General features: G+C 53.4%; 56 protein-coding genes, 1 other RNA gene and 1 pseudogene (1 of these 58 only partly in view). 37 read left to right on the forward strand and 21 right to left on the reverse strand.

Annotation, left to right across the window (positions count from 1 at the left end):
- Positions 1-163: 163 nt before the first annotated feature.
- The 4 genes from dksA to NQ012_RS10670 form a co-directional block, all read right to left on the reverse strand.
- Positions 164-580 carry an RNA polymerase-binding protein DksA gene (gene dksA / locus NQ012_RS10655; protein WP_257067571.1) on the reverse strand — a complete coding sequence of 139 codons (417 nt, stop codon included), beginning with the start codon at positions 578-580 and terminating at the stop codon, positions 164-166.
- A 206-nt stretch (positions 581-786) separates the two neighbouring features.
- The gene (locus NQ012_RS10660) at positions 787-1344 is read right to left on the reverse strand and encodes a YggT family protein (protein WP_257067572.1); all 558 of its coding nucleotides are present in this window, start codon (positions 1342-1344) and stop codon (positions 787-789) included.
- Between the two features lie 2 nt (positions 1345-1346).
- Positions 1347-2324 (reverse strand): pyrroline-5-carboxylate reductase, encoded by a 978-nt coding sequence (gene proC, locus NQ012_RS10665; RefSeq protein WP_306440855.1) that lies wholly within the window; start codon positions 2322-2324, stop codon positions 1347-1349.
- Complete coding sequence (locus tag NQ012_RS10670; RefSeq protein ID WP_257067574.1) at positions 2218-2910, reverse strand: YggS family pyridoxal phosphate-dependent enzyme; 693 nt, start codon at positions 2908-2910, stop codon at positions 2218-2220. The genes proC and NQ012_RS10670 overlap by 107 nt, the downstream gene beginning before the upstream one ends.
- A gap of 166 nt (positions 2911-3076) precedes the next feature.
- On the opposite strand from NQ012_RS10670, the gene NQ012_RS10675 reads away from it, so the two are divergent.
- Positions 3077-4117 carry a type IV pilus twitching motility protein PilT gene (locus NQ012_RS10675; RefSeq protein ID WP_085365323.1) on the forward strand — a complete coding sequence of 347 codons (1041 nt, stop codon included), beginning with the start codon at positions 3077-3079 and terminating at the stop codon, positions 4115-4117.
- Between the two features lie 82 nt (positions 4118-4199).
- Positions 4200-5429: a PilT/PilU family type 4a pilus ATPase gene (locus tag NQ012_RS10680; protein WP_257067575.1), complete on the forward strand. Its 1230-nt coding sequence runs from the start codon at positions 4200-4202 to the stop codon at positions 5427-5429.
- A 438-nt stretch (positions 5430-5867) separates the two neighbouring features.
- Here NQ012_RS10680 and mnmE read toward each other — a convergent pair whose 3' ends face one another.
- Entirely contained in the window at positions 5868-7235 is a 1368-nt protein-coding gene (gene mnmE, locus NQ012_RS10685) for a tRNA uridine-5-carboxymethylaminomethyl(34) synthesis GTPase MnmE (RefSeq protein ID WP_257067576.1), read from the reverse strand.
- 129 nt (positions 7236-7364) lie between these two features.
- Between mnmE and NQ012_RS10690 the strand changes: the two genes are divergently transcribed.
- The 17 genes from NQ012_RS10690 (at position 7365) to murA (ending at position 23829) form a co-directional block, all read left to right on the forward strand.
- A complete protein-coding gene (locus NQ012_RS10690; RefSeq protein ID WP_257067577.1) occupies positions 7365-7694 on the forward strand; it encodes a zinc ribbon domain-containing protein YjdM in 330 nt (109 codons plus the stop codon).
- Between the two features lie 50 nt (positions 7695-7744).
- Positions 7745-8104, forward strand: an RNA gene (gene rnpB / locus NQ012_RS10695) — RNase P RNA component class A.
- Positions 8105-8210: 106 nt separating this feature from the next.
- Positions 8211-10817, forward strand: a complete 2607-nt coding sequence (gene mutS / locus NQ012_RS10700; RefSeq protein WP_257067578.1) for a DNA mismatch repair protein MutS — start codon at positions 8211-8213, stop codon at positions 10815-10817.
- A 324-nt stretch (positions 10818-11141) separates the two neighbouring features.
- Entirely contained in the window at positions 11142-12389 is a 1248-nt protein-coding gene (locus NQ012_RS10705; protein WP_257067579.1) for a M48 family metallopeptidase, read from the forward strand.
- A gap of 98 nt (positions 12390-12487) precedes the next feature.
- A complete protein-coding gene (locus NQ012_RS10710) occupies positions 12488-13219 on the forward strand; it encodes an LOG family protein (protein ID WP_257067580.1) in 732 nt (243 codons plus the stop codon).
- Positions 13220-13467: 248 nt separating this feature from the next.
- Positions 13468-14631: a JmjC domain-containing protein gene (locus NQ012_RS10715; RefSeq protein ID WP_257067581.1), complete on the forward strand. Its 1164-nt coding sequence runs from the start codon at positions 13468-13470 to the stop codon at positions 14629-14631.
- A gap of 215 nt (positions 14632-14846) precedes the next feature.
- A complete protein-coding gene (locus NQ012_RS10720; RefSeq protein ID WP_257067582.1) occupies positions 14847-15191 on the forward strand; it encodes a hypothetical protein in 345 nt (114 codons plus the stop codon).
- A gap of 322 nt (positions 15192-15513) precedes the next feature.
- A complete protein-coding gene (locus tag NQ012_RS10725; RefSeq protein WP_257067583.1) occupies positions 15514-15930 on the forward strand; it encodes a hypothetical protein in 417 nt (138 codons plus the stop codon).
- Positions 15923-16258, forward strand: coding sequence for a complement resistance protein TraT (locus tag NQ012_RS10730; RefSeq protein ID WP_257067584.1), 336 nt, complete (start codon positions 15923-15925; stop codon positions 16256-16258). The genes NQ012_RS10725 and NQ012_RS10730 overlap by 8 nt, the downstream gene beginning before the upstream one ends.
- 727 nt (positions 16259-16985) lie before the next feature.
- Positions 16986-17177, forward strand: a complete 192-nt coding sequence (locus NQ012_RS10735) for a hypothetical protein (RefSeq protein ID WP_257067585.1) — start codon at positions 16986-16988, stop codon at positions 17175-17177.
- A gap of 378 nt (positions 17178-17555) precedes the next feature.
- Positions 17556-18827: an HlyD family secretion protein gene (locus tag NQ012_RS10740; RefSeq protein ID WP_257067586.1), complete on the forward strand. Its 1272-nt coding sequence runs from the start codon at positions 17556-17558 to the stop codon at positions 18825-18827.
- 36 nt (positions 18828-18863) lie between these two features.
- Positions 18864-19268: a hypothetical protein gene (locus tag NQ012_RS10745; RefSeq protein WP_257067587.1), complete on the forward strand. Its 405-nt coding sequence runs from the start codon at positions 18864-18866 to the stop codon at positions 19266-19268.
- The gene (locus NQ012_RS10750) at positions 19265-19438 is read left to right on the forward strand and encodes a hypothetical protein (protein WP_257067588.1); all 174 of its coding nucleotides are present in this window, start codon (positions 19265-19267) and stop codon (positions 19436-19438) included. Before NQ012_RS10745 ends, NQ012_RS10750 begins: the two co-directional genes overlap by 4 nt.
- Before the next feature lie 11 nt (positions 19439-19449).
- Complete coding sequence (locus NQ012_RS10755; RefSeq protein ID WP_257067589.1) at positions 19450-19635, forward strand: hypothetical protein; 186 nt, start codon at positions 19450-19452, stop codon at positions 19633-19635.
- A gap of 118 nt (positions 19636-19753) precedes the next feature.
- Positions 19754-19936 carry a hypothetical protein gene (locus NQ012_RS10760; RefSeq protein WP_257067590.1) on the forward strand — a complete coding sequence of 61 codons (183 nt, stop codon included), beginning with the start codon at positions 19754-19756 and terminating at the stop codon, positions 19934-19936.
- A 110-nt stretch (positions 19937-20046) separates the two neighbouring features.
- Complete coding sequence (locus NQ012_RS10765) at positions 20047-22140, forward strand: peptidase domain-containing ABC transporter (protein ID WP_257067591.1); 2094 nt, start codon at positions 20047-20049, stop codon at positions 22138-22140.
- Between the two features lie 438 nt (positions 22141-22578).
- The gene (murA, locus tag NQ012_RS10770) at positions 22579-23829 is read left to right on the forward strand and encodes a UDP-N-acetylglucosamine 1-carboxyvinyltransferase (protein ID WP_257067592.1); all 1251 of its coding nucleotides are present in this window, start codon (positions 22579-22581) and stop codon (positions 23827-23829) included.
- A 75-nt stretch (positions 23830-23904) separates the two neighbouring features.
- On the opposite strand, the gene NQ012_RS10775 is transcribed toward murA, so the two are convergent.
- Complete coding sequence (locus tag NQ012_RS10775; RefSeq protein WP_257067593.1) at positions 23905-24984, reverse strand: calcium:proton antiporter; 1080 nt, start codon at positions 24982-24984, stop codon at positions 23905-23907.
- 310 nt (positions 24985-25294) lie between these two features.
- On the opposite strand from NQ012_RS10775, the gene NQ012_RS10780 reads away from it, so the two are divergent.
- Positions 25295-26458 carry a benzoate/H(+) symporter BenE family transporter gene (locus NQ012_RS10780; RefSeq protein ID WP_257067594.1) on the forward strand — a complete coding sequence of 388 codons (1164 nt, stop codon included), beginning with the start codon at positions 25295-25297 and terminating at the stop codon, positions 26456-26458.
- A 141-nt stretch (positions 26459-26599) separates the two neighbouring features.
- Here NQ012_RS10780 and NQ012_RS10785 read toward each other — a convergent pair whose 3' ends face one another.
- Entirely contained in the window at positions 26600-27163 is a 564-nt protein-coding gene (locus NQ012_RS10785; protein ID WP_257067595.1) for a PepSY domain-containing protein, read from the reverse strand.
- Between the two features lie 198 nt (positions 27164-27361).
- Between NQ012_RS10785 and NQ012_RS10790 the strand changes: the two genes are divergently transcribed.
- Entirely contained in the window at positions 27362-28378 is a 1017-nt protein-coding gene (locus NQ012_RS10790) for an AI-2E family transporter (protein WP_257067596.1), read from the forward strand.
- A gap of 224 nt (positions 28379-28602) precedes the next feature.
- Here NQ012_RS10790 and rsgA read toward each other — a convergent pair whose 3' ends face one another.
- Entirely contained in the window at positions 28603-29466 is an 864-nt protein-coding gene (gene rsgA / locus NQ012_RS10795) for a ribosome small subunit-dependent GTPase A (protein ID WP_257067597.1), read from the reverse strand.
- A gap of 137 nt (positions 29467-29603) precedes the next feature.
- Between rsgA and dinG the strand changes: the two genes are divergently transcribed.
- Positions 29604-31733 (forward strand): ATP-dependent DNA helicase DinG, encoded by a 2130-nt coding sequence (gene dinG / locus NQ012_RS10800; RefSeq protein WP_257067598.1) that lies wholly within the window; start codon positions 29604-29606, stop codon positions 31731-31733.
- A gap of 251 nt (positions 31734-31984) precedes the next feature.
- Here dinG and gap read toward each other — a convergent pair whose 3' ends face one another.
- On the reverse strand, positions 31985-32992 hold the full coding sequence (gene gap, locus NQ012_RS10805) for a type I glyceraldehyde-3-phosphate dehydrogenase (protein WP_257067599.1): 1008 nt from the start codon (positions 32990-32992) through the stop codon (positions 31985-31987).
- 464 nt (positions 32993-33456) lie between these two features.
- Here gap and lpxC point away from each other — a divergent pair, with 464 nt between their 5' ends.
- Entirely contained in the window at positions 33457-34374 is a 918-nt protein-coding gene (gene lpxC, locus NQ012_RS10810) for a UDP-3-O-acyl-N-acetylglucosamine deacetylase (protein WP_257067600.1), read from the forward strand.
- A 140-nt stretch (positions 34375-34514) separates the two neighbouring features.
- Here lpxC and NQ012_RS10815 read toward each other — a convergent pair whose 3' ends face one another.
- Complete coding sequence (locus tag NQ012_RS10815) at positions 34515-34847, reverse strand: ArsR/SmtB family transcription factor (protein WP_085365298.1); 333 nt, start codon at positions 34845-34847, stop codon at positions 34515-34517.
- Positions 34848-34988: 141 nt separating this feature from the next.
- On the opposite strand from NQ012_RS10815, the gene NQ012_RS10820 reads away from it, so the two are divergent.
- A complete protein-coding gene (locus NQ012_RS10820; RefSeq protein ID WP_257067601.1) occupies positions 34989-35795 on the forward strand; it encodes an integrase core domain-containing protein in 807 nt (268 codons plus the stop codon).
- A 23-nt stretch (positions 35796-35818) separates the two neighbouring features.
- Here the strand turns inward: NQ012_RS10820 and NQ012_RS10825 are convergent, their stop codons facing one another.
- The 4 genes from NQ012_RS10825 to gnd form a co-directional block, all read right to left on the reverse strand.
- Positions 35819-36715 (reverse strand): polyprenyl synthetase family protein, encoded by an 897-nt coding sequence (locus NQ012_RS10825; RefSeq protein ID WP_257067602.1) that lies wholly within the window; start codon positions 36713-36715, stop codon positions 35819-35821.
- Complete coding sequence (locus tag NQ012_RS10830; RefSeq protein WP_257067603.1) at positions 36699-36929, reverse strand: exodeoxyribonuclease VII small subunit; 231 nt, start codon at positions 36927-36929, stop codon at positions 36699-36701. Before NQ012_RS10830 ends, NQ012_RS10825 begins: the two co-directional genes overlap by 17 nt.
- Before the next feature lie 301 nt (positions 36930-37230).
- The gene (locus tag NQ012_RS10835) at positions 37231-37485 is read right to left on the reverse strand and encodes a hypothetical protein (RefSeq protein ID WP_257067604.1); all 255 of its coding nucleotides are present in this window, start codon (positions 37483-37485) and stop codon (positions 37231-37233) included.
- 241 nt (positions 37486-37726) lie between these two features.
- Positions 37727-39175: a decarboxylating NADP(+)-dependent phosphogluconate dehydrogenase gene (gnd, locus tag NQ012_RS10840; RefSeq protein ID WP_257067605.1), complete on the reverse strand. Its 1449-nt coding sequence runs from the start codon at positions 39173-39175 to the stop codon at positions 37727-37729.
- 427 nt (positions 39176-39602) lie between these two features.
- On the opposite strand from gnd, the gene ggt reads away from it, so the two are divergent.
- On the forward strand, positions 39603-41348 hold the full coding sequence (gene ggt, locus NQ012_RS10845; RefSeq protein ID WP_257067606.1) for a gamma-glutamyltransferase: 1746 nt from the start codon (positions 39603-39605) through the stop codon (positions 41346-41348).
- Between the two features lie 365 nt (positions 41349-41713).
- Positions 41714-42151 carry a phage virion morphogenesis protein gene (locus NQ012_RS10850; protein WP_445013498.1) on the forward strand — a complete coding sequence of 146 codons (438 nt, stop codon included), beginning with the start codon at positions 41714-41716 and terminating at the stop codon, positions 42149-42151.
- Between the two features lie 379 nt (positions 42152-42530).
- Here the strand turns inward: NQ012_RS10850 and NQ012_RS10860 are convergent.
- Positions 42531-42632: pseudogene (locus NQ012_RS10860) on the reverse strand (IS5/IS1182 family transposase); the annotation flags it as partial.
- 268 nt (positions 42633-42900) lie between these two features.
- Between NQ012_RS10860 and NQ012_RS10865 the strand changes: the two are divergent.
- Positions 42901-43422: a superoxide dismutase family protein gene (locus NQ012_RS10865; protein ID WP_257067607.1), complete on the forward strand. Its 522-nt coding sequence runs from the start codon at positions 42901-42903 to the stop codon at positions 43420-43422.
- 231 nt (positions 43423-43653) lie between these two features.
- Here the strand turns inward: NQ012_RS10865 and NQ012_RS10870 are convergent, their stop codons facing one another.
- Both NQ012_RS10870 and NQ012_RS10875 read right to left on the reverse strand, forming a co-directional pair.
- Positions 43654-44541: a DegV family protein gene (locus tag NQ012_RS10870; protein ID WP_257067608.1), complete on the reverse strand. Its 888-nt coding sequence runs from the start codon at positions 44539-44541 to the stop codon at positions 43654-43656.
- Between the two features lie 361 nt (positions 44542-44902).
- Positions 44903-45853 carry a D-2-hydroxyacid dehydrogenase gene (locus tag NQ012_RS10875; protein WP_257067609.1) on the reverse strand — a complete coding sequence of 317 codons (951 nt, stop codon included), beginning with the start codon at positions 45851-45853 and terminating at the stop codon, positions 44903-44905.
- 314 nt (positions 45854-46167) lie between these two features.
- Here NQ012_RS10875 and NQ012_RS10880 point away from each other — a divergent pair, with 314 nt between their 5' ends.
- Positions 46168-46395 carry a DUF2061 domain-containing protein gene (locus NQ012_RS10880; RefSeq protein ID WP_085365272.1) on the forward strand — a complete coding sequence of 76 codons (228 nt, stop codon included), beginning with the start codon at positions 46168-46170 and terminating at the stop codon, positions 46393-46395.
- A gap of 156 nt (positions 46396-46551) precedes the next feature.
- Positions 46552-46878: an FKBP-type peptidyl-prolyl cis-trans isomerase gene (locus NQ012_RS10885; protein ID WP_257067610.1), complete on the forward strand. Its 327-nt coding sequence runs from the start codon at positions 46552-46554 to the stop codon at positions 46876-46878.
- A 234-nt stretch (positions 46879-47112) separates the two neighbouring features.
- Here NQ012_RS10885 and NQ012_RS10890 read toward each other — a convergent pair whose 3' ends face one another.
- A complete protein-coding gene (locus tag NQ012_RS10890; protein WP_257067611.1) occupies positions 47113-48453 on the reverse strand; it encodes an MFS transporter in 1341 nt (446 codons plus the stop codon).
- Between the two features lie 284 nt (positions 48454-48737).
- Here NQ012_RS10890 and NQ012_RS10895 point away from each other — a divergent pair, with 284 nt between their 5' ends.
- Positions 48738-49082: a hypothetical protein gene (locus tag NQ012_RS10895; RefSeq protein WP_176579719.1), complete on the forward strand. Its 345-nt coding sequence runs from the start codon at positions 48738-48740 to the stop codon at positions 49080-49082.
- Positions 49083-49173: 91 nt separating this feature from the next.
- On the opposite strand, the gene NQ012_RS10900 is transcribed toward NQ012_RS10895, so the two are convergent.
- Both NQ012_RS10900 and NQ012_RS10905 read right to left on the reverse strand, forming a co-directional pair.
- Complete coding sequence (locus NQ012_RS10900; RefSeq protein ID WP_257067612.1) at positions 49174-49647, reverse strand: CYTH domain-containing protein; 474 nt, start codon at positions 49645-49647, stop codon at positions 49174-49176.
- 26 nt (positions 49648-49673) lie between these two features.
- Positions 49674-50096 carry a CopD family protein gene (locus NQ012_RS10905; protein ID WP_085365277.1) on the reverse strand — a complete coding sequence of 141 codons (423 nt, stop codon included), beginning with the start codon at positions 50094-50096 and terminating at the stop codon, positions 49674-49676.
- Positions 50097-50224: 128 nt separating this feature from the next.
- Between NQ012_RS10905 and NQ012_RS10910 the strand changes: the two genes are divergently transcribed.
- The 4 genes from NQ012_RS10910 to efeB all read left to right on the forward strand — a co-directional run bounded on the left by NQ012_RS10910 (position 50225) and on the right by efeB (position 54152).
- Entirely contained in the window at positions 50225-50518 is a 294-nt protein-coding gene (locus tag NQ012_RS10910) for a hypothetical protein (protein ID WP_257067613.1), read from the forward strand.
- 244 nt (positions 50519-50762) lie between these two features.
- The gene (gene efeU, locus NQ012_RS10915; RefSeq protein ID WP_257067614.1) at positions 50763-51578 is read left to right on the forward strand and encodes an iron uptake transporter permease EfeU; all 816 of its coding nucleotides are present in this window, start codon (positions 50763-50765) and stop codon (positions 51576-51578) included.
- Between the two features lie 41 nt (positions 51579-51619).
- Positions 51620-52789, forward strand: coding sequence for an iron uptake system protein EfeO (gene efeO, locus NQ012_RS10920; protein WP_257067615.1), 1170 nt, complete (start codon positions 51620-51622; stop codon positions 52787-52789).
- Positions 52790-52877: 88 nt separating this feature from the next.
- The gene (gene efeB, locus NQ012_RS10925; RefSeq protein ID WP_257067616.1) at positions 52878-54152 is read left to right on the forward strand and encodes an iron uptake transporter deferrochelatase/peroxidase subunit; all 1275 of its coding nucleotides are present in this window, start codon (positions 52878-52880) and stop codon (positions 54150-54152) included.
- 162 nt (positions 54153-54314) lie between these two features.
- On the opposite strand, the gene NQ012_RS10930 is transcribed toward efeB, so the two are convergent.
- A complete protein-coding gene (locus tag NQ012_RS10930; protein ID WP_373566651.1) occupies positions 54315-54794 on the reverse strand; it encodes a TlpA disulfide reductase family protein in 480 nt (159 codons plus the stop codon).
- A 159-nt stretch (positions 54795-54953) separates the two neighbouring features.
- On the opposite strand from NQ012_RS10930, the gene arsC reads away from it, so the two are divergent.
- From arsC to NQ012_RS10945, 3 genes are all read left to right on the forward strand, one after another.
- Positions 54954-55310 carry an arsenate reductase (glutaredoxin) gene (arsC, locus tag NQ012_RS10935; protein ID WP_257067618.1) on the forward strand — a complete coding sequence of 119 codons (357 nt, stop codon included), beginning with the start codon at positions 54954-54956 and terminating at the stop codon, positions 55308-55310.
- Positions 55311-55407: 97 nt separating this feature from the next.
- Positions 55408-56067, forward strand: a complete 660-nt coding sequence (locus NQ012_RS10940; RefSeq protein ID WP_257067619.1) for a YdcF family protein — start codon at positions 55408-55410, stop codon at positions 56065-56067.
- Between the two features lie 159 nt (positions 56068-56226).
- On the forward strand, positions 56227-56361 hold the 5' portion of the coding sequence (locus tag NQ012_RS10945; protein WP_257067620.1) for a phosphoglycerate kinase. 1041 nt of this gene lie beyond the right edge of the window; only the first 135 of its 1176 coding nucleotides appear in the window; the start codon lies at positions 56227-56229; its stop codon lies beyond the right edge, outside the window.

Consider the following 56361-nt stretch of genomic DNA (forward strand, 5'->3'; position numbering starts at 1 on the left):
GAAAGCGAACTATACACAACCTCCAACAAAACAGTCAACACAAAAACCAAAAAATCCCACACCAAAAACAACAACCGACTGTTTCACAACAATATTTAATTCAACACAAACATTAAGCCGCCTGAAATAGTTTCAGACGGCCTGGTATGCTTGGTGCTGTGTATTAATCGGCGAACTGTTTTTTCAGTTGTTCGCGGCGCTCTTGGGCTTCTACCGACAGGGTGGCGGTGGGACGGGCCAGCAGGCGTTTGAGGCCGATGGGTTCGCCGGTGTCTTGGCAGAATCCGTAGTCGCCTTCGTCGATACTGCGGATGGAGGCTTGGATTTTGCTCAGCAGTTTGCGCTCGCGGTCGCGGGTGCGCAACTCGAGGGCGTATTCTTCTTCTTGCGTGGCGCGGTCAGCGGGATCGGGAGCGGATTCGTGCTCTTGCAGGTGGCCGGTGGTGGCGTTGGCGTTTTCGATGAGTTCGTCTTGCAGCTTAACCAGCAAGTCGCGGAAAAATGCCAGCTGGTTGGCATTCATGTAGTCGTCTTCGGGGCCGTTCCAGTTGAGGATGTCTTGTTCGGTCAGTTTTGTCATGATGGTTCTTTCTTTCCCGGTTGCTTGAATGACTTTAACGGTTAAAGTCGCCCATTGCGGCTTGTTATTGATTTTTCGGAAAATCGGCCTGTTCGGCTTAGGCAGGCATCATAACATGGTTTTTTGGTTATGCTGCGCTTTTGCCTGCCGTCGTGTTATTTCTTGGTGTTCAGACGGCCTGTTTCGGGAGCTAACTTTTTGATAAATCAATTCAACAGCCATAAATTCAGCTTGGCGGTCAACTGTGGCAGGATTGCACTCAGCCAAAACCACAGCATCAGGGCCAATACGCTACCTGAAAAGTCGTAACGCCTGAATCTTAAAAAGACAAACGGTCGCGATAATGGTTCAAACACTTTATGCAAAGATGCTTGTAAAGAAGAGTATGGATTTTTAAAACTCAACACCATTCTTAACACCAGCCCCAACAGCAGCACATAGGCGGTGGCTTTCAGAATGCCCAACACGGCGAAGAACAGGTTGGCGGCGATGATTTTGGCGCCGAATCCGCCGGGCAGCACAATCAGTGCGGCCAATGTGTAGGCAACATAATAAAGCAGCACGGCGGCCAATACGCAGGCGGTGTCCCAACGGCCCAGCGGCGGGGCGGCTTTGCGCAGGGGTTTGACCAGCCAGTCGGTGGTTTGGGTGCAGAACTGTGCCAGCGGGTGGCTGTAATCGAGCTTCGCCCATTGCAGCAGGCAGCGCGACAAACACACTATTGCGAGGCCGTCGGCCAGCAGAATCAGCATTTGGGCAATCATTTTCAGACGGCCTCGAACTGTTGCGCCATTTCCTGCGAACGCGCCACACAGGCTTTAACGCCGGCTTCGATGGCTTCGGGCAGCCGGTGGGCGTTGAAGGCTTCGACGGCGGCAAAGGTGGTGCCGCCCTTCGAGGTAACGTTTTGCTGCAAGGTGCGGAAATCTTCGCCGCTTAATTCGGCAAGTGCCGCTGCGCCTTTGAAGGTGGCCAAGCTAAGGCTGCGGGCGGTTTTTTCGTCGAAACCCTGCTGCACGGCGGCGGCCTGCAAGGCGTTCATCAGATAGAACACATAAGCGGGGCCGCTGCCGGTAATGCCGGTGATGGCGTGCATCTGCGCTTCGTTTTCCAGCCACACCGTTTCACCCACCGCCGCCATCACGTTTTGGGCGAGGCGTTTGTCGGCTTCGTCGGCGCCGTCGGCGGCAAACAGGCCGGAAACGCCCAAACCGACCTTACTGGGCGTATTCGGCATCACCCGCACGATGCGGCGGGTGCCGCCCAGATAGCGGCTTAAGGTATCGATGCTCAAACCGGCCGCCACCGACAACACCAGCGTGCCGTTGGTCTGCACGCCTGCGCAGGCGGCCTGCATATCCTGCGGTTTGACCGCCAGCACCAGCACGTCGTCTGCATTGAGAAGCGGCAGTTTTTCCGACACCGGCACACCCAATTCGCGCGCCAAACGTTCGCGTTTTTCGGCACCGCGGTTGGCGATGTGGACGTGATAACCGCCCTGCTTCACCAAACCGCCCGCTATGGCTTCGGCCATATTGCCGCCGCCTAAAAAATAGATAGTCATGGTTTTGCTTTCTGCGAATTGATAGATAGCCCGGCAGGCCGTCTGAACATGTTTCAGACGGCCCCGGCATCCGTTAACCGTAGCTCCGCCTGCCGAAAACCGCGCTGCCCACGCGCACATGGGTGGCGCCGCATTCGACGGCAATATCCATATCGGCCGACATCCCCATTGAGAGCACATCGGCCGCCACGCCCGCTGCGTTTAAGTCGGCCAGCAGCTGCTGCATCTTGCCGAACTGCCGCCGCAATTGCTCTTCGCTGCTGCCCTCTTTGGCCACGCACATCAGGCCGCGCACGGTTAGGTTGGGCAGCTTCGCCGCTTCGCAGGCCAGCGCTACGGCTTCTTCGGGCGCCACGCCGTGCTTGTTCGGCTCGGCGGCGATGTTCACTTCGATACACACCTGTAAAGGCGGCATTTCAGACGGCCTTTGCGCGCTCAACCGTTGGGCGGTCTTCAGACGGCCTATGGTATGCACCCAATGGGCGCGTTCGGCCACATATTTGGTTTTGTTCGACTGCACGTCGCCGATGATGTGCCACACGATGCCGGGCAAATCGGCCAGCCGTTCGGTTTTTTCATACCATTCCTGAATATAGTTTTCGCCGAAATCGCGGCAGCCCGCGGCATAGACTTCGCGGATGTCGGCGGCGGGAAAGGTTTTGCCCACCGCCACCAGCTTCACGCTGCCCACGCTGCGGTGCGCGGCGGCTTCGGCGCGGCCGATTCGGGCCAGCACGTTGCGGTAATTTTGTTGCAGGCTTGTCATGATTCTTTCCGTTTTTGGCACGTTAGCAAAAATAATTAAAAATTTACTTGGTTTAACACGGTTTATCTATTTAAAATAATGCGCCGACATGGATTTCCGGCCGCTGCCAAACCGAACGGCGGCGGCCGTCTGAAAAATTTTAACTTAAAAAGCAAGGCTACACATTATGCAGATTACCGACCTACTCGCCTTCGGCGTGAAAAACAAAGCGTCCGACCTTCACTTAAGCTCCGAGCTGCCGCCGATGATCCGCGTGCACGGCGACGTGCGCCGCATCAACCTGCCCGAAATGACCAACGAAGAAGTGGGCAATATGATCACTTCGGTGATGAACGACTACCAGCGCAAAGTGTACCAGCAAAACCTCGAAGTGGATTTTTCGTTCGAGCTGCCCAATGTGGCGCGTTTCCGTGTCAACGCATTCATGACCAACCGCGGCCCGGCGGCGGTGTTCCGTACCATTCCCAGCACCGTGCTCACGCTGGAAGACCTCAAAGCCCCGCGCATTTTCCAGAAAATCGCCGACAACCCGCGCGGCCTCGTGCTGGTAACCGGCCCCACCGGTTCGGGCAAATCGACCACGCTGGCGGCGATGATCAACTACATCAACGAAACCCAGCCCGCCCACATCCTCACCATCGAAGACCCGATCGAGTTTGTGCACCAAAGCAAAAAAGCGCTGATCAACCAGCGCGAACTGCACCAGCACACCCACAGCTTCGCCAACGCGCTCAAATCGGCGCTGCGCGAAGACCCCGACGTGATTCTGGTGGGCGAGATGCGTGACCCCGAAACCATCGGCCTCGCGCTCACCGCCGCCGAAACCGGCCACTTGGTGTTCGGCACCCTGCACACCACCGGCGCGGCCAAAACGGTTGACCGTATCGTCGATGTGTTCCCCGCCGGCGAAAAAGAAATGGTGCGCTCAATGCTGTCGGAATCGCTGCGCGCCGTGATTTCGCAAACCCTGCTGAAAACCCGCGACGGCAACGGCCGCGTGGCTGCGCACGAAATTCTGGTGTCCACCGCCGCCGTGCGCAACCTGATCCGCGAAAACAAAATCGCCCAAATCAATTCGGCGCTGCAAACCGGCCAGGCGCACGGCATGCAAACGCTCGACCAAGCCCTGCAAAACCTTGTGCGCCAGGGTGTTATCAGCCCCGAAGTAGCGCGCAGCAAAGCACAAAGCGCCGATATGATTGTTTAATTCTTTCAGACGGCCGCAACCTTTACAAAACAAACAGGCCGTCTGAAACAACCGATACCGAAAAACCGTCAGGGAAAACACCATGAGCGAATCCAACCAACTGCACAACCTGCTTTCCGAAATGGTGCAGGCTTACTCACAGAAAAACCAACCGCCGCACATCCCCACCCCCGCCGAAATCGGCACCCACCTGCACCCGCTGCTCGACCGCATGTGCGCCGAAGCCGAACAGCGCGGCGCTTCCGACATCTTTATCAGCGCCGGCTTCCCGCCCGCCATGAAAGTGAACGGCACGCTCACGCCCATGCCGCATAAGGCGCTCACCGGCGCCGACACCGCCGCCATCACCCAATCGACCATGAACGACGAGCAGCTCGAAGCCTTCAACCGCGAGCTGGAGCTGAACTATTCGGTGCAGTCGCGCAGCAACACCCGCTACCGCGTCAACGCCTATCACGAGCAAGGCCGCCCCGGCATGGTGTTGCGCCGCATCAACCAGCACATTCCCAGCGTGGAAGAGCTGGCGCTGCCGCCCAAGCTCAAAGAGCTGGCCCTCACCCCCCGCGGCCTGCTGATTCTCGCCGGCCCCACCGGTTCGGGCAAATCCACCTCGATGGCCGCCATGATCGATCACCGCAACCAAAAAATGCCCGGTCACATCGTAACCATCGAAGACCCCATCGAATACCTCTACCAGCCGCGCCGCTGCATCATCACCCAGCGCGAAGTGGGCATCGACACCGCCGACTGGAAACTGGCCGTGCAAAGCGCCATGCGCCAAGCGCCCGACGTTATCTGTATCGGCGAGGTACGCAGCGAAGCCAGCATGGAATACGCCCTCCAGCTCGCCCAAACCGGCCACTTGTGCGTGTTTACCCTGCACGCCAACAACGCCGCGCAGGCCATCGAGCGCATCATCAACTTCTACCCCGAAGAGCGCCAGCCGCAAGTTTTGATGGATTTGGCGCTGAACCTCACCGCCATCATCGGCCAGCGTTTGGTGATTAAAAAAGGCCGCGGCCAGCGCACCGCCGTTATCGACCTGCTGCTCAACAACCCCGCCATGCAGGATTTGATTTTCAAAGGCGACCTGATGGACATTAAAGACCTGATGGTACGCTCGAGCGGCGAAGGCATGCAAACCTTCGATCAACACCTGTTCGACCTTTATATCAAAGGCCAAATCGAATACGACGAAGCCCTGCGCCAAGCCGACTCCGCCAACGACCTGCGCCTGCGCATCCAGCTGCACGAAGAAGGCAACGACCCGAGCCGCCTGTATGACCGCATCAGCGATTTGAATTTGATGTAATTTGAATTTGATGTAACAACGGGGCGGCAACTTTGCCAAACCCGGATAGCGCTTAAGAATTTTGTTCCCCAACCGTCATGCCCGGGCTTGCCCCGGGCATGACGCAGGTAAATCGGCATTTGGAAAGAATGCGGCAACACGGGTAGGTTGGGTCGAAGACCCAACAAAAACTTCAAGAAAATAAGCATGTTGGGTTTTCAACCCAACCTACGCATACTTAGGCCGTCTGAAAACACCTGAAAATCCCTGCACTTCTGCAATCTGTTCTCTCTCTCGTGGGAGAGAGTTAGAGAGAGGGCTTGTTTGGGCTTAGCCCATTATTTCCGTTTCATAGGCAGCTTCCGTGTTTCTGCGGCAGATTTTCTATATATTGAAATCAATAAACAGTAACAGCGGCCGGGCATTTCAGACGGCCTGAAGCCCTTCCGAAAACACCGCTTATTTGCCGATACAGAACCTCGAAAAAATCACCCCCAGCAAATCGTCGGCGGTAAATTCGCCGGTGATTTCGCTGCACGCCGCCTGCGCCAGCCGCAGGTGTTCGGCCAAAAGCTCGATTTGATGGTTGCCGCACAGCGCGGCGTTTGCCAATTCGGCTTCGGCTTCGTGCAGCGCGGCCAGATGGCGGCGGCGGGCGAGAAACAGCCCTTCGCTTTCGCCCTGCCAGCCGATTTCGTTGAGCAGCGCCTGTTTGAGCAGGTTCAGGCCGTCGCCGGTTTTGGCCGAAAGTTTGATTAAAGTATCGGCGCCGCCGGCAAACTTGAGGCCGTCTGAAACCATTTCGGCGGTTTCGCCGGCCAAATCGATTTTGTTGCGGATTTCGATTTTTTTCAGCGTCGGCGGCAGGCTGTCGAGAATCGCTTGGGTTTTGGCGTTGATGCCTTCGGCCGGGTCAATCAGAATCAGCGCCACATCGGCTTCGCGCACGGCCCTCTGGCTGCGCTCGATGCCGATTTGTTCCACCACATCGTCGGTATCGCGCAAACCGGCGGTGTCGATGATGTGCACGGGCACGCCGTCGAGCGTAATCTGTTCGCGCACGGTGTCGCGGGTGGTGCCGGCGATGTCGGTAACAATCGCCACTTCGTCGCCCGCCAGCGCATTGAGCAGGCTGGATTTGCCCACATTGGGCGCGCCCACCAGCACCACATTCATGCCTTCGCGCAGAATCGCGCCCTGCTCGGCGCTCTGCAACACGGTTTTCAAGCGGCTTTGCAGTTCGGCTAGCCTGCCGCGCGCATCGGCAGCTTCGAGAAAATCGATGTCTTCTTCGGGAAAATCCAGCGTGGCCTCCACCAGCATTCTGAGCGTAATCAAATCGTCAACCAGCGCGTGAATGTGCTGCGAAAACGCGCCTTTGAGCGAGCGCACGGCCATTCGCGCGGCCGATTGGCTGGAAGCATCAATCAAATCGGCCACGCTCTCGGCCTGTGCCAGATCGAGTTTGTTGTTGAGAAACGCGCGTTTGGTAAACTCGCCAGGTTCGGCCAGGCGCGCACCCAACTGCAAACAGCGCGACAGCAGCATCTGCATCACCACCGGCCCGCCGTGGCCTTGCAGCTCGAGCACGTCTTCGCCGGTGAAGCTCGCGGGTTCGGCGAAATACAGCATCAGGCCGCTATCAAGCGCTTGGCCGTCTGAATCCAGAAAATCGGTATATAAAGCCACCCTCGGCTTGGGCGTTTTGCCGCCGCTGAGGCGTTGCGCCAACGGCAGCAGGTTTTTGCCGGACAATCGGATCACGCCCACGCCGCCGCGTCCGGGCGCGGTGGCGATGGCGGCAATGGTGGGGGGGGGGGCAGACATAAATTATCCCGTTAAACGAATGGGGCGATTATATAGTAAAAGGCCGTCTGAAACTTTTCAGACGGCCTTGTTATATAATCAGGGCAAACTTTCACACTTTAAGATTTTACAAACAAAAGGAACCCGACCATGACCCTACCCGCCTGCCCGCAATGCGCTTCCGAGCTGACCTATCACGACGGCATGCAATTCGTCTGCCCCGAGTGCGCCCACGAATGGCAGGAAAACGAATCCGCCGCCGAAGAAACTTTAACGGTGAAAGACGCCAACGGCACGCCGCTGGCCGACGGCGACACCGTGGTGCTGATTAAAGATTTGAAAGTGAAAGGCAGCTCGATGGTGATCAAACAGGGCACCAAAGTGAAAGGCATCCGCCTTCAGGAAGGCGATCACGACATCGCCTGCAAAATCGACGGCAGCGCCATGAACCTGAAGTCGGAATTCGTGAAAAAAGCCTGAAACCTCTGCAAAGTTTTGCCCCGCCGCCGTGCTATAATCCGCCCCGCATGCAGGCCGGGCAGACAGCCGCCGCGCAGCGCGTAAGGCCTGCGGGGAGGAAAGTCCGGGCTACACAGGGCAGGATGCCGGCTAACGGCCGGGCGTGGCAACACGACGGAAAGTGGAACAGAGAGCAGAACCGCCGATGGCTGTTTTTCAGTACAGGCAAGGGTGAAAAGGTGCGGTAAGAGCGCACCGTGCACTTGGCAACAAGGCGCAGCAGGCCAAACCCCATCCGTAGCAAGACCAAACAGAACGCACAGACGCGGCCCGCCGAGCGTTCGGGTAGGTTGCTGGAGCACATCAGCAATGATGCGCCTAGAGGAATGGCTGTCCGACGACAGAACCCGGCTTACCGCCCGACCTGTATGCACGATATTTTAAAGAGGCCGTCTGAAATGTTTCAGACGGCCTCAAGCTTTTCTTTCTTTTGTTACAATAGCCCTCCCTTTTCCACCCGCACAAAGGCCGTCTGAAATGACCAAACCCGCCGTTTCCCCGATGATGCAGCAATATCTCGACATCAAAGCCGGCCATGCCGACAAACTGGTGTTTTACCGCATGGGCGACTTTTACGAGCTGTTTTTCGACGACGCGGTGGAAGCGGCGAAACTGCTCGACATCACGCTGACCACCCGCGGCCAGCTCAACGGCGAGCCGATTAAAATGGCGGGCGTGCCGTTTCACGCCGCCGAGCAATATCTGGCGCGGCTGGTGAAAATGGGCAAAAGCGTGGCGGTTTGCGAGCAGGTGGGCGAAGTGGGCGCAAGCAAAGGGCCGGTGGAGCGCAAAGTGGTGCGCATCGTTACCCCCGGCACGCTCACCGATTCGGCCTTTCTCGAAGACAAAGAAACCAACCGCATCGTGGCCGTATGCGCCGGCAAAAAACACATCGGGCTGGCGTGGGCCTCGCTGCAAAGCGGCGAATTCAAAGCCAAGCTCACCACCGCCGATAAACTGCCCGACGAGCTGGCGCGTTTGCAGGCCGCCGAAATCCTGCTGCCCGACGGCAAAAACGCGCCCGTCGTTCAGGCGGCCAACATCACGCGGCTCAACCACTGGCAGTTTGCCGCCGATGCCGCCGCCAAATTGCTGACCGATCATTTCGGCAGCCAGGATTTGCGCGGCTTCGGCCTCGATATTGAGGAACACGCCGAAGCCGTCGGCGCGGCCGGCGCGCTGCTCAACTACATCCGCCTCACCCAAAACCGCCTGCCGCAGCATCTCGACGGCCTCTCGCTCGAAACCGAAAGCCAATACATCGGCATGGACGCGGCCACCCGCCGCAACCTCGAAATCACCCAAACACTCACCGGCAAAAAAGCGCCGACGCTGTTTTCGGTGCTCGACGAATGCGCCACCCACATGGGCAGCCGCCTGCTCGCGCTGTGGCTGCACCACCCGCTGCGCAACCGCAGTCACATTCAGGCACGCCAGCAGGCGGTGATGGAGCTGCAAAACCACTATGCCGGTTTGCAGGCCTGTCTGAAAAACGTGGCCGACATCGAACGCATCGCCGCCCGCATCGCCGTGGGCAACGCCCGCCCGCGTGATTTGGCCGCCCTGCGCGACAGCCTGTTGGTGCTGGCCGAAACGCCGGTGCCCGCCGGCGGCAGCGCCTTGCTGCAAACCCTGCAAAACGTGTTCCCCGAAACCCTGCCGACGGCCGAAAAGCTGCAAGCGGCCATCCTGCCCGAGCCTGCCGTGTGGCTGAAAGACGGCGGCGTCATCAACCACGGCTTCCATCCCGAATTGGACGAGTTGCGCCACATTCAAAACCACGGCGACGAATTCCTGCTCGCCCTCGAAGCGCGCGAACGCGAACGCACCGGCCTATCCACCTTAAAAGTGGAATTCAACCGCGTGCACGGCTTTTACATCGAGTTATCCAAAGTGCAGGCCGAGCAGGCGCCCGCCGACTACCAGCGCCGCCAAACCCTGAAAAACGCCGAGCGTTTCATCACCCCCGAATTAAAAACCTTTGAAGACAAAGTGCTCAGCGCGCAAGAACGGGCGCTCGCGCTCGAAAAGCAACTTTACGACGCCCTGCTCAAAGAGCTTCAGACGGCCTTGCCGCAATTGCAGAAAGCCGCCAAAGCCGCCGCCTCGCTCGACGTACTCTCCACCTTCGCCCGCCATGCCGAAGAGCGCGGCTATGTGTGCCCCGAGTTTGCCGACTACCCACTGATTGAAATCAGCAACGGCCGCCATCCCGTGGTCGAGCGGCAGGTGCGCCACTTCACCGCCAACAGCACCGGCCTCGACCACAAACACCGCCTGATGCTGCTCACCGGCCCCAATATGGGCGGCAAATCCACCTATATGCGCCAAGTGGCCTTAATCGTGCTGCTGGCGCACACCGGCGCCTTCGTGCCCGCCGATGCCGCCAAAATCGGCCCCATCGACCAGATTTTCACCCGCATCGGCGCCAGCGACGATCTGGCCGGCAACCGCTCCACCTTTATGGTGGAAATGAGCGAAACCGCCTACATCCTGCACCACGCCACCGAACAGTCGCTGGTGCTGATGGACGAAGTCGGCCGCGGCACCTCCACCTTCGACGGCCTCGCGCTGGCGCAGGCCATTGCCGAACACCTTTTGCAGAAAAACAAATCGTTCAGCCTGTTTGCCACCCACTATTTCGAGCTGACCCGCCTGCCCGAAGCGCACGCCACCGCCGTCAATATGCACCTCTCGGCGCTGGAACAGGGGCAGGACATCGTGTTTTTGCACCACATCGAACCCGGCCCAGCCAGCAAAAGCTACGGCATCGCCGTGGCCAAACTCGCCGGCCTGCCCGTGCGCGCGCTGAAATCCGCCAACAAACATTTAAACGAACTCGAAGCGCAGGCCGCCGCCAACCGGCCGCAGATGGATATTTTCAATATGATGCCGTCTGAAAACGACGGCAGCGGTTTCGACGGCGGGGAAAGTTTTTCAGACGGCCCCAAGCTTGAAAACAGCCCGCCCGCCGAACCCAACCCCGCGCTGGCCATGCTGGCCGACATCCGACCCGACGAACTCTCGCCGCGCGAAGCTCTGGATATGCTCTACCGTTTGAAAGGGCTGGCGGAACATAGCTAAACTACTTATTAAATAACCGTTCCGTCATATTCTGGCCAGGCCCGAATATGACGTGTGTACTTTTTGTTAAGTTGATTGGCTATAGAGTAATGGAATCTAGCAATTTGAAACCTTTGCCGGGCAAAGGCCGTCTGAAACCGACAGGCAAAAAAAACGCCCTTGTAAACAAGGGCCGAAGTGTTTTTCCGAAAGGATAAACAGTTATGAAAAGTTGCTGACAGTCATTATACTCACGCACTTTACAGAATGCCAGATTTAGTTAGCACCCTGCCCGATGTTGTCTTTTTTGCGCCACAGGTTTGTTTTTATTGAAAAATATTCAAAATGAATACACACACCGTTTACACCGCCTTTCTGTTTTTTCTCGGGTTTTCCACCGCTTTGCAGCTTTATCTGTCGGTGCGCCAGAGCCGCGCCGTGCTCAAGCACCGCCATGCCGTGCCGCAGGATTTCATTGCAACCGTGCCGCTCGAAGACCACCGGAAAGCGGCCGACTACACGCTGGCCAAACAGCGGCTGGCGCGTTACCGCATTGTGTTTGAAACCCTGCTGCTGCTGGTGTTCACGTTCGGCGGCGGCCTCAACCTGCTTGCGGCTTTGAGCATAAAGTTTTCAGACGGCCCCATCACGCAGGGCGTGATTTTGATTGCGCTGTTTGCCGTTGTGAATACCGTGCTTTCGCTGCCGCTCGACTGGTACGGCACGTTCAGGCTCGAAGCGCGTTTCGGCTTCAACCGCAGCACGCCGGCGGTGTTTTTCGGCGACCGCATCAAAGGGCTGCTGCTGGGCGCGGTTATCGGCGTGCCGCTGCTGTATGCCGCGATTTACCTGATGGGCGTAACCGGCGCGCTGTGGTGGCTGTGGGTGTGGCTGCTGTGGCTGGGCTTTTCGCTCGCGCTGCTGTGGGCGTTTCCGAAATGGATTGCGCCCTTGTTCAACAAATTCGAGCCGCTGCCCGAAGGCCGTCTGAAAACGCAGATTGAAAACCTGCTCGAACGCACGGGCTTCAAAAGCAACGGTATTTTCGTGATGGACGGCAGCAAACGCTCCGGCCACGGCAACGCCTATTTCACGGGCTTGGGCGACAACAAGCGCATCGTGTTTTACGACACGCTGCTTGAAGATATGCAGCCCGACGAAGTGGAGGCGGTGCTGGCGCACGAGCTGGGGCATTTCAAACACAAACACATCGTCAAACAGATGCTGGTAACGTTTGCGCTGGCTTTGGCGGTGCTGTTCGTTCTCGGCCTGCTGATGCCGCAGGCGGCGTTTTACACGGGGCTGGGCGTGGCTTATCCCAGCCACGCCATGGCTTTGCTGCTGTTTTTGCTGGTGCTGCCGGTGTTTGCCTTTCCGTTTTCGCCGCTGGGCAGCCTGATGTCGCGCAAAAACGAATTCGAGGCCGACCGTTTCGCCGCCGCCACCGCTTCGGCGGGCGATCTGATTGCAGCCCTCACCAAACTCTACCGAAGTAACGCTTCGAGTTTGGTGAGCGACAAATGGTATTCGCGCTTTTACGATTCCCACCCCGGCGCGCGCGAACGGGTGGCGGCGCTGAAAAAGGCCGTCTGAACGGCCAAGCCCGATACCGTATTCCCACTATATTTTTTCAGACGGCCTCAACCGGCACCGTCGGTTACAATACCCCGTCCGCAACCGAAAGAACGCTTATGAACCTTTACCGCAAACTGCCCGCACCGATGCTGCCCGAAGAAACCCGCCGCGAAATCCAGGCGCGCGAGTCGTATCATGTGTTGAAAATCATTTCAGAATTCGTCGAATCGGGCGAAGAGCTGCGCGCCATCCAGCCCGCCGTGAGCATTTACGGCAGCGCGCGCACGCCGGTGGACCACCCCGATTATCTGTTTACCGAACGCTTGTCGCGAAAATTATCCGACGCCGGTTTTTCGGTGATTTCCGGCGGCGGCCCCGGCATCATGGAAGCGGCCAACAAAGGCGCGTTTGCCGGCAAAAGCCCCGCCGTGGGGCTGAACATCGTGCTGCCGCACGAGCAGCACGCCAACCCGTATCAGAATTTATCCATCAAATTCCAACATTTCTTTCCGCGCAAAGTGATGTTTGTGAAACACGCCGTGGCTTATGTGGTGATGCCCGGCGGCTTCGGCACGCTCGACGAACTGTTTGAAAGCCTCACCCTCGTGCAAACGGGCAAAACGCCCAGCCGCCCGATTATCCTGGTGGGCAAAACCTTCTGGCAGGGCATGATGGATTGGATTCGCGACCAACTGCTCGGCAACGGCATGATTTCCGAAAAAGATTTGGATTTGGTGCAATTAATCGACGGTGAAGACGAAATCATCGAGCACATTTTCGCCCACTACGAAAACCGCCCCGACGGCCTGCTCGAGCCGCAAGACAACACTTGGGAGCTGGGCTTGTAGGCAGTACCGGATATTTCCTAGAAGCCAATCAAGGCCGTCTGAACGTTTCAGACGGCCTTTTTTATTTATATATCATTTAAATCAATACCTTATATTGATAATTTCCAATATTGTGTGTTACGGAATTTACATTTTTTGCAATAAAATGGCTTTTTAATATTCCCTTCCGCCAAGGGCTTGATTATGTAAAAAAAAAATAATACCATGCATTAAAAAATGAAGAGAATGATTATCAAAAGGAATTTATTTTGAATATTGATTTTCAACTGCTGCAAGATACGTTTTTGAACGAATACCGCTACCGGAAGCCCTATCTTTTCAAACAAGCCGTCAGCCTGCCTGATAAAGAGACGGTTTGGCGCGGGATCAACGAAATGTATCAACGTGCCAATCCGGCAGACGATTTATTCAAGTTCCGCAAAGGTGCACTGATTCCCAAAGAGCATTATGTGGAATCTTTCAATGATGTAGGCCGTATCCGTTACCGCTTCAAAAAAGCGGCGGTATACGAATACCTGAAAGACGGCGCAACTTTAATCTACAACCGTATCAACAACGAACCGTTTTCCGACAACATTGCGCGGCAAATCGCCCGTTTTACCCAAGCGCATACTATCGTTAGCGGCTATCTTGCCTTTGGAGAGGGTGCATCCTACAAAAACCATTGGGACACCCGCGATGTATTCGCCGTACAGCTGATAGGCAAAAAGCATTGGAGCCTTTCCGCCCCCAATTTCGATATGCCGCTTTATATGCAGCAGAGCAAAGATTTGCCGCATATTCCCGAGCCGGAAACTGTTGATATGGAAGTGGTGTTGGAAGCCGGTGATATTCTTTATATTCCGCGCGGCTGGTGGCATAACCCCATACCCATGGGCTGCGAAACCTTCCACCTTGCCGTCGGCACTTTTCCGCCCAATGGCCATGACTATATGCAGTGGCTAATGAAAAAAGTCCCCGATATTGCCGGATTCCGCCACAACCTACAAAACTGGACGCATGATGAAGGCCGTCTGAAAGCCGCTGCCGAAGAATTTGCCGCACAAATCACCGATAACACCAATTACGAAACCTTTATGCAGGAATTTCTCGGCGAACAACGAACCGATAGCGGCTTCAGCTTTGAAATCTTAGGTAACCCGTATTCAGAAGGCCTGCCCGAAGATGCTTTGTTGAGTTTGAATGCGGTAGATGATTCGACTTTGGAAAAAGGTTATCTGATTGCGAACGGGATTAAGCTGAATATAGATGATGTCAGCGCATCCGTGCTGAACACACTCAAACAAGAAAGCACGGTAAGCATAAAGCAGCTAACCGACGCACAAAACAATCAAAACAGACTGAAAACCGGTGAAATGATTCGCCATTTGGCTCAATTGGATCTTTTAGAAATTCAAGAGAGGGTGAAATGATTCAAATTTTAAGTAAATATATTTTTAATTAAGATGTTTTTAGCATCTCAGCAGCATTCTTTATCATGGCTTTTTTACAAAACCGAATCAAACCTGATTTTTGACAGAATATTTTATTTAGAAAATCAGTTGATTATGCATACTTTCCTGTATGTGCTATTTTTCATTGTGGCTTTTTGATTAGCCTGTTTTTTAGACAGAGAAAGGAAATGAAAATGCGTGAATTGAGCATCCAAAATTTAAATTTAGTATATGGAGGCACAGAACAAGTCATTTTGCCTGAAGTTGTCGTAACGCCTAAAAGTGAATTCGTCCAAAACGGTGAAAGTTTGGGAAAATTTATTGGTTCATCTGCTGGCGAATTTGCTGGTTTCTTTACAGGGGGAGCATTGGGTGCTTTGCTATCAGCAGGAAATCCGTTAGGTATTATCGGAGGAGCCTCAGGAGGTGCACTTGCCGGCTCTAATCTTGGCGGAGAGTTAGGACAATTTGTTGGAAGAAGATCTGCAGAAATTTTAGAGAGTAGGGATGGAAATAATTATGACGGAACAGATTATTAATTTTTTATTATTGATTTTTACTTAAAGGATTAATATGAAAATTACGATGAAAAATATCTCGCAAAATTGGAAGGTTTTAATTTTTCTAATTATTTCAATTAAATTTCTTACCTTTTTATTATTCAAAACTCTGGAAATTGAAAAAATATTTGGGATGGAATTCTATCTGGCAAGCACTTTTATTAGTGTTCCTGTTTTTTTCTTGTATCTGCATTTTAAAAATGAAAGGGGCTGACGTAGATTAGCCCTTAATGAAAAAGGCAGTAAAGAAATCAGTTTTGCGGCTCGGTGAATCCGATGTAATTGAAATCATGAGAAAACCATGAAAGATTTATCCAAAAATACCGTTTTTCTTATCAATATTTCTTCAATTTCATTTATTTTATTGAATCTTTATATTATTTATAGCGAATTTAGATTTGACTTATCGGATAGCCATATTGCCCGATTATTTTCCATTCTGGTGTCGCCGGCTTTTGCAGCCTCTACGCTGGTATTAATCTATAAAATGATTAGTTTCAAGCCAAATGCTGCCGATTATGCCCAAATCCAATATTTAAAAATTTTGCTGTTTTATTTAACTGTTATTTTTTATTGTGTTTTTATCTTTTTTTTAAAAAAAGACAATCTTTATTTTAATTTAAGCATTTATACCCTTGTTTCGATAATGGCAATATTTTGTTTAAGCCATTTGTTTTTATTAGTCAAATTTCACTTGCGAGGTAATAAAAATGTATGAAATTTCTATTCGGGAACTTGAGTTAGTAAATGGTGCAGGCCCTATCGCAGATTTTGCTACCGGGGTAGGAGGCGCTATTGGGGGAGGTGTCGGTTATGTAGCAGGGAAAGCAGGAGGTGCTACAGTCGGAGGGGCATTAGGATCACCACTTGGAATTGGTGGAACATTGGTTGGTGCCGGAATAGGGCAAAAATATGGGGGTCAGGTAGGTTCAACCATTGGAGCCGGAGTAGGTTCTGCCATTGGCGGTGCAATAGGTCGTGGCATAGAAAATATTATCGGAGAGGATCAGTCAGGCAATGATTATGGAGATGGGTGCAATTATTAATTTCAAATATTTATTGATTTTAAGCAGTAAGATAGTTTAATAAATAGGATGAGACCTTTGCAAAACCACCTTAGGCCGTCTGAAATACTTAAATCTCGTCATTCCCGTGTAGACGGGAATGACGGTCAATAAAATTTTTCTAGGTTTTACAAAGGTCTTAAGATTTATATGAAAATAAGCCTAAAAAATATGCTCAAAAATTGGAAGTTGCTATTAATATTAATAGTAATTTTTCAAACAATATTTAGTATTATATTTTATGCTTTTGATATATCTGATATACAAGTTACAGAGAAATTTCTTTTGCGATCTAGAAGCTTATCCATGGGGATAGGAGGAGGAGTAGCGGGTATCGTATTTTTTATTATGTTACATCGAAAGAAATAATAAGGGACTTCAGCAAGCTTCAATGGCAATAAAGAATTCATCGTTCGAGATGCAACTTATGCAACTAGTCTTGGTGCTATGGCTGGTGCGTTGACGGGCCCGGTAGGAGTCAAGACTGCGGTTAATACGATTGGGCTATCCACCGCAGGGGGAGTTGCTCAAGGTGGTTTAGAGCGTATAGATAAACAGCAGGATGGAAACAATTACGACGGTACTGATTATTGAATCCCAGCAACTGTGTTACCGGCGTAAATTCATTTCAGTTTCTGATGTGGTGCTGCAACTATACGATTAAAACAAAGAAATTGATGAGCAAACCGGTTAACGATAGAAAATAAAAATGGATATACAAAAAATGGAGATTCTTTTAGGAGCCGTTTTTTTAGGAAGTTTTTTGATACAGGTTTTTATCGGAAAACTATTGGGATGGGAGCATAAATTTGATCAAGAAAAATACGGCTTCGGCATCAGATGGGTATTTTTTTTCATCTCGGGATTGATAACCGGGCTGGTCAAATTATTTGCCGGATAACCGCGTTTGAGATAAATAAAATCAAAAGGATTTCTTTATGTTATCACACTATATTACGGTTTGTATCAGCCTGTTTTTTGTGTTTTTCTTTTTGATACGGATATTTCAATTAGGCGCGTTATTTAAAAATAAATATGGCTTCAGCATTCATATTTTGTCGGCGGCAGTTTCCGTTTCCATTACCCTTGCTCTGTATTGGTATTATTAATCCCGAATTAATATTTAAATTTAACAGAATATCTGATTTTTCCATAAAAACTTTACGCATAAACTCAGTATTTATGAAATAGCTGCCATCAACGGATGAAATAGCACCCACAGCAGCAGAAGGTTCTTTAGGCCGTCTGAAAGTTTTTTTATTTTTTCAACACTCAAACCATGTCCCAAACCCCTTTCTTCCGCCCCGAAGTATTGGCTGCCCGTGAAAACCGTTGGACGGGCAGGATTATTCTCACGCGGCCGTTTTCGTTTGCTTTTTTGACAGGCTGTGCCTGTTTGATTGCGGCAGTGGTGATACTGTTTTTGATTTTCGGCAGCTATACCGAAAAAACAACGGTGGAAGGCCAGCTTTTACCGGATTCGGGGGTGGTGCGCGTGTATGCTCCGGATTCCGGTGTGATTACGGAAAAATTCGTGAACGACGGCGACAAGGTGATGGCCGGCGACAAATTGTTTGCGCTCTCAACATCGCGCTTCGGTGCACAGGGCAATATCCAACAGCGGCTGGCTTCGGAAGCGGCCTTGAAAAAAACGTTGGCGGAACAAGAATTAGCGCGGCTGAAGCTGATTCACCAAAATGAAAAACGCTCGCTGGAAAGCACGATTACCCGCCTGAAGAGCCAACACCGCCATACCGTGCAACGTATTGCCAGCCAAAAAAGCCGGGTGAGGCTGGCGGAAGAAATGTTGGGAAAATACCGTTATCTGAATGCGAATGATGCGGTGTCGAAGCAGGAAGTAATGAATATGGAAGCTGAAATGTTGGAGCAAAAATCACAACTGGATGCCTACCGCAGTGAAGAGGCGGGCTTACTGCAAGAAATTCAGGCGCAGAATCTGACGCTTGAGAGCCTGCCTCAACGCCATCAAACGGAACAAAGCCAGCTTGAACGCTCGATTGCAGACATTTCGCAAGAGATACTGGATTTTGAGATGCGCTCGGAACAGATTATCCGCGCAGGCAAATCAGGTTATGCGGCTACACCAAATGTGGAAGTCGGCCAACAGGTGGATTCGACCCGGCTGTTGATGAGCATTGTACCGGAACAGACCGAGCTTTATGCCAGCCTTTATGTGCCGAGCAAGGCCGCAGGGTTTGTGAAGCCCAAGGAAAAAGTGGTGCTGCGTTATCAGGCATACCCGTATCAGAAATTCGGCCATGCGGAGGGGGAAATTGTTTCGGTGGCAAAAACAGCTTTGGGCAAGCAGGAGCTTTCGGGCTTGGGGTTGATTTTCGCAAATCCCGCCTTGGTTAACGAACCGGCCTATTTGGTGAAAGTGAAGTTGAAAAAGCAGTCGGTAACCGCTTATGGAGAGGAAAAGCCGTTACAAATCGGCATGATTTTAGAAGCAGATATTCTTCACGGCAGCAAAAAGCTGTATGAGTGGGTGCTGGATCCGCTTTATAGTGTTTCAGGAAAATTAAATTGATATTTCATTGAAACAGATTGGAAACCAGGAGTAAAAATGAAATTTTTATCAAAAGTGAAAAATTTCGATACAGCAAAAAAACTCATTCCTATATTTGTTTTTACTGTGTCTGCGCTTCTTGTACGGTTTTTAATCAAGCCTTTCATTTCCGAGGATTATTATCAGATGGTAAGCATGGCGGTTATTGTGCTGGCAACGCTTCTCTTATCTCCACTTGCTTTAAAGGTTTGTTATGGAAAATCAAACAGAAAAGAAATTTCCCCACTGGTATTGCCTGTATTGATGAGCTTATTAACTCCCTTATTATCTAATATTTATCTATCGGAATATTTTACCGGTAAAGAATCTTATAAGATTTTTGTTTATTTAATAACATTCTTTGTTTTTATTTTTTCATTTTTTTTATGTAACTTTTTCAAAAACCAAAGGAGCAGGAAATGACCGAGCTATCTATTGGCGGTGCTCTTGGTAGCGAACTTGGTGCAGCCGGTATCCTTGGCGGATCTGCTATAGGACACTATATTGAAACCAGAGACTATAACCAAATGGGCGAGGATTACAAAAATCAAATCGATGCGGAAATCAGAAACGGAAATATTCCGGCAGATTAGATAAAGGAGGAATGATGAAGAAACTGCCAACCTTCAGGATGTTGGGTTGTTTATCGGGTATGCTGATTTATTTTTTATTCATCAAGGATGCCGATATTAATTTCAATAAGTTCCTTGCTTTTTTAATCCTTTCCAGCTTAGGAACTTACATTGGAGAAAAGTTATATAAAGTTTGTGCGGATAAAAATGCCTCTTGATTTTTAACCGACACAAGTTTGGATAACAAAAAAGCAACCTGATAAAGGCCGTCTGAAGCCTTTCAGACGGCCTTCTGTTCATTTTAACCCTGCAAGACAATAAAAAAGGAGTACGAAGATGAAGAAATTAACAATATTCAGGCTCTTGGGGTATTTTTCAGGGGCACTGATTTATTTTTTATTCATCAAGGATGCCGATATTAATTTCAATAAGTTCGTTGCTTTTTTAATCCTTGTCTGCTTAGGAGCTTACATTGGAGGAAAGTTATATAAGGTTTGTGCGGATAAAAACACCTCTTGATTTTTAACCGACACAAGTTTGGATAACAAAAAAGCAATCTGATAAAGGCCGTCTGAAAGCCTTTCAGACGGCCTTTCTGTAATCTCTGTCTGACTAATCGAGCCTGAACAATGGATTATTTAAACCACCTCTCCTTCGGTTTCACCCGAAAACTTCCCGTCGTATTGCAAACCGAAATCGCCGAATGCGGCTTGGCCTGTTTGGTTTCTATATTGCGTTATCACGGTTTTTATACCAATTTACGCACGCTGCGGCAGAAATATGCGCTTTCACTTAAAGGAGCGAATATGGCGGATATTGTGCGCTTCGGTGACGATATGAATTTAACTTCGCGTGCGCTGCGTTTGGAATTGGACGAACTGGGCAATCTGCGCCTGCCCTGTATCCTGCATTGGGATCTGAATCATTTTGTGGTGTTGAAATCGGTAGCGGCCGAGCATATCGTGGTGATGGATCCGGCAACTGGCTTGCGCAAAGTGAAGATGACAGAGGTATCGCGCAAATTTACCGGCGTGGCCTTGGAGATATGGCCGAATACGCAGTTTGAGGAAAAGAGCAACGAACAACAGATTAAAATTCTATCCATGCTGAAGGGGATTACGGGACTGCGCCGCTCGCTGGTGCAACTGTTACTCTTGGCGGTAGCAATGGAAGTGTTTGCGCTGGTTTCGCCGTTTTTTATGCAGTGGGTTATCGACCATGTGGTTGTAACTGCCGACCGTAATCTGCTGGTAACGCTGGCTTTGGGCTTCGGCTTGTTAATACTGGTGCAGCAGGCGGTGTCTTTGCTTCAGTCTTGGGTAGGAATGTATTTTGCCACAACCTTGAGTATGCAGTGGAAATCGAATATTTTCAAACGCCTGCTGGATTTGCCGACCGATTATTTCACCAAGCGGCATCTGGGTGATGTGGTGTCCCGTTTCGGTGCGGCAGACAGTATTCAAAATACGCTCACATCAACTTTTTTCGTGTTGGTTCTCAACAGTTTGATGGCAGTGTTTACGCTTACACTAATGTTGGTGTACAGCCCAAAACTGACTGCGGTCGTGTTGGTTACGCTGTTGATTTATATTTTAATTCGTTGGGCTGCTTATTATCCTCTGCGCCGCGCCACGGAAGAAAATATTGTACACGCCGCCAAACAGAGCACTTATTTTATGGAAACCATACGCGGCGTACAAACAGTAAAGCAATTCGGCAAAAGCACGCAACGACACGGTACATGGATGGGCTTGTTTGCCGACACGGTCAATACGGGGCTGACAGTACAAAAGTTGGGCATTTGGTTTGGCTTCGCCAATACACTGTTGTTTGGTGCCGCCAATATCTTGATTGTGTATTTGGGGGCGCTAGATATTTTGGACGGTTTGTTTACCGTAGGCGTATTTATGGCTTTTTTGGCCTATAAAAACCAGTTTGAAAGCCGTATCGGTTCGTTGATTAACCAGTTTGTGCAAGTAAAAATGCTGTCGCTGCACGGTGAACGTTTGGCCGATATCGTGTTAACCGAAACGGAAAGCGAACACACACCCGACACCGGTATTCCCAATCTTGAGGGCGACATCGAAGTCCGCTTGGAAAACGTGTCGTTTCGCTATGCCGAAAATGAACCTTATGTGCTGCAAAACGTGAATTTAACCGTCAAGCCGGGAGAGTCGCTGGCTTTGGTTGGCCGGTCAGGTTGCGGCAAGTCAACGCTTTTGGATATTTTATGCGGCAACCTCAAACCTGAATCGGGTAAAGTTTTGATCAACGGCCACGACATCTACCGCCTGCCGCCACGCTTTATCCGAAGCTTGAGTGCGGTGGTGCGGCAAAACGATGTTTTGTTTGCCGGATCGATTGCAGACAACATCAGCTTTTTTGATGAAATGTCCAACCGTGAAGAAATCGAACGGTGTGCCCGTATGGCGATGATACACGATGAAATTTCCGCCATGCCCATGGGTTATGAAACCTTAATCGGTGATATGGGCAGCGCACTTTCGGGCGGCCAAAAACAACGCATCGTGTTGGCTCGCGCCTTGTATCAAAATCCGAAAATCCTGTTTCTCGACGAAGCCACCAGCCATTTGGATATCGCCAATGAAAAAGCAGTCAATGCCTATCTGAAGAATTTACCGCTTACCAAAATCATGGCGGCACACCGGAAAGAAACCGTTGAATCGGCCGATAGGGTTTTTGATTTGGCTGCGGCCGCTTGAAATATTTGCTGAAATAAAACTCGGCTTAATGGACATTGGGGTTGGTTGCGGTGTCGGTGATTTCGACAGGTTTCGCATAAACGGAAGCCACTCCCAAAGCAAGGGCAGCAGTAAGGACGAACAGGGTGGAACGAGGTTTGGCAAACATGGTCGGCCTTTCTGGAAAACAGGATGGGAAAAATGAAAATACGGGGCGGCGGATGCCGGCCAAAGAAAGAATTGTTTCAATTTATCACATTTTAATTACGTAATTACAACTATTATTATTTAAAGTTCGATATGGGTCTCAAATAAATCTCCGCTAAACCCCCGCCGAGGCCGTCTGAAATTTTGTTCAAAGCCCCAAGCCCAAGTTTGGTAAAATCTTTTATAATCGCCCGTTTACCGCAACACAACCCGCAGGCCGCCCGAAAGCCTGCGTTTACCGAAAGAACCACTGTGGACAAACTCAAAATTTCCGCCAACGGCCCGTTAAACGGCGAAATCACCGTTTCCGGCGCCAAAAACGCCGCGCTGCCGCTGATGTGCGCCGGCCTGTTAACCGCCGGCACCCTGCGCCTGAAAAACGTGCCCATGCTGCGCGACGTGAAAACCACCCAGAAACTGCTGCAAGGCATGGGCGCACGCGTGCTCACCGACAATGTGCACGAATTCGAAATCAACGGCGGCACCGTCAACAACACCGTCGCCCCTTACGAACTGGTGAAAACCATGCGCGCCTCGATTCTGGTGCTCGGCCCCACGCTCGCCCGCTTCGGCGAAGCGCAGGTGAGCCTGCCCGGCGGCTGCGCCATCGGCTCGCGCCCCGTCGACCAACACCTGAAAGGGCTGGAGGCGATGGGCGCCGAAATCACCATCGAACACGGCTACGTGAAAGCCAAAGGCCGTCTGAAAGGCGCGCGCGTGGTAATGGACGTGGTAACCGTGGGCGGCACCGAAAACCTGCTGATGGCCGCCACTTTGGCTGAAGGCACCACCGTTTTGGAAAACTGCGCCATCGAGCCGGAAGTGGTGGATTTGGCCGAATGCCTGGTCAAAATGGGTGCGAAAATCAGCGGCATCGGCACTTCGGTGATGACGGTGGAAGGCGTGAAAGAGCTGCACGGCTGCGAGCACAGCGTGGTGCCCGACCGCATCGAAGCGGGCACGTTTTTGTGCGCGGTGGCGATGACCGGCGGCAAAGTGGTGTTGAGAAACGCCGCGCCGAAAACCATGGAAGCGGTGCTCGACAAACTCGTGGAAGCCGGCGCCATTATCGAAGCGGGCGACGACTGGATTTCCATCGATATGCGCCAACGCCCCAAAGCGGTGGACATCCGCACCGTCGTCCACCCCGGTTTCCCCACCGATATGCAGGCGCAGTTTATGGCCGTCAACGCCGTGGCCGAAGGCACGGGCAAAGTGGTGGAAACCATTTTTGAAAACCGCTTTATGCACGTTCCCGAACTCAACCGCATGGGCGCCAACATCACGGCGGAAGGCAACACCGCCGTTGTGAAAGGCGTGGAAAAACTTTCCGGTGCCACCGTGATGGCCACCGACCTGCGCGCCTCGGCCAGCCTGGTGATGGCCGGTTTGGTGGCCGACGGCGAAACCATCGTCGAACGCATCTACCACCTCGACCGCGGCTACGAGCACATCGAAACCAAGCTCGGCCAAGTGGGCGCGAAAATCGAGCGGATTTCCTGACCAGCCCGTTAATGGCAAAGGCCGTCTGAAAAGTTTTCAGACGGCCTTTGCTTATTACCCGAAGAAGCGGAGCGTTTACGGCACAATCACGGTGAACACATACGCCGCCAAACTCGTGAGCAGCACCACGCCGTAGAGCATATTGGTGCGGCCGTGGTTGAGCGAGAGCATCACGGTAAAAACCGAAAGCGCCAAAAGCACCATAGATTTCAAGTCCAAACCCAAAACCATATTGATGTCGAACAGCAGGCACACAATCACCACGGCGGGAATGGTCAGGCCGATGCTGGCGAGCGCCGAACCCAAAGCCAAGTTGATGCTGGTTTGCAGGCGGTTGCGGCGGGCGGCCTTGAGCGCGGCCAAACCTTCGGGCAAGAGCACCACGGCGGCGATAATCACGCCCACCAAGGCTTTGGGCGCGCCCAAGTCGGCCACAATGGCTTCAACGGCAGGCGAGAGCGCTTTGGCCAACAGCACCACGATGCCCAGGCAGACAATCAAAAACGCCAAACTGGTGAGTGCCACTTTGGCCGAAGGCGGCTCGGCATGGTGGCTTTGGTCGTCGTCGTCGGCAAGAAAATAATCGCGGTGGCGTATGGTTTGCACCATGATAAACGAGCTGTAAAGCACTAGTGAGGCAACGGCCACAAATACGAGCTGCGCAGCGTTGTAGGTGGGGCCTTCGGTGCTGGTGGTGAAATTGGGCAACACCAGCGTGAGCGTGAGAATGGCCACCAGCGTAACCAGCGCGGTGGTGGCCGATTTCTGGCCGAAAAACTGTTCTCGGTGCTTCAGGCCGCCGATTAGCAGGCAGCCGCCCAAAATACCGTTTAAAATCAGCATAATCGCAGCAAAAACCGTGTCGCGCGCGAGATAGGCGGCATTGTCGCCGCCGGCCACCATCAGCGACACAATCAGCGCCACTTCGATAACGGTAATCGCCAGCGCCAGAATAATCGTGCCGAAAGGTTCGCCGACTTTGTGCGCCACCACTTCGGCGTGGTGCACCGCCGAGAGCACGCTGCCGATCAGCAAAACGCCGCCGCCGATTTGCAGCCAGCCGCTGTCTTTAATGCCGATGAAATAAAGTGCCCAGGCCAAAACGGGGAGCGCGAGCGACCACCAGGGAAGTTGTGTGTGCGGGTGTGAAGCCATAAATAACGGATATCCTGTAAGGGCGTGTAGCCAGAATGAAAATATGTGGAAAAGCCGCGTATTATAACGGGCAACGGTCTATTTTTCATAAACTTATCAAACAAGCGCCAGGCCGCCGTTTGCATTTTCCAACGATTTTTCAAACGCCGTGCGGTGCGGCCGTCTGAAACGGCTGACTGCCGCCATACCCGGGTATGGCGATAATCGGATGTTTCAGACGGCCTAAAAGAATTTTGCAAAGGTTTCAATCTGCCAATCACGGCTGCGCTTATGTTATAAACGTATCTCGTCCGACAACCGCCGCTTTGTTATGCTCAGGCTTACCGATTTTTCCGCTTCCCATTTTGCCGCCGCCGTTGCCGCATTTTTGGTGTCTTACGGCAGCAGCGCGGTGATTATTTACCAAGCCGCGCTGGCTTTCGGCGCGTCGCCCGCGCAAGTTGTGTCGTGGTTTACCGCGCTGGCGCTGGTGTGCGGCGTGCTTACCTTGGGCCTGAGCCTGCGCTACAAAACACCCGTGATGATTGCCTGGTGCACGCCCGGCGCGGCGGTGCTGGCGGGCCTGGAAGGCATCATGCTGAACGATGCGGTGGCGGGCTTTATGGCGGCGGCGGCGGCGATGTGGCTGGTGTCGGCGTTCGGCTGGTTCGACCGACTGGTGCGTATGATTCCCGCCCCGCTGGCGGCCGCGATGCTGGCGGGCATATTGATTAACTTCGGCAGCCGCGTGTTCGGCGCCATGGGCAGCCAAACGGCTCTGGTGCTGATTATGCTGGCGGTGTTTTTCTTAACCAAAATCCGCCTGCCGCGTTACAGCATTTTGCTGATGCTGGCAGCGGGCTTCGGCTATGCGGCATGGGCGGGGCTGATCGACTGGTCGCGGCTGGTTTGGCGCAACCCCGTGTTGGAATGGGTTAGCCCCGGGCTGCATTTGGGGCATATCGTCAGCGTGGCCGTGCCGCTGTTTATCGCTTCACTGGCCACGCAAAACGTGCCGGGCATGGCTATTTTGCGCAGCTACGGCTACCAAACCCCCGCCCGCCCGCTGGTGGAAAGCAGCGCCGCCGCTTCGTTTCTGGCCGCCCCATTCGGCGCATTTATGGTGAATTTAGCCGCCATCAGCGCCTCCATCTGCATGGGCAGCGATGTGGATAAAAAACCCGAGCGGCGCTATCTGGCCACCGTGCTGCTGGGCGTGATTTACTTGCTGGTGGCCGCTGCCGGCGGCGTAACCGTGGCCATGTTCACCGCCCTGCCCGCCGAACTGATGGCGGCGCTGGCCGGCATCGCCGTATTCGGCACCCTGCAAGCCAACCTCGCCGCCGCCTGGCAGCACGAAAGCTCGCGCGAAGCGGCATTGGTAACGCTGCTGGCTTCCGCATCGGGCATGACGCTCTTGGGTATAGGCAGCGCATTCTGGGGGCTGGTGCTGGGTTTGGCGGTTTATCATCTGAATCTGAAAACAGCCAAATAACATAACAAGGCTATATCAGGCCGTCTGAAAGTATCTTTTCAGACGGCCTGATATAGCCAAACCGTTTCACTTAGTAACACTCGGGCCAAGCCCGAGTATGACGTATGTGCTTTTTCTTAGGTTGATTGACTATGTTTCTGCTTAACCTTTGGTTTGGCTGCGTTCGTGCCCGTCGTCCCGATCAATCTGCGCCGACATCACCGAACCGTTTTGGGCATCGATTTTCACATCGTACTCTTGGCCGTTGGCAATCGTTTCCACTTTGTAATAGGATTGGCCGTTTTCGTTTTCCCATTCGGCCTCTTTAGCCACTCCGCCGGTTTTGGCCACCGCAGCGCTGACGGCTTGGCGCAGCGAAACACCGGCCTGCTGTAACTGTGCGGAATCACCGTCGCCATCATTTTCTGCTTTGCTGCCCAACACCTGGCCGCTGGCAGCATCGATTTTCACTTCATGCTTTTGGTTGCCAGCGATAACGTCCACCTCAAAATAGCTGCTGCCGTTTTTGTGTTTGAAATCCACGCTTTCTGCGGCACCGCCTACTTTCTGAACGGCAATATCAACCGCCTGTACGGCATTAAAGCGGCTTTGCTGTAAGGCGCTGTCTTTGGCTGAAAGCGTGCCGCCAGCGGCCAGCGCGGCAACGGTTGTGGTAGCCAATACAACGGCAGCGGTTAAAGCGGTGAATTTTCTAGATTTCAACATGGTTGGTTTCCTTTTCGATATTCATAATAAAAGAGGGAATACAGGCAGACTAAAAGGGGAACCTCAGCGGCCTTTTCGGTTTAAAATCCGAAAACCTGCCGAAACGCCCGTTTTTTCTGTCTTGAAGCGAAAGATACGTCGGTAGATTTAGAAACCAATTAGGTAATAATAAACTTTTGTAATGAACGGCCCCGTTTTATGAATCAAAACATAACCATCAGTTTCAATGCTGTTGCCGCCGCGTTGGCGGGTGTATTGCTTTTATGGCTGCCGGTATTGCTGCTGAAGCTGACGGCCGCGCTGTTTGCATTCTTGATGGTGTACAGCGGCATACGGATTCTGGAAAAGCGTTTGGATAACCGATATGGCCGGCGGCGCAGCCATGTTTGGATCAGCGTATGCGCCGTTTTAGCGACATCCGCCCTGTTATTGTATGCACTGGGTGCTTGGCTGGAAGACAGAAGCAATGCGCAAACAGCCGACAGCCTTTTGTTGCAGGCCGCCGTTATTCTCGACCAACTGCACGCCAAACTGCCGGCTGCGTTGGCACAGCATATCCCCGCTTCGGTGGAAAACCTGAAAACCGCCGCATCGCAAGCACTCAAAGACCATTCCGTGCAATTCCAAACCGCCGGCATACACACCTTGCGCGAAATCGGCCATATTGCGGCGGGCATGATTATCGGCGTTATCGCCGCCGTGCAGATTCCCGCACAAACACCGCCCGCAGCCAAACCGCTGGCCGCTCGCCTGCGGCAGGAATTCGACGGCCTGACCGCCAGCTTCGGCAATGTATTTTTCGCCCAAATCCGCATTTCCGCCATCAATACCGCGCTAACCGCCTTGTATCTGCTGGCCGTGCTGCCTCTGATCGGCAAGCCGCTGCCGATGGCGGGCGCGCTGATTGTGCTGACTTTCGCCGCCGGGCTGCTTCCCGTTGTCGGCAACCTGATTTCCAATGCCTTTATCGTTATCCTCAGCCTCAGCCACGGTTTGGGGCTGACCCTGTTTTCGCTGGCATGGTTGGTGGGCATACACAAACTGGAATATTTTTTGAACGCACACATCATCGGCCACAAAATCAAAGCCGCCGCTTGGGAGCTGCTGATTGCCATGCTGCTGATGGAAGCCGCTTTCGGCTTGGCCGGGTTGATTGCCGCGCCGGTGGTTTACGCACAGATTAAAAAATCATTGGTTGAAAAAAACTGGATTTAAAATTTCGAAACCGAAATACCGGAACCGGTTACACACCCGCACCGCTTGATTTTAAAGTTGGGAAATAAATATGCCGGCCGGCGGGCAGACGCACAACCAAACAAAATAAAAAAACCTTTGCCAAAGGCCGTCTGAAAACTGAATTTCAGACGGCCTGAATGAATTTTGCAAAGGTTTCGGCCTGAACAGATTTTACAAAGGCCCCGCCAAACCTCCTTCAAGCCCTAACGCAGCAGCTCGTCAGTAATCCGCTGTAAAAACGCCAGCCGCGCTTCGCGGATTTCGCCCGCTTCGGCGGCGCTTTTCACGGCGCAGCCCGGCTCGGCGCGGTGGGTGCAGTTGTGGAAGCGGCATTGCCCCGCCAGATGGTGCAGGTCGGGGAAATAGCGCAGCAATTGCGCCGCGTCCAGATGGTGCAGGCCGAACTCTTGCAGGCCGGGCGAATCAATCAGCTTGGTTTCTTCATTCAAATCATACAATTGGGCATGTGTTGTGGTGTGTTTGCCCGAATCGAGCGCGGTGGAAATTTCGCCCACACGCGCGGCATCGCTGCCCAACAGCGCATTGGTGAGGGTGGATTTTCCCATGCCGCTCTGCCCCAGAAAAATATTGGTGTGCCCCTGCATCAGCGGCCTGAGGTTGTTAGCGTTATCAAGTGCGCAGGTTTCGATAACGGGATAACCCAATGATTCGTAAAAACTTAATTTTTCACGCCAAGCCGCCGTTTCGGGCAGGTCGGCCTTATTCGCCACCACCACAGCGCCGATGCCCGCCGCTTCCGCCGCCAGCAGCGCCCGTTGCAGCAGCTCGTTGGGGGCGGGCACGGCGGCGGTTACGATAAACAGCTTGTCCACATTGGCGGCAATCAGCTTGGTTTTCCAAGCGTCCTGCCGGTAGAGCAGGCTTTGGCGCGGCAGATAATCTTCGATTACCGCCTGCTCGCTGTTGACGGGGCTGATGCGCACCCAATCGCCGCAGGCAAAATCCACCCGTTTTTTACGGGTGGTGGCATCGAAAACGGCGCCGGCCGGCGTGCGCACGATAAAACGGCGGCCGTAGCTGGCGGTGATTTGGGCGGTGTCGGGCATAAAATCGGGCAGGCAGAAAAAAAAATTATTTTACAGGATTATCCAAGCCGTCTGAAAAACCTTTTCAGACGGCCTTTACACAGATAAATGCTAAAATAGCGGTTTCCCGCCCAACCCGCCTTATCCAAACGGCCTTTATGCTCACCGATTTAGAAAAAAACGCCATCCGCGACCACTACCGCGCCATTTCGCAAAACCTGCCGCAGTTCCGCCCGAGAGCCGCGCAGCGGGAAATGATTGCGGCCATCGCCAACGCCTTTTCGCGCAGCCAAACCCGCGCCGAAGGCGAAGAAGCGCCCAAGCGCGAGGGCGAAAGCATTGTGGTGGTGGAAGGCCCTACCGGCGTGGGCAAAAGCCTGGCCTATCTGCTGGCCGGCGGCATCATGGCGCAAACGCGCGGCAAACGGCTGATTGTGTCGAGCGCAACGGTGGCCTTGCAGGAACAGCTGGTTAACCGCGATTTGCCGTTTTTGGTGGCCAAAAGCGGTTTGGAGCTGACTTTCGCACTCGCCAAAGGGCGTGGCCGCTATCTGTGCCCCTACAAACTCTACCAGCTTACCCAAAGCAACGCCCAGCAAAACCTGCTCGGCTTCGAAGCCCCCGCCGTGCTGTGGGACAGCAAACCCAAGCCCGAAGAATTGAAGCTCTTGCGCGATATGGCCGACGAATTCGCCGCCCGCCGCTTCAACGGCGACCGCGACACCTGGCCGGAAAAAATCGACGATGCGGTGTGGATGAAGGTAAATAACGACAACTACGGCTGCCTCAAAGCCGCCTGCCCCAACCGGGCCGAATGCCCGTTTTACCTCGCGCGCGATACGCTTGAAAATGTGGACGTAGTAGTGGCCAACCACGATTTGCTGATGGTCGATATCGGCATGGGCGGCGGCGTGATTCTGCCCGCGCCCGAAAACAGCTTTTACTGCATCGACGAAGCGCACCACCTGCCCAAAAAAGCCCTCAGCCAGTTCGCCGCCGAGCACTCGTGGAACCAAGCCGTGTGGGCGCTGGAAAAACTCCCCGCCGTTACCGACAAAATCGCCGCGCTCACCGACAAAGCCGAGCTGGCGAACTTGGCCGACGAAGCCGCCGCCGCCCTGCTCGAAAGCCTGCACGAATGGCAGTTCCACCTTTCCGAAGAGCCAGAATTAAGGCCGTCTGAAAACAACGAATCGGTGTGGCTGTGGCAGGACGGCAAAATCCCCGAAGCGTTGGAACTCACCGTATCCAACACCGCCGTTGCCGCCCGCAGCCTCTACAAACATGCCAACAGCCTCAACGACGCTTTGGCCGCTGCCCGCCGCGACAAAGACCAAAACAGCGCCCAAATCGACCGCTTGAGCAGCGAATTCGGCGTGTTCCGCGCCCGCATCGAGCAAATCACCGCCGCTTGGGATTTGCTCGCCACCGTGCCCGCCGAAGGCGAAGAGCCCCTGGCCAAATGGATTACCCGCCGCCTCGACGACAAAAACGACTACATCTTCCACGCCAGCCCCATCAGCAGCGCCTCCCATCTGGCCAACAACCTGTGGCGGCGCGCCGCCGGCGCCGTGCTCACTTCCGCCACATTGCAATCCTTGGGCAGCTTCAGCCTGATTCTGCGCCAAACCGGCCTGCAATGGCTGCCCGAAACCACCACGCTCGCCCTGCAAAGCCCGTTTGATTTCGACGCACAGGGCGAGCTGTATATCCCGCCCGTGCACGCCAGCCCCAAAGACCCCGCCGCCCACACCGCCGCCATCGTCGAATGGCTGCCCAAACTGGTTTCCACCGAAGAAGCCATCGGCACACTGGTGCTGTTTTCTTCACGCAAACAAATGCAGGAAGTGGCCCTGCGCCTGCCCGAAGCCTATCTGCCGCTGCTGTTGGTGCAGGGCGAGCTGCCCAAGGCGACGCTGCTGCAAAAACACCACCAGGCCATCAGCGAAGGGCGCGCCAGCATTATTTTCGGGTTGGACAGTTTCGCCGAGGGGCTGGACCTGCCCGGCTTAGCCTGCGTGCAGGTGATTATCGCCAAACTGCCGTTTGCGATGCCCGACAATCCCGTCGAAAAAACCCAAAACCGCTGGATCGAGCAGCGCGGCGGCAACCCCTTTATCGAAATCACCGTGCCCGAAGCCAGCATCAAACTGATTCAGGCAGTCGGCCGCCTCATCCGCACCGAAAGCGACTACGGCCGCGTAACCATACTCGACAACCGCGTCAAAACCCAAAACTACGGCCGCCAAATGCTCGCCTGCCTGCCGCCGTTTAAAAGAATCGGATAACGGCGGTTTGGCCGTCTGAAATACTCAAACTTCCCGAAAAACGGTTGGTTAAAACCCGCCCCCTCCCACGGGAGAGGGAATAATCTGCCTGCAAGACCGAGTATGGCTCGGATGACTCAAGATTAGATTAAACGGCAAACACCAGCCCGACAAAACCAAACAAAAGGCCGTCTGAAACATTTCAGACGGCCTGCTTTATTTTGGTTTGATTATTGTGAAGCGTAAAACACCAAGTTAATTAAGTAGTAAAATTACTTAATCAGTTTGGCGAAATATTCCAAAGTGCGCACCAGCTGGCAGGTGTACGACATTTCGTTGTCGTACCAAGCCACGGTTTTCACCAGTTGTTTGTCGCCCACGGTCATCACGCGGGTTTGGGTTGCGTCGAACAATGAGCCGGCTTCCAAACCGATAACGTCGGAAGACACGATTTGGTCTTCGGTGTAGCCGTAAGACTCGCTCTGCGCGGCTTTCATAGCGGCGTTGATTTCTTCAACGGTAACGGTTTTCTCGAGCACGGTAACCAGCTCGGTCAGCGAACCGGTGGCCACGGGCACGCGCTGGGCGGAGCCGTCGAGTTTGCCGTTAAGCTCGGGAATCACCAAACCGATGGCTTTGGCGGCGCCGGTGCTGTTGGGCACGATGTTGAGCGCGGCAGCGCGGGCGCGGCGGAAATCGCCTTTGCGGTGCGGCGCGTCCAGCGTGTTTTGGTCGCCGGTGTAGGCGTGGATGGTGGTCATCAGGCCTTCGACCACGCCGAATTGTTTTTGCAGCACGGCGGCCATCGGCGCCAGGCAGTTGGTGGTGCACGAAGCGGCGGAAATCACGGTTTCGCTGCCGTCGAGAATGTTTTCGTTCACGCCGTAAACCACGGTTTTCACATCATTGCCGCCGGGTGCGGAAATCACCACTTTTTTGGCGCCGGCGCGGATATGGGCTTCGGCTTTGTCTTTTTTGGTGAAGAAGCCGGTGCATTCCAGCACCACGTCCACACCCAATTCGCCCCACGGCAGCTCTTCGGGGTTGGGGTTGGCGAACACTTTGATTTCTTTGCCGGCCACCACGATGGCGTTGTCTTTCAGCTCGGCGGTGCCCTCGAAACGGCCTTGGGTGCTGTCGTATTTAAACAGGTGCAGCAGCATATCGGCGGGCGTTAAGTCGTTTACCGCCACTACTTCGATGCCTTCGGCTTTGATGATTTGGCGCAAAGCCAGACGGCCGATGCGGCCGAAGCCGTTAATCGCAACTTTAATGCTCATTTCGATTTGCTCCTTAAAACAATAGGTTTCGGGTTGATTGCTTGATTGGGCACTTTTTACCATGAAATAAAATTACTACCTAGCACTACTTTCATAAAACTACACAAAATCTGATTTAAATTAAGTAAGCGGCGGATAAAGGCCGTCTGAAAAATTTTAATAATCTGATTTAAAATATAAAAAGATTATTTTGAAGAAAACCGCCCCATCTTGTGGATAACTCGGTTTATGTTTTTAAAACATTGATATAGGGTTAATTGAAGTTGTGGGGCAAAACGGTATAAATCCGAAATCAATAAGGATAAAACTGAAATAATCTTTCAAACTGTGGATAAACGGCTAAACGCCCACATTTTTTCAGACGGGCCATGCAAGATAACGATAAGTAAATACTATTAAAAATATTATGTCGGCAGTTCTGTTTTATCGTATTATCCGAAACGTATTTTGTGAAAGGCAAACCTATGCTGCAAAGAACCCTGGCAAAGCCCGTCAGCGTAACCGGCGTCGGCCTGCATTCCGGCGAACGCGTGGCGCTCACGCTCCACCCCGCGCCCGAAAACAGCGGTATTTCGTTCCGCCGCACCGATTTGAGCGGCGGGCAGGGCGAAGTGATTGCGCTCAACCCCTACCTGATTAACGACACCCGTTTATCGTCCACCGTGGTAACCGATTTGGGCGTGCGCGTGGGCACCATCGAGCACATTATGTCGGCATTGGCCGCTTACGGCGTCGATAACGCATTAATCGAGCTGAACGCGCCCGAAATCCCGATTATGGACGGCTCCAGCCTGCCTTTCATCTATCTGCTGCAAGATGCGGGCATCGTCGATCAAAAAGCGCAAAAACGCTTCTTAAAGATTTTAAAACCGGTGGAAGTGAAAGAAACCGGCAAATGGGTACGCTTCACGCCCTACAACGGTTTTAAAGTAACGCTCACCATCGAATTCGACCACCCCGTGTTCAACCGCAGCAGCCCCACGTTTGAAATCGACTTCGCCGGCAAATCCTATATCGACGAAATCGCCCGCGCGCGCACTTTCGGCTTTATGCAGGAAGTGGAGCTGATGCGCTCGCACAACCTCGGCCTGGGCGGCAACCTTTCCAACGCCATCGTAATCGACGATACCGACGTGCTCAACCCCGAAGGGCTGCGCTATCCCGACGAATTCGTGCGCCATAAAATCCTCGATGCCATCGGCGACTTATACATCGTCGGCCACCCGATTATCGGTGCGTTTGAAGGCTACAAATCCGGCCACGCCATCAACAACGCCCTGCTGCGCGCGGTTTTGGCCGACGAAACCGCCTACGAATGGGTGGAATTCGCCGACGACGAAGACCTGCCCGCCGCCTTCCACCGCCTGCCCACCGCGGCTTGATTGGCCGGCGGATAATGAAAGGCGGAACTTTTGGTAAGTTATACCAGCAGTTTAAACATCTGCGTTACATAAAAAACAGGCCGTCTGAAAAATATTTTTCAGACGGCATTATTTATTTAAAATATCAAATACTTATAAAACTACAACACCTTATCCCAATCCCCTTCGCCGCCCTCTTCGTCTTCGGCGCAGAAAAACGAATACAGCAGCGCGATGGTTTCGTTTACCCGCGGGTCGGCGATGTAATACAAACGCTCGCGGTGTTTCACTTCGCAATTAATCAGCCCCGCTTCGCGCAGCAGCGCAAGCTGGTTCGACATCGCCGCCTGAGGCAGGCCGGTCATTTCGGCCAGCTCGGTAACGTTGCGGCGCGTGTCTTGCAGGCTGCACAACACGGCCAGGCGGTTGGTGTTGGCCAGCAGCTTCAAAAAAGCCGTGGCCTGTTCGTATTTGTCGGACATTTCTTCTTGCATGGCGGCGTTCCGTTCGGCAAATCATTCAAGCACGATTGTAACGGCAATTGAGGCCGTCTGAAAGTTTTGCAAATCGGTTTCAGACGGCCTCAATTGTAGGAAAAGCTAGCGTTGTTTACAGTATTTGAAAGACAATACTGCATGAACATCCATAAAAATACCCGGCTAACCCCGCATAACTGCCGGGCCGTTTGGCGCGCTTATACACAAGACAAAATCAGTGTAACTTCGTTGGCACAACAATACCGTGTCAGCAGAGTAACGATTTACCGCATACTCAAAGCAGCCCGATTGCGGCTGCCCACCCCGCAAAAAAGCACCAACAACCGCTTTAAACAAGCCAAATACGGCATGAAACGCCTGGCTAAAGTTGAGCGGGAAATCGAAGAGAAACTCAAAAAACAGGCAAAGCGTTACAACAAATCCTATCCCGGCGAAATGGTTCATTTCGATACCAAACGGCTGCCTTTGCTACAAAACCAAAAAGCAACCGACCCTCGGGATTATCTGTTTGTTGCCATTGATGATTTTTCCCGTGAGCCGTATGCTGCAATATTGCCGGACCGTACAGCAGCCGGCGCAGCCAAATTTCTTTTGCGCGATGTGATAGATTGTTGTCCCTATACCATCGAATGCGCCTATTCCGACAACGGTGTCGAATATCGCGGCAATGCGGGGCACCCGTTTGGCATTGCCTGTGTGCAAAACAACATAAGCCAAAAATTCACCCGTGTTGCCCGGCCGCAAACCAATGGTAAAGCCGAGCGGGTTATCCGTACCTTAATGGAAATGTGGCATGACAAGCATCCGTTTAAGGATTCGGCACACCGGCAAAAAGAGTTATGTCGTTTTGTTAACTTTTATAATACCGTCAAGCCCCACAAGATCCTGAAAGGCGACACCCCTTTTGAGGTTTTACAGGCTTATTTTTCTCAACCTGTTGTGTAAACAACCCGACCTTTTCCTACACCTTAATTCTTGCGCGCCGTAACAAATTCGGCCAAAGCCTGCAAATATCCGGCTTTTTCGCCGAACGGCGCCAATAAGGCCACCGCTTCGGCAACCAAATCTTCCGCATAACGGCGGGCAGGCTCCAAGCCCATCAGTTTCACATAAGTGGGTTTGTCGTTGTCGGCGTCTTTGCCGGCGGTTTTGCCCAGCGTGGCGGTGTCGGCTTCGCAATCGAGCACGTCGTCTATCACTTGGAAAGCCAAGCCGAGTTTGCGGGCGTAACCGTCTAAGCGCTGCAAATCGTCATCGCCCAAATCGGGGCAGGCCAGCGCGCCGAGTGCCACGGCGGCGCGGATTAAGGCGCCGGTTTTCAGGCCGTGCATCTGCTCCAATTCGGTTTGGTTCATGGGTTTGCCCACGTTGGCCAAATCGATGGCCTGGCCGCCCGCCATGCCGAGGCTGCCGGAAGCCTGCGCGAGTGCGGCAACCATCTTGAGCTGGCGTGCGGCGGGCAGGCCGGTGGGGCGGCTCAACACGTCGAACGCCAGCGTTTGCAGCGCGTCGCCGGTTAACAGCGCGGTGGCTTCGTCGTATCGAACATGGCAGGTGGGTTTGCCGCGGCGCAGACTGTCGTTGTCCATCGCGGGCATATCGTCGTGCACCAGCGAATACACATGAATCATTTCCACCGCCGCCATCGCGTGCTCCACCGCGGTTTGGTCGGCTTGGCCCAATTCCGACGCGGCCAGCACCAGCAGCGGGCGCAGGCGTTTGCCGCCGCCGAGGGTAACGTAACGCATGGCTTGGTGCAGGGTTTGCGGCACCATATGTTCGGGCGGCATCAGCCTTTCGAGCACAAGCTCGGTCTGCGCCTGCGCTTTTTGCTGCCACGCTTTCAAATCATTCGCTTTGCTCAAGATTCAGCTCCTTCAGTTCGCCTGCATCCAGCACTTGCAGTTTTTGTTCCACTTCGGCCAGTTTGGCTTGGCAGTATTTCACCAGTTCGTTGCCTTCCTGATAGGCGGCCAGTGCGTCTTCCAGCGGCATTTCGCTGCTCTGCATGGCCTGCGTGAGCGTTTCGAGGCGTTTTAAGGCTTCTTCAAAAGATTTTGGGGCGGCGGATTTTTTCATATTGTTAAAGGGTTTGTGCAAAGGCGTTATTGTATAAGGGGGTGGACGGAAAAGCTATATTCGGGTTTTGCTACGGCTGATAAATGTGATGCAAATACCGTGATATTAAACACAATGAAAGGCCGTCTGAATATTTTCAGACGGCCTTTAAAAACCTCAACTTAACTATTTAAATTTGAAATAACGAGGCATCAGCCGGATTTAACTTAAAGAAGATGATTTTGCAAACTGATACCGAAACAGTAAAACCGACAGAATATATTGCTAATTTTATGCCAAATTTAAATGGTTACCAAGCACTTTAACGGCTCTCTTGGCGGCCCAGGCTGCGGTAGCTGTTGCCTTCTTTGCTCGGTTCGTTGCTTTCATAAACGAATTTCACACGGTCGTCTTCTTTGGCTGCGAGTTTCACGCCTTGGTATTGCACTTCTTTCAAACCGATAATTTCACCGGAATCGTTGCTGTGATCCAAACCGGTATAGGGTGTGCCTTCGGCACCGGCAACGGAAGCGGCGGCGGCAATAACGGCAGCAAAAGCAAGCATGGTTTTTTTCATGATAAGTTCCTTTCAATCTATTCTTTAAGCAGTTAACGGATAACATCGGGAAGCATTGCTCTCTCGATGAAACGTATTCTAGGCGGCTAACATTAACTAATAAATATTATTTTTATTGAAATACCATTTCCTAATAAGAAACAATGAAAAGGAAAAATTATGAAAGTTTCGGGTTGAACAAAACAAAAGGCCGTCTGAATGTTTTCAGACGGCCTTTGCAGAAACAGGCTTTTACACCGGTTTAGATATCATAAGTGGTGGAAGCGGTATCACCGCCTTTGCCCGTCCAATTGGTGTGGAAAAACTCGCCGCGCGGTTTGTCGGTGCGCTCGTAGGTGTGGGCGCCGAAATAGTCGCGTTGTGCCTGCAACAGGTTGGCGGGCAGGCGCGCACTGGTATAGCCGTCGAGGAAGGTCAGTGCCGATGCCATGCACGGCATGGGGATGCCGCATTCTATGGCTTTGGCCACCACTTTGCGCCACGCGGGCAGGCATTGTTCGAGAATGCGTTTGAAATAGGGGTCGGCGCCGAGGAACACCAAATCGGGGTTGGTTTCGTAAGCATCGCGGATATTGCCCAAAAACGCGCTGCGGATAATGCAGCCTTCGCGCCATAACAGGGCGGTTTGGCCGTAGTTGAGCGCCCAATCGTTCACTTCGCTGGCTTCGCGTATCAGCATAAAGCCTTGTGCGTAAGAGATGATTTTCGAGGCCAGCAGGGCTTCGCGCAGGGCTTCCACCCATTCGGCTTTGTCGCCTTCCACCGCTTTAACGGTTTTGCCGAACAGCTCTGCGGCTTCGGTGCGCTGCTCTTTAAACGCCGACACACAGCGGGCGAACACGGCTTCGGAAATCAGGGTGAGCGGAATGCCCAAATCGAGGGCGTTGATGCCCGTCCATTTGCCCGTGCCTTTCTGGCCGGCGGTATCGAGGATTTTTTCTACCAGCGGCTCGCCGTTTTCGTCTTTAAAGCCCAGAATGTCGGCGGTGATCTGAATCAGGTAGGAATCCAGCTCGGTGCGGTTCCAGATGCTGAAAATTTCGTGCATCTGCTGATAGCTCAAGCCCAAGCCGTCTTTCATAAACTGATAGGCTTCGCAGATAAGCTGCATATCGCCGTATTCGATGCCGTTGTGCACCATTTTAACGAAATGGCCGGCGCCGTCGCGGCCCACCCAGTCGCAGCAGGGTTCGCCTTGCGGGGTTTTGGCGGCAATCGCCTGCAATATGGGTTTAACGTGCGGCCAGGCTTCTTCGTTGCCGCCGGGCATAATCGACGGGCCGTTGCGCGCGCCTTCTTCGCCGCCCGACACGCCCGCACCCACGAAACGTATGCCTTTTTCGGCCAGCGCTTTGGTGCGGCGGGTGGAATCCGGGTAGTTGGCGTTGCCGCCGTCGATAATGATGTCGCCTTCTTCCAAAAGCGGCACGAGCTGCTCTATAAAATCGTCCACCACACTGCCTGCGCGCACCATCAGCATGATTTTTCGGGGTTTTTCGAGTTTATTCACCAAATCTTGCAGCGAATCTGCGCCGATAACATTGGTGCCTTTGGCTGCGCCGTTGAGAAAATCGTTTACTTTGGAAACGGTGCGGTTGAATGCGACAACTTTAAAACCTTTGTCGTTCATGTTGAGAATCAGGTTTTGGCCCATTACGGCCAAACCGATTACGCCGATATCGCCTTTCATCGGGAATCCTTTTGTTTGTGAATTGCAGCCGCTTACTTTAACCGATTAAGCGCGGTTAAACAATGTTTGCAGCGGGGTTTACACGTTTGTGAAACAGTGCGGAAGAAAGCATAACGATTTAATTATTAAATAATAAAAAGACTTTGATTTTGAAGCCCGGGTACTGCTGTGGATAACCTGTTTTTACCGTTTTATTTCAAAATATTAAATTTGATAAAACCTTTTGGAAAACCCGCCCCGGGTGTTGCGGAAAATTGTGGATAGTTTGCCCTGAAAAACATTATTTGTGGAAAACGGGCGGATTGTGCACAGTTTTCAGACGGCCTTTTGCCGATAGATTAAATCCGGCTTCAACCGGCAGGCCGTCTGAAAAATCGGGTATAGTGCGGTTGTTCTAAAAAAGTTTTTCAGCCTGAAGGAGAAGATTATGCCGTTAAAGCCCGTTTTGCTCGGCCTCTTGGCCGCGTTTTCCCTAACCGCCCACGCCTATCAGCCCGCACCCGCCGCAGAAAGCCATGCGCCCGAACAGGGCACGGGCAAAACGGCGCAGCAGCTGGTTGAAGCCAAAGAGTTTATGGCGGCATCGGCCAACCCGCTGGCCACCGAAGCGGGTTATGAAGTGCTCAAGCGCGGCGGCAGCGCCATCGATGCCATGATTGCCATGCAAACCACGCTGAGTTTGACCGAGCCGCAGTCTTCGGGTTTGGGCGGCGGCGCATTTTTGGTGTATTGGGACAACCAAGCCAAAAAGCTCACCACCTTCGATGCGCGCGAAACCGCACCGCAGGCCGCCACGCCGCAGCTTTTTTTAGATGAAAACGGCAAACCGCTCGAATTTATGCAGGCGGTGGTGGGCGGCCGTTCGGTGGGCGTGCCCGGCGTGCCCAAACTGTTGGAAGACGTGCACAAACGCTACGGCAAACTGCCGTGGAAAACTCTGTTTGCCAAACCGGTGGCCTTGGCCGAACGGGGTTTTGCCGTGTCGCCGCGCATGGCTAAATCCATCGAACAAAACCAGCAATATCTGCAACGCTATCCCGAAACCGCCGCTTATTTTCTGCCCGGCGGCAAACCGCCGGCAGCGGGCGACGTGTTGAAAAACCCGAAATTCGCCGCATCGGTGAAACTTTTGGCGGCCAAAGGCAGCGCGCCGTTCTACCGCGGCAAGCCTGCCGAAAACATCATCAAAGCCGTGAACGGTGCGAAAGACAACCCCGGCAAAATCACGGCGGCCGATTTGAGAAACTACCGCATTATCGAGCGCGAGCCGGTTTGCGCGCCTTACCGCGAATTTGAAATCTGCGGCATGGACGCGCCCAGCTCGGGCGGCATCGCGCTGGCGCAGATTTTCGGCGTGATGCGGCATTTCGACATGAAAGCCATGGGCGCAGGCAATATCCAAAGCTGGCGCGTGTTGGGTGATGCATCGCGCCTGGCGTTTGCCGACCGCGATTATTATGTGGCCGATCCTGCCTTTGCCGACGTGCCGGTGCGTGCCATGCTGCATCCCGAATACCTGAAATTGCGTGCCGGTTTGATTGCAAACAGCTACGGCGCGCTGCCGCAGGTAAGTCCCGGCGGTTTCGCCCGTACGCAGGGCAAAGGGCAGGGCATGGAGCTGCCTTCCACCAGCCATATCGCGGTGGTGGATAAAGGTGGCAACGTGGTTTCGATGACCACTTCCATCGAAAACGCTTTCGGTTCCACCCTGATGGCCAACGGCTACCTGCTCAACAACGAGTTAACCGATTTTGCGTTCAACCCCGTTGATGAAGAAGGCAAAACCGTGGCCAACAGCGTGGCCGGCGGCAAACGCCCGCGCTCTTCGATGGCGCCCACCATCGTGATGAAAAACGGCGAACCCTATATGGCCGTAGGTTCGCCCGGCGGCAGCCGCATTATCGGTTATGTGGCCAAAACCCTAACCGCCCACATCGACTGGGGCATGGATATCCAAGCCGCCATCGACCTGCCCAATATGCTCAACCGCGGCAGCGCATATGAATTGGAAGAAAACAGCGCCGCCGCAGCGAAAGCCCCCGATTTGGAAAAACTGGGCTACAAAGTGCAGGTGCGCGATTTGAACTCGGGCGTGCAAGGCATCGTAATCGGTAAAAACGGCCTGCAAGGCGGTGCCGACCCGCGCAGGGAAGGCCGGGTGATGGGCGATTGATTGTGTAAATTAATTGGTTGTTTTTAAAAAGTAACAGGCCGTCTGAAATATTTTCAGACGGCCTGTTTGCATTGTTGTTGACAGCTAAAATTTAAATAATATAAAATTTAAAATATATAAAAAAGTTTTTATATAAAATAATCAGGAGAAGAACCATGAAACAAAACGTAGGCGGCATCGATAAAGCCCCCCGCATCGCCGCAGGCGCATTATTAAAGGATATAAGCTGATATGGAAAAAGCCGTAAACTGCTTTGCCTGATTCGAACAGGATCATAAGGTGGCACAGCCAGCTTAACCTTTCCAGTAGGAAACCCGCAGTTACGGCTCTTCATAAAATACTAATCCCCGGGCAAATATAAGTCAATGATTGAAATAAAAATAGACAATCTGTTTGTAGTACAAAACCAAATCGAGCGGCTTGGGCAAGGTTTGGACGACAACCGCTATTTGTTGATGCGCAAATTGTCCGAAACAATGAGAGCCGCCGTTAATACCAATTTCCGACAAGGCGGCCGCCCGAAGTGGCTGGGGCTGAAATACCGCAACGGTAAGCTGCTGGTGGATGGCGGGCGTTTGCGTGACAGCGTTGTTGCCTATTCAGACAACGATACCGCCCTTGTCGGCACCAATATGGTTTATGCGGCCATCCACAACTTCGATTGTTTTGGCGGCTGCCGGTGTCATCGGCTGGTGGGGCTGGCTGGGCATTGTGCCGTTGGTTACCGGCCTGCTGTCGAACTGCCCCCTGTATCGGATTTTCGGCATCAACACCTGCCGCTTGGACAAGAAATAAATATCTGAGACCTTTGCAAAAAATACCTTAAGGCCGTCTGAAATGCTTAACACCGTCATTCCCGCGTAGGCGGGAATCCAGATAGAAAAATTTTAAGTATTGATTAAATGAATACTTGGATACCAAGCGTCTGGATTCCCGCCTACGCGGGAATGACGATAATCGGATGTTTCAGACGGCCTGAAGGCAGTTTTGGATGTAGGAAATTCCAGCGTTGTTTACACTTTCTGTTTTTTGCATGCAGACCCATTTTGGGATTTTTGAGGGTTGTCAAGAATGCCGAAAGGCACGGCGAAGCCGCATCGTTCTTGAGAATGCTCAAAAATCACGAAACCATCATTCCAGCAAAAAATAAAAGTCGTTTAGCATAAAAAGTGTAAATAACCCGACCTTTTCCCACAATTTTATTTGGTCGAGTTTCAATAAGGGAAAACGGTCGATGTGCTTGGCAATCATGGCTTGGGCGGTTTGTTGGAAGAAGGTGCTCATGAGAAATCCCCTAAATGTCTTGGAGGAGAATTTAGGGAATTTTGCAAAGGTCTCAGACCGTCTGAATACAATTAAGGCGGAACACCTGCCAAACACCGCTCCCCGCAGCCGGTTTAAAAAACAACACCGACCCAGTCAAAAAACCGAGCTGTAAGTTTTACCGCTGCCGCCCGTCTAAACAGATGTCGTGCACAACAGTTCGTGCCGGGTTCGCACCGATCCGTTTTTATGAAACCGGCCCGCTACCCCAACCGATAAGGAGAATCCCATGAAAAAACTGCTCGCCGCTTTACTTTGCGCCGCTTCTTTCGGCGCCTGCGCCCAAACCGACATCATCGTGCCCGTGTCGCGGCTCGACATCGAAAAAGGCAACACCCCGATCGGTGAAATCCGCATCAGCCAAAGCAAATACGGCGCGGTATTCACCCCCAAACTGCAAGGCTTGAAAGCCGGAATTTACGGTTTTCACGTTCACGAAAAACCCAGCTGCGCCCCAGCCGAAAGCAACGGCAAACTAACGGCCGGCATGGCTGCCGGCGGACACTGGGATCCGAAAAAAACCGGCGCCCACAAAGGCCCGTGGGATGACAGCGGACATTTAGGTGATTTGCCTGCATTGGCCGTGGCCGAAAACGGCCATATCCAACCCGTGGTTGCCCCGCGCATCAAAAACATCAACAGCCTGCGCGGGCACTCGCTGATGATTCACGCCGGCGGCGATAATTACAGCGACCACCCCGCCGCCTTGGGTGGCGGCGGCGCACGCATGGCCTGCGGGGTGATCAAATAAACCGCACAAGGCAAAACCATTTGTTTGGTAGCCTTTTCGTCATACTTGGGCTTGATCCGAGTATGACATGTGTACTTTTTATTCAATTGGTTCGTATAGGCTCGTGCATAATTTTTAAAAATATTTCAGGCCGTCTGAAAAATATTCAGACGGCCTGAAATATTGGATAAAGCCCTTACTGCAAAATAACTTAAACCCTCACGACACCCTGGCTTGCCACCGTTTTCCCATTTATTCCGGCAAACGCTCCACAATGCCCACACCCACGGCGTTTAGGCCCAAATAAGCGCCGACCACGGGCGAAACGGGTATGCCGTGTTCCAAATGCAGGCCGGTTTTGGCGTGCAGCTTGCGGGCGAAACGCTGATAGAGTTGGTGATCACCGCAGTAACCGCCCGACATCACCAGATGCGCGGGATTTTTGTCGGCCGTCATCACGATAACGGCTTCAATCAGGCGCTCTATCAATTGTTCGTCGTCCTGCACGCTGGCCAAATGCGACGTGCCTTTATGATTGAAACGCAAAACGGTTTTCAAACCCAACCAATCGTTAAACGCCGCGCCCATACGCAGCAGGCCGCCGGTTTTGATGAGTTGTGTCAGCGAATGCACGCCGAACAGGATTTCGCAGCGCGGTTTCAGCCTTTCGAGATAATCCACCACTTCTTCGGCCGTTTTGCCCGCTTTGAGCAGGCGCACAGCTTCAAGGGCGAAGAAGCCTTCGGGCATACAGGTGGTGCCGGTATCCACCACATAGATTTTCAACTTGTCGGCCATTGCCTCCGCCGCCCGGCGGATAACGGCGGCGCTTTCGCTCAGTTTGCCGCTGATGGTGGTTACAATAGCCTCTTCATAGCCCTGCGATTTCAGATATTGGAAAGTATCGAGCAGGCTTTGCATATCGGGCGGCGAAGTGGTGATTTTTTCTTCGGGCAGGCTGCGCATCTGCCCATAAAATTCTTCGGCTTTCAAGTCCAAGCCTTCGGCATAAGTTTGCCCGCCTATCTGTACGCTCAGGCGCAGCATATGAATCGGGCTGTTGCGGTCGAGTATGCTGTCGAGCATGCTGGTAGAAGTGGCCAAAACAGCGCAGCGGTAAAGTGAATATGAACCGGCCACGGTATCTCCCTTTATTATGTTGTCAAATAATCAAAATAAATATAAACGGTTTCAAATAATGATAAACGGTATATTTTATTCTGTCTATGACAATAAACAAATTGTTTATTTCAAATTTGATTATTTAATGGCCGGCCGTATGGATTTTATATTTTTCAGACGGCCTGATGCTTTGCGAGGCTATTTTGATGCTCAGCAAACAATTCTCTATCGTCATACTCGGGTTAGTACCGAGCATGACGGAATGATGACTAAGCAATTGGTTTGAATTTAGTTTTACACGGTCGTAATGTGTTTTACAAAGGTTCCGGTTCACCGGTTTTCCGGCCTGCCGTTCGCACAGCGCACCCGTAGCAGTATTTCAAACTAGATTCTGCGGACGACCCGCCGCAAAACGGTTGATGTTTTCCACCAACATATCAAACAGGCGGTAGCGGGCTTCGGTGCTGCCCCAAGCCATATGCGGCGTAACAATCAGGTTGGGCAGGCGCGCTTTGAGCAGCGGGTTGCTGTTGCGCGGCGGCTCTTCGGTAAGCACGTCGAAGCCTGCCCCGCCCAGCATGCCGTATTTCAACGCAGCCACCAGCGCGTGTTCGTCCACCAAACCGCCGCGCGCGCAGTTCACCAAAACCGCGCCGGGCTTCATCTGTTGCAGCTCGGCTTCGCCTATCATGCCTGCGGTTTGCTCCGTGAGCGGGCAGTGCAGCGAAATAACGTCGGCGCGGCGGATGGCTTCGTCAAACGCCACATACCCTTCGCGCACGCCGTCAGCGTGTTTGTGTTCGCCGAACAACACTGCCATGCCGAATGCGCGGGCATAACCGGCCAATGTGGCACCGATGCCGCCGCGTCCGAAAATCACCAGCGTTTTGCCGTTCAAATCGCGCATGGGCGCGCCGAAATGGCAGAAAAACGGCGACCGCTCCCACACGCCGGCGGCAATGTCGCGCTGGTAGGCGGGCAGGTTGCGCATCAGCGCAATCATCAGCATAAACGCGTGTTCGGCCACCGAATCGTTGCCGTAGGCGCGGATATTGCACACCGCCACGCCCGCCGCTTTGGCCGCCGCCACATCAACGTTGTTCACACCCGTGGCCGCCACCGCAATCAGCTTTAACTGCGGGTTGGCGGCGATATGCCCGGCATCAATCACCACTTTGTTGGTAATCGCAATCTGTGCGCCTTGAAGGCGCTCCGCCGTGTTTTGCGGTTCGGTGTTGCCGTATTCGGCCAGTTCGTGTTGGAAATCAAAGCCAAACGGTTTGTCCGCCAGCGTGTCGCGGTCGAGCGCAACGATTTTCAGCATTTCCATAATTATCCTTTACTATTGAATTTTTTAATCTGATAAAATTTAACTAATTAAATATTGGCAGAATCAAATTTTTTAACCGCCGCCCCTCCGATATGATGCTAATCAATATCATTTCAGACGGCCTCTTATTAGGGCCTGTCGACAATTAACGCAACGGCGGTATTTTTGGTCAAAATCCCCCGTCTGCGGCGTTAAAAATGCTCGCAAGGTGTTCAACCTTGCTGCGCTTTTTGCCTTGCATACGCGGTTTTTGCCTCAAAAAACCGCTTCGCCGGTCACGTCGACAGACCCTAGGCTCTTAAAAGGAACCCACCATGTTGAAAACCATCACTTTCGCCATTCTACACTTCGGCGTGGCATTCGGCGTAGCCTACGCCTTAACCGGCAGCATCGGCATTTCGGGCGCGGTGGCGTTAATCGAGCCGCTGGCCAACACGTTTGTGTTTTATTTTCACGAAAAAGCGTGGAACCGCTACGAAAAAAAGAAAAACCTCCGCGCCGGCAAAAGCCGCTTTCCGCTGCACCAATGCGTGGGCAACTGATACCCGTTTTATAGCAAAACAACGCAAAACGATACTGCGTTGCCCCGCCTTGCCGTACTACTTGCACTGTCTGCGGCTTCGGCGCTTTGTCTCCTTTTGTGTTGTTTTACTATATGTTATGCTTGCCGCCCCCAATCCGATAACGAAAGCAGAGTCATGAGCTTAATCATTGAAGACATCGAAACCGGCCACGGCAAAGAAGCCGTGAAAGGCAAAGAAATCACCGTGCACTACACCGGCTGGCTGGAAGACGGCACCAAATTCGATTCCAGCCTCGACCGCCGCCAACCGCTCACCATCACGCTGGGCGTGGGCCAAGTGATTGCAGGCTGGGACGAAGGTTTCGGCGGCATGAAAGAAGGCGGCAAACGCAAGCTGACCATTCCGCCCGAAATGGGCTACGGCGCGCGCGGCGCCGGCGGCGTGATTCCGCCCAACGCCACTTTGGTTTTTGAAGTGGAACTGCTGAAGGTTTACGAATAACCGGCGTGCGGTTCAAACAAACCGCAACTTTTGCAAAGCTTGAGGCCGTCTGAAAGTTTTCAGACGGCCTCAAGCTTTGCAAGCCATATCGGCATTTTAAACTTCTGCCCCGTATCCGGGCTTGGTTCGAGTATCTTAATTGTTTCAAAAAATGAAAGATGCTCGGGCCAAGCCCGGGTATAACGGCGGTTGGATATTTCAGACGGCCTTAAGGCATTTCTAAAAAACCCCAACCTAACCGGCCGGATTGCGCATATCCTGTTCCGGCGGCGGCGCATCCGCCTGTGCTTCGCGCGCCAGCTCTTCGGCATAGGCTTGCGCTTCGGCCTCGTCGAACGGCTTGAGCACACCGCTGTCGTTGCGCGGGTCGAGATCGGCAATCACGGGGCCGGCGGCGGCGGGCATGTTCACATGCATACTGCGCTTGTCTTCCGGCACCGTCTGCTGCTGTTTGGCAAACGCGGCCAGCAACGCGGCAAACACAACGAAATAGGCATAAAAACCATAGCGTTCGGCCTGGTCCATCACCAAACCCAGCAATATCGGCGCCAGCATCGAACCCATGCCGTAGCTGAACAGCAGGCTGCGGCTCACTTCAACCGTGCTCATTTCGTTGGGCAGCTGGTCGTTGGCGCGCGCCACGCTCAAAGCATAAAGCGTAAACAGGCCGATGCCGAACATGAACGCCACCGCATACTGCACCCACGCGGCGGTGATGCCCGCCCACATCAGCCCGATGCCCGCCGCCGCACCTGCGGCCGACACCAGCGAACAGGCCAAAATGGCGGCGCGGCGGCCGTAGCGGTCGGAAAGTTTCGCCACCGGCAGCTGTGCGGCGAAACCCATCACCATCGCCGTCATCAGGTAAAACGAAATCTGCCGCACGTCAAAACCCTGCTTGAGCAGAAACACCGATGCCATCGTGAAAAAACCGTTCATCAGCAAACCCGCCGTAAAGCTGCCCACCAGCGCCAACGGAGCGATGGCAAACAGGCGCGGCAGGCTGATGCGCTGGCGCGGCGGCAGCTCGGGCGCGTGCAGCCGCGTGAGTGCCACCGGCAGCATGGCCGCCATCACCATCATCGCCGAAACCGTGAAGATTTCATTGCTGGAAAGTTTGAAACTCAACAGCGCGATACCGGCGGTGAACGAGATGTAATACACCACGTTGTACAACGCCAGCACTTTCGCCCGCGCTGCCGCAGTGCTGCGTTCGGCAAACCAGCTTTCCACAATCATCAGCAGGCTGTAATAGCAGAAACCCAGCACCACCCGCAACACGCCCCACACCCACAGATTGTCGGTCATCAAGTGCCCCAGTGCCGCAATGGCGAACACCGCGCCGAACACGCTGAAACTGCGGATATGCCCCACGCCCGACACCACACGGTGCGCGGCCACCGCGCTTAACGCTGCACCCACGAAGAAAGCGGCGTTTAACACACCGATGGCGGTGTTGTTCACACCCATTTGCGAAAGCTCCACGCCCGCCGAGTTGAGAAACAGGCCGAAACCGGCAAACAGAAAGAATACCGAGAAAAAGAGCGCATTGAATTTGTCGGGCTGGGTGGTCATTCTGAAGGCTTTCGCATGGGGTTGGAAGGCGGATTATACGGCGGGCGTGGTATATCCGGTTCAAAAAGCGGGCAGGGCAGAATACGGTTTTCAGACGGCCTCTCGGGCTTGTTCACACATTCCCGCATTTAACGTCATATTTTTACACAATTTCTCAAAGCAGCAGCTTTATTTTATTAACCTGTTATTTATTAACCTGCCCTTAACCGTATGCCGAAAAACTCTCGCACTGGCCCGCCGTCAAATTATGGCTTATGAACAGATAAACCGAACCGAAAGGATGAATGATGAAAAAAACCGCTTTAACTTTCGCCGCACTGGCCGCTGCCGCCGCTTCTTTTGCCTCTGCCGAAAATATGCCGCAAACCGGCGGCGAACAGGGCGCGTTCCCCGGCTTGCAGGAAGTACAATACCAAGGCGTGAAATTGTCTGCCAAAAAAGACGACCGCACGAAATTTGTTTATGTGGCCGATAGCGTAACCCCCGCACCGGCCGCTCCCGCTGCGCCGGCACCCGCCCCCGTTGATCCGATGGCCGCACCGGCCGGCGAACCCGCTCCGGCCGCCGCACCGGCCGAAGGCACTCCGGTAGCACCGCTGCCGCAAGACCCCGCTGCCGCTCAGCCGTAATACGCGCCGCATTAAACCAAGGCCGTCTGAAAACTTTTCAGACGGCCTTGTTTTTCGGCAAGCGTTACAGGGCGCCACATACCGGCACGCCCTAACGCTCGCCCCATTCCGAATACGGATGCTTGCTCAAATAAGCATTGGTAAATCTGCCGTTGCACGTGATTTCCTCACCCAGCCATTCCGGCTCGGCAAACGCCGCATCTTCGCTCGGCAGTTCCAACTCCGCCACAATTAACGGCGCGTTGTCGCCGAAATATTCATCGATTTCAAACACAAAACCCTGATAATCAATTTTATAACGCCGCTTTTCGAGCTTAAACGGACACATGGTCTGCATCATCGTTTCGGCGTGCGACAGCGGGATTTCATATTCAAACTCGCTGCGGGCAACATCCGAAATATAACCTTTGAGCGTGAGCCACGCACGGTTGCCGATGATACGCACGCGTATGGTGTGCTCTTTTTCCACGCTCAAATAACCCTGCCGCATGGTTTCCGGCTCGCCCGCCAGCGTGCGCCAACTGTCGTTTTTTAAAAGGAAACGGCGTTCGATTTCGATAGTCATGTTTTTCAGACGGCCTCAACGGGATATTAAAACGGTTTGAACACCACCAAATACAGCGCGGCAACCATAATCACCACGGGGATTTCGTTAAACACGCGGAACCATTTGTGCGAATAGCGGTTGCGGTTGTCTTGAAAATCCAAAAGCAGGCGGTAGCAATAGAAATGGTAGCCCAACAGCACCACGCCCAACGTTACTTTGGTGTGCACCCAACCCATGCCCCACCAGCCGGTAACAAACGGAATCACAAAGCCCGTCAGCACCGCACCGATGCCCAGCGGCGTCATAAATTTAAACAACCGCTCGGCCATGCCCAACAGGCGCAAGTATTCGCCGCGGTTGCCCGCCTCGACTTGGGCGAGGTTCACATAAATGCGCGGCAGGTAAAACAGCCCGGCAAACCACGAAATAATGAAAAACACATGCAGCAGTTTGAACCACAAATACATTTCAGACGGCCTTTGGAAAATAACCGACATATTGTAGCCCTAAAAACCGGCCAAATAGTTAAGATTTGTTTAAAAAGCCATTATTTTTGCTAAAATGGCACCGCATTTTACGGAAAGGAAAACCCCAAATGATCAAACAATTCGAAATCCACGGCGGCGTGAAAAAAGAGCTGCAAGCCTATCTCGACGGCCAAAACACCGATTTGAAAACCGCGATGGACAATGAAACGCTCAACCGCAACGTAGCCGCGATTATCCACAACGGCCTGCCCGCCATGGTGCGCAAAATCTACTCGCTCGAAAAAATGCAAACGTTTTTTTGGGAAAAGAAAGACTTAATGGTCGAATTCGTTGCCGCCCGCCTGGCCGCCGCCGATAAGAAGCCCAAAGGCAGCAAAAATACCGGCCAGAAAAAACGCTGATTAACCCCCCCGTTTTAGCTTCGCAGAAACGTTCCCTTTCGGAAACTGCGTTTTAACGCCGGTTTCAATCCGAATCCGAACAACACAAATCCGCCAATCTAAGATTAAAGGCCGTCTGAAATAGTTTCAGACGGCCTTTAATCTTTTTAATTATTCAATAAATTTTAGAAAATAAAAACTATTTGCATTAATATTAAAACAGGAATATAACTCAACCATCTACCGGCAAAAATATGTTAAGCCTATGTTTATCGCTTTTCTGATTATGTTGCGCGAAGGCATCGAAGCCGCGCTGATTGTGGGCATTGTGGCGGGTTTCCTGCACCAGTCGGGCAACGGCCGCCTGATGCCGAAAGTGTGGCTCGGCGTGGTTGCGGCCGCCCTGATGTGCTTGGGCCTGGGGTTGGCCATCCACACCGCCACCGGCGAGATTCCGCAAAAGCAGCAGGAATTGGTGGTGGGCGTTATCGGCTTGGTGGCGGTGGCCATGCTTACCTATATGGTGCTGTGGATGAAAAAAGCCGCCCGTTCGATGAAGCGGCAACTTGAAGATTCGGTTCAAACGGCCCTAAACAAAGGCGGCAGCGGCTGGGCGCTGGTGGGCATGGCGTTTTTGGCGGTGGCGCGCGAAGGTTTGGAGAGCGTGTTTTTTCTGCTCGCCGTGTTCCAGCAAAGCCCCTCGTGGCGTATGCCCGCCGGCGCGGTGGCGGGTTTGCTGGCGGCCGTCGCCGTCGGCGCGCTGGTTTACCGCGGCGGTATGCGCCTGAACCTGTCCAAGTTTTTCCGCATTACCGGCGCGTTTCTGATTGTAGTGGCCGCAGGGCTTCTGGCCGGTTCGCTGCGCGCGCTGCACGAAGCGGGCGTGTGGAACCATCTGCAAACCATTGTGTTCGACATTTCCCATATCCTGCATGAAGACAGCCCGCTGGGCGTGCTGCTCGGCGGCTTTTTCGGCTACACCGACCACCCTACGCAGGGCGAAGTGCTGGTATGGCTGCTCTATCTGGTTCCCGTGATGTATTGGTTTCTGCGCGACGGCAAACCGGCGGTTTCCCAATAGCGAATCAAAATAATTTCTTTCAACAGAAAAGAGGTATCGATATGAAACAAAAAAACATTCTTGCTTTATCCGTGCTGCTGGCGTTCGCTTTGGCAGGCTGCCAGCCGCCCGAAGCCGAGCAAACCGCCGCTGCGTCCGGCTCATCGGCCGCGCCTGCCGTCAATGCCGACGGCTCGGTCAACGTGGCCGTGAACGATACCGCTTGCGAACCGATGGAATTGAGCGTGCCCAGCGGCAAAGTGGTGTTCAACATCAAAAACAACAGCGGCCGCAAGCTCGAATGGGAAATTCTGAAAGGCGTGATGGTGGTGGACGAACGTGAAAACATCGCCCCCGGCCTCGGCGATAAAATGACCGTTACCCTCCTGCCCGGCGAATACGCCATGACCTGCGGCCTCTTGAACAACCCGCGCGGCAAGCTCACCGTAACCGACAGCGGCTTCAAGCAGGCGGGCGGCGAAGCCGATTTGACCAAACTCGCCCAACCGCTGGCCGACTATAAAACCTATGTTCAGGCCGAAGCCAAAGAGTTGGTTGCCAAAACCACCGCTTTCGTTGCCGCCGTGAAAGCGGGCGAGGTGGAAAAAGCCAAATCCCTGTTTGCCGACACCCGCACCCACTACGAGCGCATCGAACCGATTGCCGAATTGTTCAACGAACTCGATCCCGCCATCGATGCGCGTGAAGACGACTACAAACAAGGCCCGAAAGACCCCGAATTCACCGGCTTCCACCGCATCGAACACGCCTTGTGGGTTGAAAAATCCACCGACGGCGTGAAAGAAACAGCCGGCAAACTCGAAGCCGACGTGAAAAAACTGCAAACCGAAATCGATGCGCTTACCTTCCCGCCGAGCAAGGTTGTGGGCGGTGCCGCCGTGCTGATGGAAGAAGTGGCCGCCACCAAAATCAGCGGCGAAGAAGACCGTTACAGCCACACCGATTTGAGTGACTTTAAAGCCAACGTCGAAGGCTCGCAGAAAATCGTCGAGCTGTTCCGCCCGATGATTGCCGAGAAAAATCAGGCGCTGCTTGATAAAACCGACGCCAACTTCAAGCAGATTAATGAAATTCTGGCGAAATACAAAACCGCAAACGGCTTTGAAACCTACGACAAACTCAGCGAAGCCGACCGCAAAACCCTGCAAGCCCCGATTAACGCCTTGGCCGAAGATTTGGCGCAACTGCGCGGCACTTTGGGTTTGAACTGATTTTTGTTTGATCCAACCTTTTCAGACGGCCTTGAAACAGCTTGAGGCCGTCTGAAACCAACCGCCGCCAAATAAACAAGGAAAAACCATGCCGAACAACCAACCGCCCGCCCAACCCGGAAAACGCACCCTGTTGAAAACCGCAGCCACCGCAGGCGCAGCCGGCATTGCCGCCGCCGCAGGCGGATTCGTGTGGGGCGAAAAACAGGGCAAAACCAAACAGGAAACCGCGCAACAGCAGCATTCCCAACAAAGCTATCCCTGTTACGGCACGCATCAGGCGGGCATTACCACACCGCACCAGCAGTTCGGCATCATGGCCGCATTTGATGCGGCGGTAAAAAGCGCCAAAGAGCTGGAATACCTGTTCCGCGTTCTCACTTCGCGCATCGAATTTCTCACCCAAGGCGGCGAATTGAACAACGGCGATGCCAAACTGCCGCCCGCCGGCAGCGGCATACTCGGCAAAACCGTCCGCCCCGACGGCCTCACCATCACCCTAGGCGTGGGCGCAAGCCTGTTCGACCAACGCTTCGGCCTGGCCGGCAAAAAGCCCAAACATTTGCAGGAACTGAAAAAATTCCCCAACGACCGCCTCCAGCCCGAATGGTGCGACGGCGACATCAGCATCCAAATTTGCGCCTTTACCCCCGAAACCTGCCAAAACGCCCTGCGCGACATCATCAAAAACACCGCCCAACTGCTCACCACCCGCTGGAGCATCGAAGGCTTTCTGCCCAAAACCGAGCCGGGCACCGCTGCCCGCAACCTGTTCGGCTTTCGCGACGGCAGCGCCAATCCGAACGTGCAAGACCCGAAAACTGCCGATGAGGTGTTGTGGACGGGCGTCGCTGCCAACAGCCTCGACGAACCCGCCTGGGCGAAAAACGGCAGCTATCAGGCCGTGCGCCTGATCCGCCATTTCGTTGAGTTTTGGGACAGAACCCCGCTGCAAGAGCAGGAAGCCATTTTCGGGCGCGAAAAATACAGCGGCGCCCCGTTGGGCATGAAAAAAGAGCACGACACCCCCGATTACGCGCGCGACCCGGAAGGCAAAACCATCCCCAAAGACAGCCATATGCGCCTGGCCAACCCGCGCAACCCCGAATTTCTCAAAAAACACCGGCTTTTCAGACGGCCTTTCAACTACTCGCGCGGCCTGGCCAAAAACGGCCAACTGGATGTGGGGCTGGTGTTTATCTGCTATCAGGCCAACCTTGCCGACGGCTTTATCTTCGTGCAGAAGCTGCTTGATTTCGAGCCGCTCGAAGAATACATCAGCCCGTTCGGCGGCGGCTATTTCTTCGTTTTGCCCGGAGTTGAAAAAGGCGGGTTTTTCGGGCAGGGGCTGCTATCGGGCTGATGCCGTCTGAAAAACAAACGCTTCAGTGAATCCGCTTAAGAAAAAGTACACGCGTCATACTCAGGCTTGATCCGAGTATCTCCGTTTCCTAAAAATTTCTGAAACCCAAAAAGATACTCGGGTCAAGCCCGAGTATGACGATACTGTTACCAAACAAGTGGTTTAACGATAACCGCATTTCGCCCGTGCCTTGGCTAATGCCTGATCGAGCTTTGCCGCCGTAACCTCGCCCAAAACCGTTTGCTTATAAGCGCATTTCGGCGCTTCCACCACCGTAAAGGGCAGGCCGCCCACGGTGTTGCCCAAACTTTTCATAAAGCCGCGGCTGTCGTTGCCGGTGTAGCGCCAAACAGGGTAGGCCACCGGCGTTTGTTTGAGGAATTTGGCAATGTTTTCGCGGCTGTCCAGCGCGATGCCCACCATATCCACGCTGCCTTTTTTCTGTTTTTGATACCATGCCGACATGGCCGGCATTTCTTTGCGGCAGGGCGCGCACCAAGTTGCCCACAGGTTGATGATGCGCACGGGCGCTTTGAGCGACGCGGTGTGCTGCGGCGCACTGCCGTCCCAGCTTTGCAGTTCGGCAGCGGCGGCGGTGCCGCACACGGCGGCCAGTAACAGGGCAGATAAAATCTTCATCATATTTTCCGTTTTCAAAACCATTTCGGCAGCATTGTAACCTTTCAGACGGCCTATTTGCTTTTTCCTGCCAACTTTATGATTTCGCTCAAAATGCGGCTGGAACAACGCGTAAAGATTGGTTTACAATCAGAAAAACCGTTCAAATGTTAAGGAACCGCCATGCCGAAAACCGTTACACTCTACCATAACAACCGTTGCAGCAAATCTCGCGCCGCCCTTTCGCTGCTGAACGTGCGCGGCATAGACGCCGAAGTGGTGAACTATCTCGACACCCCGCTTTCGTTTGAAGAGCTGCAAAGCATTTTCGCCAAGCTCGGCGCCGATTCGCCCCGCAGCATGATGCGCGTGAAAGATACGCTCTACCGCGAACTGGGGCTGGACAACCCCGCTCTGGGCAACGACGATCTGCTCAAAGCCATCGCCGAACACCCCGCGCTTTTAGAGCGGCCGATAGTGGTGGCGGGTGGCAAAGCGGCGGTAGGCAGGCCGCTGGAAAACATCGAAGCATTACTGTAAAAACCACCCTTTCAGACGGCCTGCCGTTTGAAACGCAAAGGCCGTCTGAAAAACCCGCCGGCTTTCGCCAACCTGAAAAAACCAACCTGCAAACCCTATGCACACACCCGCCCTACGCAGCCGCAACGGCCTACGCTACCACTTTCTGCACGGCTTGGTTTTAAGCCTGCTGCTGGTGGCATTTGCATTCGCCTGCTGCGTGTGGTCGGTTTACCACACCGGCAACCAAACCCTGCCCACCTATGTGCACGCCGACGCCGCCGTGGTGTTGGGTGCGGCCGCGTGGGACAAACGCCCTTCGCCCGTGTTTCAAGAGCGCATCAACCACGGCATCGCCCTCTACCAGAGCGGGCGCGTGGAAAAACTGGTGTTCACCGGCGGCACCCCCAAAAAAGGCTTTATGACCGAAGCCGAAGTCGGCCGCCGCTACGCCATCAAACAAGGCGTGCCCGCGCGCGACATTCTGTTTGAAAACAAATCGCGCAACACCTATGAAAACCTGTATAACGTGCGCCCGCTGCTGCGCACCAACGGCATCGGCACCATCATTATCGTCAGCGACCCCTACCACACCGCCCGCGCCGCCGCCATTGCCAAAGATTTGGATTTAAACGCCTACACCTCAGGCACGCCCACCACCCGTTACAGCGAATCGCGCAAAAAAACCAAGTTTTTATTGCAGGAAAGCTATGCGCTGTTTCTCTATTATTTCGAGCATTGGGGCAACAGCGTGCTGGCGTTTTTCGGCTTGAGATAACCGCAGCGCACGGCCCGCAGCCTTTTCAGACGGCCTTTTTCATGTAACCCCCTGTAATCATGACGTAAATCAAGCCCGCAACCGCAGCGGCTTTACCCCAAACCGCTCTTCGCGCATAATAAACCCCGATTTTTCCCATTCTCCGCAAAGGAAACCGACATGGCATTTTTGAAACTCACCGAACAAAACGTGCAGGGCAAAACCGTATTGATCCGCGCCGACATGAACGTGCCGTTTAAAGACGGCAAAATCAGCGACGACACCCGCATCCGCGCCTCGCTCGCCTCGATTCAA

Origin of the sequence: Neisseria dentiae, assembly GCF_024580525.1 — a bacterium.
Lineage (GTDB): Bacteria > Pseudomonadota > Gammaproteobacteria > Burkholderiales > Neisseriaceae > Neisseria > Neisseria dentiae_A.

Coding starts and splice junctions, on each gene's coding strand:
- NQ012_RS10755 (WP_257067589.1), top strand. CDS start 19,450: ATGATGAAGAAACTGCCAACCTTCAGGATGTTGGGTTGTTTATCGGGT.
- NQ012_RS10765 (WP_257067591.1), top strand. CDS start 20,047: ATGGATTATTTAAACCACCTCTCCTTCGGTTTCACCCGAAAACTTCCC.
- NQ012_RS10720 (WP_257067582.1), top strand. CDS start 14,847: ATGCGTGAATTGAGCATCCAAAATTTAAATTTAGTATATGGAGGCACA.
- NQ012_RS10815 (WP_085365298.1), bottom strand. CDS start 34,847: ATGCAAGAAGAAATGTCCGACAAATACGAACAGGCCACGGCTTTTTTG.
- NQ012_RS10875 (WP_257067609.1), bottom strand. CDS start 45,853: ATGGAAATGCTGAAAATCGTTGCGCTCGACCGCGACACGCTGGCGGAC.
- rsgA (WP_257067597.1), bottom strand. CDS start 29,466: ATGCCCGACACCGCCCAAATCACCGCCAGCTACGGCCGCCGTTTTATC.
- arsC (WP_257067618.1), top strand. CDS start 54,954: ATGCCGAAAACCGTTACACTCTACCATAACAACCGTTGCAGCAAATCT.
- mnmE (WP_257067576.1), bottom strand. CDS start 7,235: ATGTCTGCCCCCCCCCCCACCATTGCCGCCATCGCCACCGCGCCCGGA.
- efeO (WP_257067615.1), top strand. CDS start 51,620: ATGAAACAAAAAAACATTCTTGCTTTATCCGTGCTGCTGGCGTTCGCT.
- NQ012_RS10690 (WP_257067577.1), top strand. CDS start 7,365: ATGACCCTACCCGCCTGCCCGCAATGCGCTTCCGAGCTGACCTATCAC.
- NQ012_RS10890 (WP_257067611.1), bottom strand. CDS start 48,453: ATGACCACCCAGCCCGACAAATTCAATGCGCTCTTTTTCTCGGTATTC.
- NQ012_RS10835 (WP_257067604.1), bottom strand. CDS start 37,485: ATGAAAAAAACCATGCTTGCTTTTGCTGCCGTTATTGCCGCCGCCGCT.
- NQ012_RS10780 (WP_257067594.1), top strand. CDS start 25,295: ATGCTCAGGCTTACCGATTTTTCCGCTTCCCATTTTGCCGCCGCCGTT.
- ggt (WP_257067606.1), top strand. CDS start 39,603: ATGCCGTTAAAGCCCGTTTTGCTCGGCCTCTTGGCCGCGTTTTCCCTA.
- dksA (WP_257067571.1), bottom strand. CDS start 580: ATGACAAAACTGACCGAACAAGACATCCTCAACTGGAACGGCCCCGAA.
- mutS (WP_257067578.1), top strand. CDS start 8,211: ATGACCAAACCCGCCGTTTCCCCGATGATGCAGCAATATCTCGACATC.
- NQ012_RS10930 (WP_373566651.1), bottom strand. CDS start 54,794: ATGATGAAGATTTTATCTGCCCTGTTACTGGCCGCCGTGTGCGGCACC.
- NQ012_RS10910 (WP_257067613.1), top strand. CDS start 50,225: ATGATCAAACAATTCGAAATCCACGGCGGCGTGAAAAAAGAGCTGCAA.
- NQ012_RS10830 (WP_257067603.1), bottom strand. CDS start 36,929: ATGAAAAAATCCGCCGCCCCAAAATCTTTTGAAGAAGCCTTAAAACGC.
- NQ012_RS10735 (WP_257067585.1), top strand. CDS start 16,986: ATGGATATACAAAAAATGGAGATTCTTTTAGGAGCCGTTTTTTTAGGA.
- gnd (WP_257067605.1), bottom strand. CDS start 39,175: ATGAAAGGCGATATCGGCGTAATCGGTTTGGCCGTAATGGGCCAAAAC.
- NQ012_RS10865 (WP_257067607.1), top strand. CDS start 42,901: ATGAAAAAACTGCTCGCCGCTTTACTTTGCGCCGCTTCTTTCGGCGCC.
- gap (WP_257067599.1), bottom strand. CDS start 32,992: ATGAGCATTAAAGTTGCGATTAACGGCTTCGGCCGCATCGGCCGTCTG.
- NQ012_RS10670 (WP_257067574.1), bottom strand. CDS start 2,910: ATGACAAGCCTGCAACAAAATTACCGCAACGTGCTGGCCCGAATCGGC.
- NQ012_RS10820 (WP_257067601.1), top strand. CDS start 34,989: ATGAACATCCATAAAAATACCCGGCTAACCCCGCATAACTGCCGGGCC.
- NQ012_RS10660 (WP_257067572.1), bottom strand. CDS start 1,344: ATGATTGCCCAAATGCTGATTCTGCTGGCCGACGGCCTCGCAATAGTG.
- NQ012_RS10710 (WP_257067580.1), top strand. CDS start 12,488: ATGAACCTTTACCGCAAACTGCCCGCACCGATGCTGCCCGAAGAAACC.
- efeB (WP_257067616.1), top strand. CDS start 52,878: ATGCCGAACAACCAACCGCCCGCCCAACCCGGAAAACGCACCCTGTTG.
- NQ012_RS10850 (WP_445013498.1), top strand. CDS start 41,714: ATGATTGAAATAAAAATAGACAATCTGTTTGTAGTACAAAACCAAATC.
- NQ012_RS10750 (WP_257067588.1), top strand. CDS start 19,265: ATGACCGAGCTATCTATTGGCGGTGCTCTTGGTAGCGAACTTGGTGCA.
- NQ012_RS10790 (WP_257067596.1), top strand. CDS start 27,362: ATGAATCAAAACATAACCATCAGTTTCAATGCTGTTGCCGCCGCGTTG.
- NQ012_RS10725 (WP_257067583.1), top strand. CDS start 15,514: ATGAAAGATTTATCCAAAAATACCGTTTTTCTTATCAATATTTCTTCA.
- NQ012_RS10900 (WP_257067612.1), bottom strand. CDS start 49,647: ATGACTATCGAAATCGAACGCCGTTTCCTTTTAAAAAACGACAGTTGG.
- NQ012_RS10895 (WP_176579719.1), top strand. CDS start 48,738: ATGATGAAAAAAACCGCTTTAACTTTCGCCGCACTGGCCGCTGCCGCC.
- dinG (WP_257067598.1), top strand. CDS start 29,604: ATGCTCACCGATTTAGAAAAAAACGCCATCCGCGACCACTACCGCGCC.
- proC (WP_306440855.1), bottom strand. CDS start 2,324: ATGTGCTCTCAATGGGGATGTCGGCCGATATGGATATTGCCGTCGAAT.
- NQ012_RS10785 (WP_257067595.1), bottom strand. CDS start 27,163: ATGTTGAAATCTAGAAAATTCACCGCTTTAACCGCTGCCGTTGTATTG.
- NQ012_RS10880 (WP_085365272.1), top strand. CDS start 46,168: ATGTTGAAAACCATCACTTTCGCCATTCTACACTTCGGCGTGGCATTC.
- NQ012_RS10675 (WP_085365323.1), top strand. CDS start 3,077: ATGCAGATTACCGACCTACTCGCCTTCGGCGTGAAAAACAAAGCGTCC.
- NQ012_RS10885 (WP_257067610.1), top strand. CDS start 46,552: ATGAGCTTAATCATTGAAGACATCGAAACCGGCCACGGCAAAGAAGCC.
- NQ012_RS10775 (WP_257067593.1), bottom strand. CDS start 24,984: ATGGCTTCACACCCGCACACACAACTTCCCTGGTGGTCGCTCGCGCTC.
- NQ012_RS10745 (WP_257067587.1), top strand. CDS start 18,864: ATGAAATTTTTATCAAAAGTGAAAAATTTCGATACAGCAAAAAAACTC.
- lpxC (WP_257067600.1), top strand. CDS start 33,457: ATGCTGCAAAGAACCCTGGCAAAGCCCGTCAGCGTAACCGGCGTCGGC.
- NQ012_RS10730 (WP_257067584.1), top strand. CDS start 15,923: ATGTATGAAATTTCTATTCGGGAACTTGAGTTAGTAAATGGTGCAGGC.
- NQ012_RS10740 (WP_257067586.1), top strand. CDS start 17,556: ATGTCCCAAACCCCTTTCTTCCGCCCCGAAGTATTGGCTGCCCGTGAA.
- NQ012_RS10760 (WP_257067590.1), top strand. CDS start 19,754: ATGAAGAAATTAACAATATTCAGGCTCTTGGGGTATTTTTCAGGGGCA.
- NQ012_RS10680 (WP_257067575.1), top strand. CDS start 4,200: ATGAGCGAATCCAACCAACTGCACAACCTGCTTTCCGAAATGGTGCAG.
- NQ012_RS10940 (WP_257067619.1), top strand. CDS start 55,408: ATGCACACACCCGCCCTACGCAGCCGCAACGGCCTACGCTACCACTTT.
- efeU (WP_257067614.1), top strand. CDS start 50,763: ATGTTTATCGCTTTTCTGATTATGTTGCGCGAAGGCATCGAAGCCGCG.
- NQ012_RS10705 (WP_257067579.1), top strand. CDS start 11,142: ATGAATACACACACCGTTTACACCGCCTTTCTGTTTTTTCTCGGGTTT.
- NQ012_RS10905 (WP_085365277.1), bottom strand. CDS start 50,096: ATGTATTTGTGGTTCAAACTGCTGCATGTGTTTTTCATTATTTCGTGG.